This window comes from Sphingomonas sp. Leaf62 (assembly GCF_001421915.1).
In the GTDB taxonomy this organism is placed as follows: Bacteria; Pseudomonadota; Alphaproteobacteria; order Sphingomonadales; family Sphingomonadaceae; genus Sphingomonas.
In genome coordinates, this window is record NZ_LMLN01000027.1 from 1 (window position 1) to 57671 (window position 57671).

The window sequence follows — 57671 nt, forward strand, 5'->3', positions numbered from 1 at the left end:
ATCTCCATCCTCCGGTTCCGAAAAACACCTTATCTCGGTGTCCACGAAACCGGCAGCAGCTCAGGGCGGTGCGTTTCGACCAGAAGGTGGACTGCCCATTGGGAGTCGGGCGGACTGGCGGCAGGGCGATTTCGACCATCGCTCCACGGACCTGAATGACGGTGCCGCAGTTCGTTTCCGTGCCGACGGCGATGTCCTTTTGGAAGGCTTCGTTCGCCCTTTGCTCGGTGGCGTAATCCGCAAGGATCGCCGCCAGCTGCCGGTGCTGCCGGTGCTGCCGGTGCTGCCGGGGTCGCCTGTGCTGCGACTGCGGCAAGAGACCGATGATAACGCTTCACATGATTGGTCTACCCCCCGGTATATAAATCTCGAACCATTCTTCGGGGAAGTTATCGGGACCGGCAAGCGTGCCATGCGCTGCAACCGCTCGCAGACCCACTCTCTATCACGGCGCGGCTTGGGCGGTCGTATCCCTACCGACTGCCGTGGCACGCTCCGCCGACGCGGCACGCCAGTCGGCAACGAAGCGGTCGTCATGCTAATACGGTGCAAGCACTGGACAAAGCCAAAAATACAATGTCGGCCAACGACGTTTTGCGCGACCTAACTGGACGCTTTACCCAGCATCACATAAGCAGGCCGTAAGGCACGGGGGCCGCATAGGGGGGATTTCAGATGGCAGGTCGTGGTTCGGTGCGTTTGCGCCGGTGGTCGTTCGCAATTGGTACGAGCATTGTCGCAATGGCGGCATCCTCGGCGGCGAACGCGCAATGCTCGCCCGATCCGGTGACCTCTTCCACCCCGACCAACTGCACCGGCACCGATAATGACGGCCTGACCGTCGATGCGTTCAACAGCCGCGTTATCGTGGCCGAAGGCGCAACCGTACGCGGCGGCACCGACGCCGCCATCACTACGCGCGCGCAACTCGCGGCATTCACGATCAACGGTCGGGTCGACGGCGACAGCAGGATCGGTTTCCTGGTCACCACCAGCGAGCCGTATCTGGCACCGTGCGATCCCTATGCCGGTGCATCGGTGATCGTCTGCCCGCCGGGACTGCAGACCTATTATCCTTCCGCGAACGCCAACATCACGGTCGGTGCGCAAGGGAAGATCGTCGGCGGACAGGCGCTGGTCAGCCGCCGATCGACCAACAACAGATTTGGCTGGATCGATGTCAGCATAGTCAACGAAGGCCTTATTGAAGGAACGAGCGGCACCGCCATCCGCGATGCAGGCTCGCTTCTGAGCATCGGCAACCGGGTCGGTGCGATCATCCGCGGTGTCGGCAATGCGATCGATACCGATGGGGCATTGTCCCTGACCAATGCCGGGACGATCTCCGGATCGATAGTCTCCCGCCAGACCGGGAACGGCAGCAATTCAAGCTTCATCCGCAACACGGGGCTGATCGAAAGCGGGAGCGGTACCGCGATTCGCAACGGCAGCATCTTTCTCGTTATCAACAACGAGGCTGGTGCCACGATCCGCGGTAACGGGTCCGCGATCGATACCAACGGTGCGCTGTACCTGACCAATGCCGGTACGATTGCCGGCTCAGTGGTGTCGCGCACCACCGCCACGAGCAGCGCCAGCACCATCGACACCCTTGCCGGGACGATCCTCGGCGACCTGACCCTTGGCGCCGGCAACGACACGCTGGCCGGGCGCTATGTCGCCGGACAGATCATTACCGGGATCACCGGAGCGATCGATGGCGGCGCGGGCATCGATACGCTGGCCCTGCGCCTTTCCGAAAACGCCGATCTGACCACCTTCCCGTTGCTGACCGGATTCGAGCGGCTTAGCCTGCGCCTCGAAAACACGCCGACGGTAACCATCGGCGCGGCGGGTAGCGTCATTCGCAACCAACTGGGCGTAAGCGGCAACGGCAGCGTCACGATCAATGGCACGTTGAGCGGAACCGGACAGGTTCTCACCGCCGAATATTCCGATGGCGCGCCCACCATCGTCAATGCGGGCACGATCGAAGGCACAGCCGCCAGCAATGGTTATCTCGTCCGCATCAATTCCGCCAACCGCTTCCAGAATGACGGCGCCATCAATGCGGCAGGCAATGGCCTTTCCATCTCGTCGCAAGGGACGTTCGCCAACAACGGAACGCTGCAGGCGAGCGGAACGGCATTGGAACTGTGGAACACCAGTTTCACCAATACCGGCACGATCCGTTCGACCGCCGGCATAGGCGCGATCATGAGCGGTTCGTCAGGCTCGAACTGGAACAACAGCGGCACGATCGAAGGTGCTATCGCCGGAGTTCAGCTCACCAGCAATCTTATCAACACCGGCCTGATTACCGCTCCGGTGCTGGCGGTCGACCTCGGCTATTACGGCATCCTGACCAATGGTACCGGGGGCCGGATCGTCGGCGACATTCGCCCGCAGACGTCCGGGGTCAACCTGTTCAACGCGACCGTCGCCAATGCGGGGACGATCGACGGCAACGTCTCGTTCGGCGGTCGCGGGACGGACTCCAGCTATGGCGGCAACCGCTATTTCGCCTTGCCGGGCGGCGTGCTGAACGGGAACCTGACGCTGGGCCGTAACGAGACGCTCGTCACCTATCCGGGCGATGCAGGCAGCAGCGGCTTTGCCGGCATCAACGGGACCGTGACCGCGACGAACGCGTTGCTGCGGTACCGCGTCACCGCCGACGCGACCACCGCCGCGACGGCGCGTCCGGGTTTTGCGGAGATCGGCTACGACCTGTACGACGATGCCAAGCTGACCCTGACCAGCGCCGACACGCCGCTGGTCTTCGCGGGCAAGGGCAGCGTCGACATCACCGGCGACATCTCCGCCACCACCCGTTCGGCGATTGCGGTGGCGGATATCCTGACGGCATCCGGCGAAACCCGGCCCGATCAGGTCGGGCTGGCCATCACCAACCGCGGAACCCTGACCCTCGACCGGTCCGGTAGCAGCGACGGCTTTGGCCTGGCGGCGGTGCAGGTCGGAAGCCAGTACAACTTCACCAACGCCGGCACGATCATCGTGCGCGGTGGCTCCGCACCGCAGACCACGATCGGGATTTCCGCCTACGGCCAGGGAAGCGTCGTGAACGACGGCCTGATCTCGCTCGACGGCGCGACCGGCATCTCGGACGCCGGGACCGTCACCAACCGCGGCACGATCCGCCAGATCGCCGGCGGTCGTGCATCGAACGGCATCTATTCGTGGAACAGCCTGAACCTGACCAATAGCGGTACGATCGACGTCGCCGGCACCGCCGTCGACGGCGGGTGGTCGATGACGATCGACAATAGCGGCCGCATCGCCAGTACGGACAGCATCGCGATCGGCAGCGGCCGGTATTTTTCGCCGGCATCGATCACCAATCGCGCCGGCGGCACGATCGCCGGGAACGGCACCGCGATCCAGACCAGCGGCGGGACGCTGGTCAATGCCGGCACCATCGTCGGCACCGTCGATCTGGGCTATGGCAGCTACTACAGCGACAACCGGTCCTATAACAGCGCGACCTATGACGGCGCGGGCGGCACGATCACCGGTGACCTGCGGTTCGGCAATGGCGACGACACGCTGATCGTTTATGACGACGTGACCGGCGTCAGCGGCACGATCGATGCCGGCGGTGGTACCAACACCTATATCCATGCCCGCGCCACCAACGGCACGGTAACCCTAGGCCGCGATCTGCCGACCGGTTTCGGTGTCGAGGGCGTGCGTGCCGTCGGAGTGGATACGCAGGTGACCATCGCGGCGGCAGGAACCGTCGCGAACGACCTGAACCTGTCGGGCACCGGCAATATCGTCAACACCGCGACGATCGACGGCATGGTAACCACCGACACCTATCGTTGGGAAAACGGGTGGATGGTGGCTGTACCGCCACTTGCCTCGATCACCAATCAGGGGCGGATGAACGGTGGCTTCGACGGCAGCGTCGGCCGCTTCGTGAATGCCGCCACGGGCATCGTGACGACTGGGAGGCCGGATCGGTCGGCGGTACGGATCAGCCAAACCAGCATGATCGACTTTGCGAACGCCGGCACGATCGACATCGGCACAGGCAATCTTGCCGTTTCGCTGACGTCAAACAGCGCAGTGACCGCGGCGAATGATGGATCGATCACCGGCAAGCTCAGCATGTCGGCGCAGAACTTTACCAGCATGGTCGCTGATGCGCCGCTGACGGCATCGCTGGTCAACCGTGGCACGATGACCAGCGCCGGCAATGCGATCGAGATGACTGCGCTCGATATGACCGACGGTGCATCGTCGATTACGCTTGACAATCGTGGCACGATCGAAACGACGGGCAAGGGCACGGCCTCAGCTTATCTGGAGGCGCGCGGTTTCTACTGGTCCAGCAGTCTAACCAGCGGAACGCGACAGATCACCGTCACCAACAGTGGCACGATCCGGGCCAATGCCGGTGGTGAGGATGTCACTTACTCCTATTCGAACTACAATCCGTCGACCGGTCAGGTCGAGGAGCAGACATACAGCTATACCAGCATCGCGACGGCGCTGACCATGCTGACCAATCCGGGGCAGTCGATCACGCTGAACAACAGCGCGACCGCCACGATCGAGGCGACGGGCGCCTTGTCGACCGCCGTGGCCACGCTCGGTGCGCTGGATATCATCAATGCCGGTACGATCCGTGGCGGTACCAGCTTCACCGCGAACGGCGAAACCTATGCCGGTGCGATCCAGTCGTTCGATGCCGCCGACCGCATCGTCAACACTGGCACGATCATCGGATCAATCGACACGGGCGCAGGCGACGACCGTATCGAGAATTACGGCACGCTCGACGACGATATCTTTCTGGGCGCCGGCGACGACACCTTCCTGCATCGTGTCTCAGCCATCCTGTCCGGCACCGTCGATGGCGGCACGGGCACCGACAGCCTGATTATCGACGCTGCCGGCGGTGGCACGGTACGCGGCGACCAGTTCGTCAACTTCGAGCGGTTCAGCCAGACCGGCAGCGGTGCGGTTAGTTATGTCGGCGCGTTCCAGGCCACGACGCTCGACGTCAGCGGCGGCACGCTGAACGTCAGCGCAGGCGAAACGCTGAGCAGCATCGGCCCGGTCACGATCACCGGCAGCGATGCCGGCGAAACCGTCGACAATGCCGGTACGATCGCCGGCTCGGTCGCGCTGGACGCGGGCGACGACATTTTCGTGGATCGCATGGGCAGCAGCGTCGCCGGTGGAGTCGATGGCGGTGCGGGGGGCGACCTGTACCGCGTCGTCCTGTCGGGCAACCGCAACGGGATCGGCACGCGCAGCGGCTTCGAACAGCTCGCCGTTACCGGCAACGGCACGCTGACGCTGACCCTCGACCAAAGCTTCGACAGCGTCGCCCTCACCGGCACCGGCCTCGCGCTCGCGCTGAACGGCAACAGCGTCGGCACCGTCACCGGCAGCGACGCGGCCGAAATGCTGAGCGTCGACGGCGATATCGGCCGCGTCACACTGGGCGGCGGCAACGACATGCTGGTGCTGGGGACCGCGGTCGCCAACGGCACCTATACCGGCGGGGCGGGTAGCGACACGCTGCGCTTCTCCGGCAACGCACCGGTAACGCTAACGGGCAGCGCCAGCGGGTTCGAGACGATTGCGCTCACTGGCACCGCACTCAATATCGGCGGGACGCTCGGCGTGGCCGGCGACCTGATGACGCTGGGCGATGGCGCGCAGACGGTGGCGCTGGCCAATGGCGGCACGATCAACGGCACGCTCGATCTGGGCGCTGGCAATGACAGCTTCAGCCTGGCCCCCGGTGCCAAGCTGAACGGCATCGTCGCGGGCGGCGCGGAAGATGACATCGCCACGGTGGCGCTGGCCGGACCGCGTACGCTCGACGCCGCCACGCTAACCGGCTTCGAAACGCTGGCGAGCACCGGCACGGGCACGCTGACCCTGACCGGCGCACAAAGCTATGGACAGGTGGTCGCGGCCACCGACCTGACCGTCGCCAGCGGCGCATCGCTGACCGCCGGTACCGTGCGCTTCGCCGGTGGCAACGAACGGCTGACGATCGCGGGCGGCTTTGCCGGCGCGGTCGATGGCGGTGCGGGCAGCGACACGATCGCAGTGTCGGGCGGCAGCGCAAACGCTCCGGTCGCTTTCACGAACGTCAGCAATGTCGAGACGTTCGGGATGACGGGCGGCTACGCCACCGTTTCGGGCAATGCGGCGCTCGGCAATGCCGCACTGACCGGCGGGCGTCTGGTCGGGCTTGCCAACTCGACGATCGCTGCAAGCCGCATCGACGTCGGCACGGGTGCGACCTTCGGTTCGGCGGGTACCGTCAACGGCAACGTCAATGTCGCCGGTACGCTCAGCCCGGGTGCATCGCCGGGCGTGATGACCGTCAACGGCAATGTCGCGCTGGCCAGCGGTTCGCTGTCGGTGTTCGAACTGACTCCGACCGTCTCCGACAAGCTGGTCGTCAACGGCGCACTTTCGATCGCCAGCGGTGCGACGTTGCAGATCGTACCGGTCGGCACGCTGCGCGCCGGCACCAGCTACGACCTGATCACCGCCAGCGGCGGGATCAGCGGCGGGTTCACGACCATCAACAAGCCGTCGAACCTGTTCGGCGTGATCGTCCAGCGCAGCGACCGCATCCAGCTGCTCGGCCAGTTCCTGACCGACTCGCGCTTCTCGCCGCAGGTCGCGCGCAGCATCGCCTATGCGAACGCCACGCTGGCGGTGCAGCCGGCGACCAGCACGCTGTTCGACAGCCTGCCGGCACTGGTCGATACGTCCGGGGCATCGAATGCGCGCGGCTTCGCGGAGTTGACGCCGGAAGCCTATGCCTCGGCGACGCAGCTCGGGGTCGACCATGCGCTGTCGCTGACCCAAGTCGCCCGTGGAAACGCGTTCGCGACCGACCGGCAGGACGCAGGCGCGTTCACCTTCGCGCAGACGATCGGCCAATGGCACACGCTGCAAGGCGATGCCGCGCAGGGCAGCAACACCGCGCGTGCGCAAAGCTACGGCTTCCTCGGCGGGGTCGGATATGGCGACCGCAGCTGGATGATCGGCGCGTTCGCCGGGTACCTGAATGGCCGGCAGCAGATCGGCGCACTGGGCGCGCGCACGCGTGCCGATGGCGTCGTGGCGGGCGTTCATGGCCGCTACGGCGCGGACAGCGGGTGGGGCTTCAGCGCCTCGCTGCTGTACGATGGCGGAACGGCGGATACGGTGCGCGCCTTGCCGACAGGACGGGACGGGATCGGCAGCTATGCCCTGCACAGCTGGGCCAGCGATGTCGCCGCATCCTATGGCATCGACGTAGGGGATGGATGGTCGCTACGCCCGCGCGTCGGCGTAACGTACATCCGCACCTCGCGCGAAGCGGTGCGCGAAACCGGGTCCAGCCCGTTCGCCCTGACCGTCGCTGGCAACCGGCACGTATCGGGCTTTGCCGATACCGGGGTGACGCTGGCGCGCAGCGATGCCTCGGACGCGCCGTTCCGGCCGTTCGTGTCGCTGGGCGCCCGCTACCAACTCGAAGGACAGCGCGCGACGGCGCTGGCCGGCTATGCCGGCAACGGTCCAGGGCTGGTCGCGGTCGGCGCGGGCCGTACCGAACTGGTCGGCACCGCAGCGGGCGGTGTCGCCTATCGCCTGCCGAGCGGGCTCGACATCTTTGCCTCCGCATCGGCACAGACCGGTCGTGACGATCATCAGGAAACGATCAGCACCGGCGTACGGCTGCGCTTCTGATCGCGGTTTGACCGGCTCCGACCTTGCGCAAGGTCGGAGCCGGTACCCTTAATCGTGCCGCAAGGCCCAAGCCGGGGCGGCGCGGCTTGCGCGGAGTGACTGGCCGAGCACGGTCAGCACCGCGACCAGCAGCGCCACCGCCGTCGCACCCGCAAAGAATAGCGGCGACAGTGGGATCGCGTCCTCGAACCCGGCCAGCCACGTCCGCATCGCGAAGAACGCCAGCGGCCACGCGACGAGGTTCGCGATCAGCACCGGCCGCAGGAACTGCCCGACCAGCAGCTTCACGATATCGCCCGACGACGCGCCCAGCGTCTTGCGGATGCCGATTTCGCGCGTCCGGCGCGCGGTATTGAACGACGCGAGGCCCCATAGCCCGACGCAGCCGATCAGGACGGCAAGGCCGGCACCGATCCCGAACAGCCGGGTGGCACGGTCGTCGGCTTCGTAATAGTCGGCGAGGCGTTCGTCGGCGGTCTGTCCGGTGAAGGGCACCTGCGGTACCATCCGCTGCCACAGATCGCGCACCGCCGCCAATGCGGTGCGCGGATCGCCGCTCACCCGGATGGCGATGACCGAGGTGTCGATCGCCTCGGGCGTGCGATGATAGATGTAATAGGTCGGCGCGACCGGACTGCGCGGCGTGTCGAAGCGCAGGTCGTCGACCACGCCGATGATCGTGCGCGGACGATCGCCGCCCACGGTCTTGCCGATCGCGTCCTGTGGCGACGCGAAGCGCAACGGGGTCAGCGCGCGGCGGTTGATGACGATGTTGGTCGGGTCGGTCCCCTTGTGGCCGGTGACGTCATCGGCACCATGCGCGTCATCGAACCACCGCCCGGCGATCAACCGCGCGCCATGCGTTTCGAAGAAGCGCGGGGATACCCGGACCCACGTCAGCGACGGCCCCGGTCCGGCGACGCCGGGCAGCGGCACGTTGTTGTTGTTCCCCTCTCCGCTGCCGCCCGGTGTCGCATTGGCGATGGTGGCGTCCTTCACCTGCGGCAGCGCCCGGATCGCGGCGAGGATCGCGGGCTTGCGATCCTTCGGCACCGCCGGGTCGACGGCGGACGTCACCACCAGCAACCCGTCGCGCTGGAACCCCAGATCGGTCGTGCGAACATGCCGGGTCTGTGCGACCAGCACGGCGGTGCCGATCATGAACGCGATGGCGAGACCGAACTGCCCGATGACCAGCAGTTCGCGGACGCGCGTGCCCGTCCGCCCGCCGCCGGGCGAGCGCGCCGAGGCCAGCACCGAAGCGGCGGGGAAGCGCGACAGCAGGATCGCCGGATAGACCCCCGCCGCCACGCCGACGACCACCGCCAGCACCAGCAGCGCGGGCACGACTACGCCGTAGGGGATTGTCAGCGACAGCCCGCCCGCCGCATTGACCAGCGGCAGACCCAGTTCGGCGAGGATCAGCCCGCCCAACGCGGCGATGGCGACGGTCAGTACCGCTTCGCCGAGGAACTGGCGCACCAGCACGCCCCGATCGGCCCCCAGCACCTTGCGCATCGCCACTTCGCGAGCACGCAGGCCTGCACGGGCGGTCGCCAGGTTCACGTAATTGACGACCGCGATCAGCAGCGTCAGCACGCCGACCAGCCCCAGCGTGACGACGGTCGTCTTCGCGCTCGCGCTCTCGGTTCCCTGCGGGGTCAGGTGCAGGTCGGCCAGCGGCAACAGCTCGAGATGCTGCATGTCCGACGGCTTGCCGCCGTCACCGGTCAGTTCCTTGCCGCGCCGGTCAACGAACGCGGTCAGCTTGTCCTCGAACGCCCGCGCGGCGACCGGCGTGTCGAAGCGCAGGAAGGTGGCCAGCGACACGCTGCCCCAGTGATACCAGTATTCGTTCGCCATCTCGCGCGTGAGCGGCACCAGCACCGACAGCTTGAAATCACTGTTCTTGGGCAGGTCGCGGAACACCGCGCTGACCCGATAGGTCCGCACCTTGTCCATCGACAGGACCAGCGTCTGCCCGATCGGATCGCGGGTGCCGAAATAGGCGCGCGCGGTCTTCTGGTCGATCGCGACATTGCCCGGCTGTGCCAGCGCGGTGGCGGGATCGCCCGCCACCATCGGCAGGCGGAACACATCGAAGAAGGTGGCATCGACCTGTGCCGCGTCGACCCGCGTCGCGCGTCCGTTCGTCAGGATCGTGCCGGCCTCCTGCCCGCCACCGATCCGGGTGCCCACGACGCCCGGAAAATCCTCACGCAACTGGTCGAGCAGCCCGCCCATCGTATAGGCAAAGGCACCGTTCGCCGGGCTGTCGGGCATGGTGTAGACCGTCTGCACGACATAGGCCTTGTCGTAATCGGGAAGCCATTTCTCATAGCTGGTCTCGAACCGGACATAGAGGCCGAGGATCAGGAACACGGCGATCCCGACGGCCAGCCCGCCGATGTTGAGCGCGGCATACAGCTTGTGGCGCACAAGCGAGCGATAGAGCGACAGCAGCCCGAAACGGTTCATCGATGTTCCCCCAGGATCAGCCGCAGGTGACGCGGGCCATGCCGCTCCGCGACACCGCGCATTGCGGGCGGCCGGTGACGGTTACGCGAGCGATGCCGCTGGCGTCGATCGTGGCCGGGCCGTTTACCTGCGCGCGGACCGATCCGGTGCCGCTGGCATCGACCGACAAGGCGCCGGTGGCAAGTGTCGAGGTGTCGACCTGTCCAGTCCCGCTGGCATCGATCGCCAGTGCGTCCGCCCGGCCATCGGCGACGATGCGGCCGGTGCCGCTGAGGTCGAGCGACAGCCGCGCGGCACGCACCCCGCGCAGCGTCGCGGTGCCGGTGCCCGATACGTCGATCGTCGCGCGGGTGGTGCGCAGGCCGTCGATGGCGAGGGCACCGGTACCGCGCATCCGTGCCTCGAACGTCGGGGTGTCGAGCGCGGCGATGCGGACCGATCCGGTGCCACTCGTCTGGATGACGGCAAGGCGCGGCAGGGTGACGTTGATCGTCGCGGCGGGCTTGTTCCGGCGGCTGTCGCAGCTGCCCGGTGCCCGCAGGAGCGTCAGGACCCGGCCACGCACCGCGACGCCGATCGCCGCCAGCGACCCCGCCTGCCCCTGTGCCCGCACCGCGAAGCGCGCGCCGAAGGTGACGACGACATGATCGCAGCCGCGCAGGTCGATGCGATCGAAATCGGCAACGGCGAAGCTGCGCGTCGCCCCCTGTGCCAGTGCCGGGGTCGGCACGGCGGAGGCGAGCAGCGCGAGGGTGAGGAGCGGTTTCATGGGCGTGGTCTCCGATCGGGAGGGAATGGAGGATACGCTGCCACCGGCCCGGGGCCGTATCCCCGCGCAGGCGGGGATCCAGAGCGGCAAACGTGAAGGGTAGTTAGTGTGGCCCTGGCCCCCCGCCTGCGCGGGGGTACGCAGGAATTGAGGTTGGGCCGTGCGCATCACATCGCCCGCATCGCGCTGGCGACGATGCGGCCATCCAGCATGTCGATGCGCCGCCGCGCCATGTCGGCATGGGCGGGCGAGTGGGTGACCATGACGATCGTCGCGCCGTCGGCGTTCAGCCCCATCAGGATGTTCATCACCTGCTCGCCATTGGCGGTGTCGAGATTGCCGGTCGGCTCGTCCGCCAGGATCAGTTTCGGATCGCCGACGATCGCGCGGGCTATCGCCGCGCGCTGCTGCTGCCCGCCCGACAGCTGGTGCGGGAAATGGCGGGCGCGATGGGCAATGCCGACCTTGTCCATCGCCGCGGCCACCCGCCCCTTCCGATCGCCGGCATCACTGCGATAGGCGAGGCCGAGCGCCACATTCTCCTCGATCGTCAGCTCGTCGATCAGGTTGAAGCTCTGAAACACGAAGCCGAGCGTCGATCCGCGGAATTTGGCAAGATCCTTTTCATCGAGCGCCGCCAGATCGCGCTCGCCGAACCAATATTTGCCGCCGGTCGGGCGATCGACCGTGCCGAGCGTGTTGAGCAGTGTCGACTTGCCGCAGCCCGACGGCCCCATGATCGCGACGAACTCGCCCGCTTCGACGTGCAGGTTGATATCGGCCAGCGCGGTCGTCTCGACCTCGTCGGAGACATAGCGGCGCTGGATATTCTCTAGACGGATCATGGACCTGCCCCCTTGGTTGATGTTGCCTAGTTGATGTTCAGCGTGTCGCCCTTCACGGTCGACAGATTGCTGGTGACGATGCGGTCGCCGGGGTTCAGCCCCGACAGGATCTCGACCACTTCCGGATTGCGGCGGCCGATCCTGACGGGGCGGCGGGTGGCATGGGTGCCATCGCCGTCAAGGACGAAGGCGAACGCGCCATTCTCCGCCGCCAGCCACCCGCCGACCGGGGCGACGACCGCCTTGGACGCGGCACCCAGCGTGATGCGGATATCGATGGTCTGGCCGCGATTGAGGTTGGGTGGTGTCCGGTCGAAGGTCAGTTCGACGCGGAACCGCCCGTCCTTCACCGCCGGCAGCACTTTCGACACCGTCAGGCTCGCGCCGTCGGCCCGCGCGCGCTGTCCGACCGCGACCCGGCCGAGATAATATTCGTCGACATCGGCCTCCAGCTTCCACGATCCCTCGCTGTCGACCTGTCCCGCCGGGTCGCCGGCTTTCAACGTCTGGCCGGGTTGCAGCGTGAAGTTGGTCAGCCGCCCGGCAGCAGGCGCGCGGATGGTCAGCGCCGACAGCCCGCCGCGCACCGCCGCGAGATTGCCGGCGAGCCGCGCCTGCGTATCCGCCAGACGCGCGCCCTGCGTCGCAGTGATCCGCGCCTCGGTACCGGCACCGCTGCGCAGCTGCGCCAGGCGGCGCGCCTGATACTCTGCCTCGGCGCGATAGCCGGCGACGCCCGCTTCGGACACGATGCCCTTGTCGAACAGCTGCTGGCGGATGGCGAGGTCGCGGCGCGCCTTGATCAGATCATATTCGGCCTGCGCGACCTGTGCCGAGCGGTCGAGCCGGCTGCGCTCGATCCCCAGCCCCTCGCCCGCGACCGCGCCCAGCTGGCCGGCGATCGCCGCCTCGCGCGTCAGCACTTCCAACCGCAGTTCGGGATTGGCGAGCGTCGCCAGCTTCTGTCCGGCGGCGACCATTGCCCCGTCCTGCACCAGCAATGTCTCGACCTGTCCGCCCGACAATACCCCGACCAGCGTGGTCAGGCGCGGGGCGACGGTGCCGCGCACCGGCAGGTAATCGTCGAACGCGGCGCGGGTCACCTCGCCGGTCTCGATCCGGTCGGCATCGATATCGGTCGATCCGGCGGCGGGCAGGAAGCGCCACAGCGCGACCGCCGCCAGCACCACCGCCACCGCGATCCACAGCGGACGCCGCCGCCACCAGCGAGCACGGGGCTTCTCCACGCGGCGGTCCATGGCGGCACCGGGGGCGCTCACCTGCCCTGTCGTTGTGCTGCTTGCGCCGTCGGTCGGTTCGGTCATCATGGACACAGTGTCACCGATCCGGGCGGAAAATCCTAAGTGCCTGAAACCGAACGAACTTCACCCGATCTGCCGGCAGGTGACCGTCCATGTCCGGACGCACTGTCCGAAAATGGACAGAAGGCAGGCGCGTCAAGCGGCCTGAACGTGCTGCTGATCGACGACAATGTCAGCGTCGCCGAATCGATCGCGCTGGCGGTGCGCCTGAGCGGGCACCGGATCGATACCGCCGCGACGCCCGAGGAAGCGCTCTCCCGCCTCGCCGCCGCGCGGTACGACGTGGTGCTGCTCGACATGAACTATGCCGCCGGGCGCACGGATGGCGCGGAGGGGCTGGCGTTGCTGGCGCGCATCCTGTCCGACGATCCGGCGGCGGCGGTGGTGGTCATCACCGCGCATAGCGGGGTCAGGATCGCGGTGGAGGCGATGCGGGCGGGCGCGCGCGATTTCATCATGAAGCCGTGGCGCAACGCCGACCTGCTCGCCCGCATCGCCACCGCCGCGCGGACACGGACCCCGGTGGCGGCGGTGGCGCAGCCGATGGCGGCCGAACCGGCGCGGCTGCTCGGCGACAGTGCGGCGATGGCGGCCTTGCGCGACCTGATCCGCCGCATCGGCCCGACCCGCGCCGGGGTGGTGGTGACCGGTCCGGCCGGATCGGGGCGCACCCTGACCGCCGCCGCGCTCCACGCCGCGTCGGCCGATGCCGGGGCGGCGATGCCGGTGATCGACCTGCGCGACGATGCGGCATGGGGTCGACTTGTCGACACGTCGACCATCCTACTCCGCCACCCCGATCGTCTGGGCGAGGTGGCGCAGGCGCGGTTGCTGGCGCACGTGCCCGCGACCACGCGCTGCATCGCCATCGCCGACAGCGCGAACGGCATCCTGCCCGCGCTCGCCCGCCGCATCGCCACCATCGAGATCGCGGTGCCGCCGCTGGCCGTGCGCGGCGACGACGCGCTGCTGCTCGCGCGCCATTTCCTGCGGATGGCGGCGGCGCGGCATGGGCGACCGGTCCCGACCCTCACCCCCGCCGCCGAGGCCCGCATTCTGCGTGGACCATGGCCCGACGAGGTGCGCGGCCTTGCGGCGGCGATCGAGCGCGCGGTGCTGCTGGGCGATGGCGGCGCGATCGACACCGCGCTGCTGGCACCGGAAACGGCGGCGATGGTCGCCGCCGACGCGCCGGCGCGCTTCGACCTCGACGAAAACGAACGCGCGGTGATCGAGGCGGCGCTGCGCGAACATCGCCACAATGTCAGCCATGCGGCGGCGGCGCTCGGGTTGAGCCGGGGGGCACTGTACCGGCGGATGGCGCGCCATGGGTTGTAGGGTGTCTATGGCGCCTGGCACCGGGCGCTCCCCGGCGCAGTCGTGCTCGGGTCCTCCCTCACTGGAAGGGAGGGGCTGGGTTCGCCAGCGCAGGAACGCTACGTTCGACAACGGGTCGACCCACCCTCGACCCCTCCCTTCCGGGGAGGGGAGCATGTCACGGCCATCTAGAAGCAGGTCGATCGGCCTCAGCCGTGCCCCCGCGCAGGCGGGGCTCCAGGGCCCCACGCATAAACCGTTGTTCTGCTTGGCTCTGGACCCCCGCCTGCGCGGGGGTACGGGCAGGGATCGACACCTCCTCCCCCGCACCCCGGCGAAGGCCGGGGTCCAGTTGGGGGACGGCAGCGCTCGTCCGCCAAACCTTCCCAACTGGGCCCCGGCCTTCGCCGAGGTACGGTCAAAATACTTTCGCAAAGGTCTCGCCTTCGCCGGGGTACGGGTCCGTGGCGTTTGCACCACACCCGCCTCCGCCGGAGTACGGAAATGGCGGGCGGCACCCACCCCATGCTGACCCCCGAACGCCGCCGCACCCTCGCCGCGCTCGGGTCGGGCGTCACCCTCACCCTTGGCGGCGCGGGGCTGGTGCTGGCGTGGCGGGCCGGTATCTGGGGATCGCTGCTCGGCACGCTCGGCATCATCGTCTGGGCGCTGGCGCTGGGGTGCTGGATCGCGCTGCGCCGGGCATCGGCCATCCCCGTCCCGCGCACCTCGCCGCACGACACGCTGCCGATCGCGGCGCTGCTTGATCAGGTGCCCGTCCCGCTGCTGCGCATCAATGCGGCGCAGGTCCGCGCGATCAACCGCGCCGCGCGCGCGCTGTTCGTCGCCGACGACCGGCTGATCGCCCCGCCCGCCGCCCTGACCGATCCGGCCGCGCGGCACCTGCGCCATGCCGGGCGGCGCTGGCGGATCGATGCGGTGACGCTCGGCCCCGACACCCGCCTCGCCGCGCTGATCGACATCGCTGCCGAGGAACATGCCGCGCAGGAACGCGCCAGCGACGAGATGATCGACATTCTCGGCCACGAGCTCCTGAACGGCCTGTCGCCGGTCGTCTCGCTGGCCGACAGCGCGATGACGGCACATCGCCGGGGCGACGCGATGCTCGGCGACATCCTCGCCACCCTCGCCCGCCGGGTCGAGGGGCTGGAGGGCTTTACCCGCGCCTATCGCCAGCTCGCCCGCCTGCCCGATCCGGTGCCTGCTCCCGTCGCGCTGGACGAACTGGCCATCGATCTTGCGCGGTTGTTCCGCGGGCGGTTCGGCGACCGGGTGGCGCTCACCGCCGATGGCCGCGGCACCGCCCAGGTCGACCATGACCAGATGGTGCAGGCGCTGTGGGCGCTGCTCCAGAACGCTGCCGAAGCCGCCCTTGCCGCCGACGCGCCGGCGCGGGTCGCGCTGACCCTGACCGACGAAGCCGGCTTTGTGGCCGAGATCCGCGACAGCGGCAGCGGCATCGCCGCCACCGATCGCGCCCGCATCTTCCGCCCGTTCCACACCGACAAGGCGGGTGGTTCGGGGATCGGCCTGACCCTCGCCCGCCGCATCGCCCGCGCGCATGGCGGCGAACTGATGCTGCTCGACACGCGCGTGACGTGCTTTCGCCTCACCCTGTCCGACATGTCGACAGGTCGAGCTGTCGAATGATCGGCCGTCACTTCGAACAGGCACCGGCGCCGTTTCCCGACATGTCGACTCGTCGAGGTGTCGAATGACCGACAGGTCGAACGGCTATGAGGCGATCGCCGACCGCTTCGTCGCCGCCCGCTCCGCCATCGGCAGCGACGTCGTCCGCGACTGGGCCGCCACCCTGCCCGCCGGCGCGGCGATCGTCGACATCGGCTGTGGCAGCGGATGGCCGGTCGCGACGACCCTGACCGCCGCCGGGCATCGGGTCGCCGGCATCGACCCCTCCCCGACGCTGCTCGCGGCCTTTCGCCGCGCGCTGCCCCATGCCGATGCCGCGTGCGAGGCGGTCGAGGACAGCCGCTTCTTCGACCGCCGGTTCGACGCCGCGGTCGCGATCGGATTGCTGTTCCTGCTTCCCGAACCGGCGCAGGCGGCCCTGATCGCGCGGGTCGGACAGGTGCTGAAACCGGGTGGCCGCTTCCTGTTCGGGGCACCCCGCATCGCCTGTACGTGGCGCGACACGCTGACCGGTCGGACGTCGCGATCGCTGGGCGAAACCGCCTATCGCGGGCTGCTGGCTGATGCAGGACTGCATCTCTCTGCAAATTATCGTGATAATGGCGGTAACGACTATGGGATGGCAGTTGCCGGGCAGGGGGGCGACGCCTACGATAGGACGGTATCGTAACGAGGATCGTACCCGCCCGTGGAGCACCGCCGGCTAGAAGCGCACAGGCCGGACAGCGGCACGACGCACGAACGGGTGACCCCGTCCGGCCGTCCGCCGCAGGCCAGCGCGCTGCCGCCCGGCGATCTGGGGCAGATGCGACGAACGCTGGTGCGCCGCGAATTGATCGGTCGGCCGATCGATCCGCCGGCCGATCACACCATTCGGCGCCTCGCCACCTGTCGCTGCGGCACGGTCCGCGCCATCTGTACCGGCGACCCCTTGCGCGTGTCGGTGTGCCATTGCCACGATTGCCAGCGGCGCAGCGGCAGCGCCTTTGCGGTCGACGCCCGCTTTGCCAAGGATCGCGTATCGTTCGACGGCCCGACCCAGCGCTGGTCGGCACGCGGCGGCAGCGGGATGCGATCGACCTATCATTTCTGCGCGACCTGCGGATCGACGGTCGCCTACACCACCGACACCCGCCCGGGGCAGATCGCGATCCCGGTCGGCGCCTTTGCCGACCCCGCCTTTCCCCCGCCGACGGTATCGGGGTGGGAACAAATGCAGCAACCGTGGGTCGCGATCACCGGCGACGATATCGAGCATCGCGACTAGGCTAACGGCCTCGCGCTCCCTCAGCGCGTCGTTGGGTGTCCCGATTGGGATGGTATTTTGGGAAAAGCTGAAAGTACGTCAGACCGAATGGGTACGCGCGCGCCCTAAAACGGCCCTTAATGCGACCGAGGCAAGCCGCTCTGCATCATGCCCCGTAAGACCGCTTCCTACAGGACCGTAGGTAAGCCCGACGACGATCGCGACGATTTCGTCGGGCCGTAAAGTCTCATCACGATCCGGAAAAAACGCTGTGATCGCTTCACCTACCTCGACCCATCGAGCAGCTAAGAGTGCAGGCAAGTCGCCAGTCGCACGCCCACCAATGCGCGCCGCCTCAAGGATCAGCAACGCTACATCCTGCGATTTACTTCGCTCTGCCACCCACCCCGAAACCGCAGCAATAACCTGATCGCCGGTCGTGCACGCCGCGATCAACTTCAACAGGCGCGGCGTCGCTTCGTCTGCGAGCGCGGTAACGAGGCAAACCAGCACGTCATCCTTGGACGTGAAATGGGCGTAGAATGCTCCGCGCGTAAAGCCCGCTTCCCGCACGATCGCGTTGATGGTCGTGTGCGCGAAGCCTTCTTTCATGAAGAGAGCACTTGCAGCCGCCAGCAGGGCTGTCCGGGTGGCTACTGCGGTTTCAGTACGTGTCGGGCGGGTCATACGCAGGGGATAGCATTGCCAAAACTCAGATGCATGGTGTATTCGGATGCACAGTGTATCTGAAACGAGGTTGTGATTTGCCTGAGCGCTCTCCCCATCGGCGTCCTCTCTCGCCTCATTTGACTATCTGGCGTTGGGGGCCGTGGGCGATCGTCTCGATTGTCCATCGCATTACGGGTGTTGGGCTGGCGCTTGTTGGCGTGCCCGCGCTGATCTGGTTTCCAAGCGCAGTAGCTTCCGGTCCGGAGGCATATGCCCACTTCCTTTCCTTCTGGTCAGGCGGGATCGGACGGCTGCTGCTGATCGGACTGACATGGGCGGTGTTCCAACACATGTTGTCGGGCGTGCGCCATTTCTTCATGGATGTGGGTGCCGGTTACGAGCTTAAAACAGCACGTCGGTCGTCGGTGATGGTTTTCACCGGGTCGACCATCCTGACGGTCGGGTATTGGGCTTGGCTCCTGCTCCGCTAGTCGTCCCGAAAACGAAGGTCGATCGAGAACAAGGGCACCCCTGTGACGTCGAATCACGGCCACCGGGGCGGGCTTTCCCAAATCATGTTCCCGATTGCCTTTTCCCGAAATGGGGCCGGATCGACGGGGAAAGGGGACGCTCGAACCTGTCGGAAAACACCTGTTCACCGTCGTCCAGCGGCACCAGCAGGCAACCGGCCGTTTCCCTTGCGCAGCATGGACGACAATCCCTGTCGGATAGCCGGCAGGTGCGACAATGGTCCTGCACGGGTTTTCCGACAGGCTAGGCGTAGTTTCGTGCCCGTTCCATGTAACGTCCCCCGGATCGGGGAGAAACCAGCCTGTCGAACCGTCGACGTGTCGACAGGTCGACGATCAATGACCGTAGCGTTTGATCCCGCGCTGGCGCAGGCGGCGGCGCTGGCGGCGGCGATAGGCGACGATCGCCCAGGGGATTACGATCAGCGCGACGACACCGATGATCGCATAGGCGATGAGTTCGCGGGACAGGTCCATCACGGTTTCTTGCAATCTCAAACGGGCCCTGTCCATCGCAGCGATCGGCACGGGGCGGAAATTTCGGTTCGTACGGCGTGTCGATTATAGCGTGGTCGATCGACGTGTCGACAGGTAGAGCCGTCGACAGGCTATTCGCCGATCGGGCTCTCGCCATATTTGCGCAGCACGTCGTTGAACGCCTCGGCCATCAGCGCCTGCAGGCTGCGGTCCTGCCGCCGCGCCAGCATATGCATCGCCAGCGACATGTCAGGGGTGAAGAACCCGGCGATCTGCTTGCGGCCCTGCCGGCTCGCCGGCCCCTTGGCATCGGCCGCGACGGCCGCCGCGGGCGCGGGGGCCACCGGGGCAGGGGGCGGCGGGGTCGTGCGATCGCGCAGATTGGCGAAGGACGGTTTGCGGCTCATGGGGCAACTTTCCGGAAACGGGGGGCCGGCATGTCGAGTTGTCGACATGTCCACTTGTAGAGTTCGCGAACCTCCTCGGCGGCCTTGCCGGCGGGTTCGCTCTCCATGACGGTGCGCCCCTCGGCACTGGCATGGCGATAGGCGGCACGATCGGGCAGCAGCACCGGACAGGGCGGGGTGCCGAAGCTGTCGACCAGTTCGCCCGCCTCCTGATACACGCGCGGTGCATTGGGCGGGCCGGCGGTGAACACGACGAACGCCGGGCGGCGCAGCAGCTGCACCAGCTTGGCGGTGGTCTGGATCGCCGACAGGTCGAAGGCGCTGGGCCGGCACGGGATCAGCACGAGGTCCGCCGCCTCGACCGCGGCGCGCGCCGCGCTGTCGGCATGCGGCGGGGTGTCGATCACGATCACCTCGGCCCCCTGCGCGCTGGCGGCGGCGATCTTGGCGGCAAGGCGGGGCGGGGGGCTGTCGATCACCTCGGGCGGTGCCTCGCCGCGCCACGACGCCCATTGGCTGGCGGTCGCCTGCGGATCGGTATCGACGACCAGCGCGACGCGCCCGCTCGCCTGTGCGGCAGCGGCGAGGTGCAGCGCGAGCGTCGTCTTTCCCGCGCCGCCCTTCTGGCTGATGATGGCTATGGTCGGCATGTCGGAGTATCTACGTGTCGACATGCCGACAGGTCAAGGTGTATGGGTGTCGAAACAGACCATCTTAAGGTGCCGAGCACCCTATCTTCGCAGGCTGCTGCCATGGGAAACGTGGCGCGTATGCGAGGCTTCGAAGACGTCGGGGTTTGGTGGTCAGTGGACGTAAAGCGGAGTAGCATGCCGCTCCATGGGGAATACCAAACGAACGGAAGGCGGAACCATCTCGGTCGATGGCGAGGACTTCGCATGGCGACTGCATCGTGAACCGCAGTGGTGCACCGCCGATGGGTGGCGTGGAATGGTCCTTGCTATTCGTCATATCGACGGACAGCGCGAGGCACTGGTTGAGTGGCCAATGCCGAAGGTCGCGAGCAATAGCGTGCCATATCGTCAGCGACCCAAGATCGATGCTCCGCTGCTCAATCAAGCAGTGGCTGCTGCCCTTCAGGCTGGCTGGGAACCGCTTTCACGTGGCAAGCCCATAAGCTTGCTGGTGGATTAGGAGAGCGGACGCTCAGTCCCGTTGAGCCAACGCGCCTTCCAGCCAGTGAACACGCTGCTGGGCAAGCTTCGCCATCTTGGTAGAAACAGGAAGGCTGAGCCGGAGGCGAGCTCTCGAAAGCTCAGCCTCCAATTGCTCTCGACTGAGCAGCGTCAACTCGTCGTCACGATGAGGAACGCCTGATCGCTTGCCCGTCTGCGCAATCTGCCAGTCGACGGCAATGTCTGCAACTGAACGAAACGGGGCATTCCGACCGGCCATCAATCCGACATGTCGACACCTCTACAGTCCTCCTTTTCTACCCTCGCCAAGAAAACCCTGCCACCTCCACCAATTAGTAAGCGCATACGGATCGCGACGAACGCGACCAGCACCGCCACCCTCACCGCAACAAATTCGCCTTCGCCAATTCCACCACCTCATCCCCGCGCCCGCTCATGATCGCGCGCAGCGTATAGAGGCTGAACCCCTTGACCTGCTCCGCCTGGATCCTGGGCGGCATGGCGAGTTCGAGCGTCTCGGTCACCACATCGACCAGCGCCGGGCCGTCATGGGCGAAGGCGGCGCGCAAGGTTGCTTCCAGTTCTTCCGACCGCGTCACCCGCGCGCCGAAAAAGCCCATCTGCGCCGCGACCGCGCCGAAGTCCGGGTTCTTGAGGGCGACATTGGTGTCGACATAACCCGCCGCCTTCTGCTCCAATTCGACGAAGCCCAACGTCGAATTGTTAAACACGACGATCTTGATCGGCAGCCGCATCTGCACCGCGGTCAGCATGTCGCCCATCAGCATGGTGAGGCCACCATCGCCCGACAGCGACACGACCTGCCGCCCCGGATACGCCGCCTGCACGCCCAGCGCCTGCGGCATCGCGTTCGCCATCGACCCATGGTTGAACGATCCGATCAGCCGCCGCCGCCCGTTCATCGTCAGGTAGCGCGCCGCCCACACCGCTGGCGTGCCGACGTCCGCCGTGAACACCGCATCGTCGGTGGCGAGGCGGTCGACCACTTTCGCCACATATTGCGGATGCAGCGGCTTGTCGCCGTCGCGGGCGGTGGCGAGGTCGTCCAGCCCTTCGCGCGCCTTGGCATAATGCGCCCGCGCCTTGGTCAGGAACCGGTCCGACCGGTCGGGCGCGATCTGCGGGGTCAGCAGCGCCGCCGCCTCGCGCACGTCGCCGACGATGCCGATGTCGATCTGCGCCCGCCGCCCCAGCGCCGACGGATCGCGGTCGATCTGCGCGATCTTCGCCTTTTCGGGATAGAAGTTGCGATAGGGGAAATCGGTGCCGAGCATCAGCAGGGTGTCGCACTCCATCATCGCGTGATAGCCCGACGAAAAGCCGATCAGCCCGGTCATGCCGACGTCATAGGGATTGTCCCATTCGATCCATTCCTTGCCGCGATAGGCATGGACGATCGGGGCCTGCAGCGCCGCCGCCAGCGCCACGACCTCGTCATGCGCGTGCGCGACCCCGGCTCCGCAGAGCAGCGTCACCGCCTTCGACCCGTTGAGCAGGTCGGCAAGCCGCGCGATCTCGCCCGCCTGCGGCACGATGCGCGGGGGCAGGGGGGTGGCAAAGTCGGCGCGGGCATGGTCGGGCGCGGCCTTCAGCGCGACGTCGCCGGGGATCACCAGCACCGCCACGCCCTGTTGCCCGATCGCGGTGCGCAGCGCGCGGTGGAGCAGTTCGGGCAGCTGTTCAGGGGTCTGTACCATCTCGCAGAAATGGCTGCATTCGCGGAACAGTTCGGTCGGGTGCGTTTCCTGGAAATAGTTCAGGCCGATCTCGCTCGACGGGATATGCGCGGCGATGGCGAGCACGGGCACGCGGTTGCGCTGGCAATCGAACAGCCCGTTGATCAGGTGGAGATTGCCCGGCCCGCAACTGCCCGCACACACCGCCAGCTTGCCCGTCGCCGCCGCCTCGGCCCCGGCGGAAAAGGCCGCGACCTCCTCGTGCCGGACATGCATCCATTCGATCCTGCCCGATCGGCGCAGGCTGTCGTTGATCGCGTTCAGGCTGTCGCCCGTCACGCCCCAGATCCGCTCGACCCCTGCGGCGATCAGCGTGTCGGTGATGAGATCGGCGATCTTCATGGCAATTCCCTCGAATGTTCGAGGGCGGAACGAGGGACGGGCGGTTTGGCTTCGTCGGGGTGGTTGCGATGATGGCAAGCCGGGTTTCACGGAGGCGGCGGACGGGGCGCGGCGGCCCGCGCGACGCCGTCGTCACGCTATTGCACGGTCGTCCCGACGATCGCGGCCTCGGCCACCCGCCCGCGCCGACGCTCCAGCATCTGTCGTTCGGACACGGGATTGCCGAGCGCCACCCGATCCCCCGATCGCGGGCCGATCCTGTCCTCGACATAGCCGATGGCGACCATGCTGCCGAGCACGACCGCGGCAAACGCGCCCGCCGCCACATATCCGGTACGCTTTTTCACACGGCCCATCCCGATACAGAGGGAAAATACCCCCCGAAAACCGGCATCGACCGGTTTGGCTCCCCGCTATTTCCCGGAGGTCTGCCGCGATCGTACCGATCGCCGACCCCTTGCCATATTCCCGCACAGGCGGGGTCGGCCAAAGGATGTTCATAAACAGATGCTTGGGGTCCGTTCCGACGATGGTCGGAATAATAGCCTGACGTCGAAAATCTTCTCGATCGGGATGGTTTTTCAGGAGTGGCCGGTTCTGGGTGGGAAGCGGACGGTTTCGTTAGTGAAACCGGAGAGGGCTATCCTCATACTCTTGACGCTCCGCGATCCAGCAGTCGTCGAGTAGGTTGGCACGCATACGTGCATCGAACATCTCGAATGAGATCTCGTCGCGATAAACGATCCGCTCCGCACTAGACTGTTCAGCCAGCGACCAGAGCGCTTGGTGGAACGACCAGTTCGCGAGACCCGTCCACTCGTCTTCGGCAGTCCACTCGCCCCCGGGTTCGCAAGCTGCTTCAATCGCTCGATAGAGGTCATAAAGGTTGGGCTTCGAGGCGAATGAAGGGAAGCCGTTGGTAGGGAGCACGCGCACGGTAAGCGGCCAGCGCTCTCGAGCGAATTCGAACAATCTGATCTTCTCGACGGCCACTCTTCATTTGCAGCAGGAAGCTGTATGGCCGCAAGTCGGCGACAGCACTCGGCGGGTATCACCGGACAAATTGTGGGTATTGCCTGCCTCCGGAACGGCGGACATTCGAGCGTGTGGTGGACGGTACGTCCGCCTTTTCAGGGAGACGATCCTACGGGAGACCGATCCCCGATAATCAATCGACTGTTAAACATTCACGAAGCTCACACCACGCGGTGCTAGCGAGATCGCGTTCTTGCAAAGCAATGCGCTCGACCCGGGTTGGTGCATAGAAAAGAATGTCACCTTCCTTTACCCGTCCTTCGCTCGACCAATAGCGGTCACGTTTGATCGCAGCTTCACGAAGTTCTTTTTTGCAACGGTAACCTAGTTTTTCGACTTCCGCGTCGGAGAGCTTGTGTCCAGCTTGAGCGCTCTTCACGTGCGCGTTTAGGCAGGTAAGATAGCGGCCTACTGCCATGTAAGAGGTTTTCTCAGGTTCCAGCATATGGGCGGTCTCGAGCGGGTCGAACCTCCAGCACCCTGAAAGCGTAAGGCTAAGCGCGATCAGGCCGGCCATGTAACGGCAGTGGCGGGTGGTATCGACAGTCATACAGCCCTTTCTTACCCGACGTTCCAATCGGCAAGACTAGACGGGCGCCAAATGGTGCAACTGGTGGTAATTTGCCATTAGATCAGCAGGGACCATGCCAATAAACGTCGTGCCCCAACTCGTCCCAGCACTCCGGAAGCATCCCGAGGTCCCGCTTGTCCAGAGCAAAGCCGTACCCCCAACCGCCGTCAAAGTATGGCTTCGTGATGATGTCCACCGTTTTTAAGGTCACCGTCACACGCTGGGGCTCGAGGCGAGAAATAGTTGGCGGCCATTTGTCTCTGGTCAAGTTAGCATAATGCTCCGCCCCGTTAGCACGATAGGCCGCTATCAGCTTTCGCGATTCGGTTGCCACGGCTTCCAGCGTCGTGTCATCGTAAGCAGGATGCGGAAAAGCACTGTAGACGCCTGTCGCTGCTAAGATGGCGATTGGTACCCCGACGCTTAGACATCCTTTCATTCGGGCTTTTCCGTCCGTTAACAATCGCCAACCGTGGTCATAGTGAAGTGCTCGCAGTGATCGCTGATGTCTGCAAGTGGGCGAAAGCGGTCATTTTGGCTTTCCCGAAAACGAAGGTTCAGAAAAACAGCCGGGCGGTCCGTGCCGATCAGACGTCTGGTCCGATGCGCTTTCCCATAACCTGTTCCCGAATGGGTTTCCCGAAATTGCCCGATGGACATGGAGAACAGGGACGCTCCGGCGCGCGGCCGGCGCGACCGGTTCACGCCGTGCCGGTTTCCGCCGATCGATAATGCCCCGCCATCAGATCGGACAGGATGCGGCGGACATGCTGTACCTTGACCACCGACGCGGCGTTCGTCCGGGGATCGTCCATAAACCGGGTGCCGAGCAGATAGCCGTCGGGCACGCGCCGCAACGCACCGGCCAGTCGCGCCGCCGTCGCGTGACGCCAGATGGTCGGGTACGGAAATCCGTCGATCTCCGCGACCGCCTGCAGCGATGCCGGGCGACGGATATCGTCGGGCGGGATGGTATGGGCGAAACCGTACCGGTGGCCGAGTTCGGGGTAGTGCGTGATCGCGGCGGCGTTCAGCACGCTGATCGCGCCGACGACATACAGCCCCATCGGGGTGACGAGCGGCGCTTCGCTCAATTCATACACGCTGAGATAGACGTCGAGCGCCGCCGCCAGCAGCGCGTCGTCGCCCGGCACCACGCCCGCGCGCGGAAAGGTCAGGCCGCCATGGACGAACCCGTCCAGCATCTGCCGCAGCAGCGCCAGCACGTCGTCGCGCATCGCGATCATCGCCGGCAGGTCGGCAAAGCCGTCCGGCAGCCGGAGGCCGTCCCCGTCCGCCTGGCACAGCCCCTGTCCGGCAAGCGCGATGCTCGCCCGGCGGATGCTCTCGCGCGGGCGGCGAAGCGATGCCGCCAGCGACGAGATGCTGCACCGTCCCCCCGGCGTCGAGCGCACCGCATTGCGCAGGAGCAGCACCAGCAGCGCGCCGCTGTCGAAATGACGCCCGGCGGCGCGCATCGCCGCCGATCCGGCATGGAGCTGGAAATGGTTGATCAGCCGCGTCGCCTGACGAACCGGAACGGGCGCGCCGACGTCAGGCGAGAACATGGGGATGATTCATCGGCACGGCACAGGGTTCGATCGAAGCCTCCGGCACCGGCGTGACATGCCGGTGCCGTGATGGTCGGCGTAGCGATGCCGCCACGGACGGGAAAGCGGCCCGCCGCGTAGCGGTCGCCCGCAGGTGATGACGGCGGTACGACATGGTCGAAAGCCGCTCCATAGCGGGATGACATCGGACCTGCCCGTTCGTGCCGAGTAGGGACCGGACGTGTCGGAGACCCGTATCGAAGCACCCGCCCCGAACCGCCCGTCGATACGCTGTTTTGACAAGCACGACAGCGACGCAGGACAAGCGGACAGGTCTGGCGTCATCACCCCCTGATTACGGCGTTTCGACGGTGTAGGTGTAATATACGACGCCGCCGATTTCGGTAATATCGGACAGGCTGACCGACGACGCATAGGAATCCGTCATGGTGATCGTGCCGATGATCTCGCCCTTGCCCGACGTGATATCGAAGACGGCGGTCTTTCCACCGTCCTGATAGCGCAGGCTATCGACGTTGCCGTCCTCGTTCGCATCGGCCAGCGCGTGGGTCGTGACGATCTTGCTGCCGTAATTGAAATCGGTGACGATATCGTCGCCGATCCGCAGGCCGAGCGCGTTGTCGATGAACAGGGCACCGCCCTTGGTGGTCATCACATCGTCCTGTACGGTGCCTTCCACGCCGTTCGCATGCTCTTTCAGGAACTGGTGCAGGGCGCCGGCAGCGGCATAGGCATGCTGGCCGCCGAATTCGCCGAGATAGCGCAGTTCCCCGATCGAATCCTCGCCATCGGTGATGCGCAGCTGATCGTTGCCGGCCTTGCGCGCATTGACCCGGTCGATATCGAGCAGGCCGTTCTTGCCGAAGCCGATGAACCCGTCGCCGTTTCCGTCGAAGATCTTCTTGCCGGTGATCAGGGTGTCGGTCTTGCCGAAGCCGATGATATTGTCATCGCCGACATCGCCATTGGCGACGACGAACGCGGTGCGCCGGGCCGTGCTGTAATGGGTATCGATGACGTTGTTCGCTTCGATATTGACGATCTCGTCGACGTTCAGCAACGCATAGGTCGTTTGTAACATGGAATATTTCCCCCCTGAACCGGATGCCGGCGGATCGCCGTCCGGCGGTCAGGGGGCCGGCCTAACCGGCATTATATTCGGTGGCATCCTGCTACCTGCCCAAAATGAGAAGCGGGCGGGATCGTCCCATGGCGGGACGATGGCCGGGCCGCGCCCGGTTTCGTTCGATCTGCCGGCGATCGGGCCGCGGCCCCTTGCCTGTCCGCCCCATCGCCCGCTATGGGCACGGCATTCGCAAGGACCCGGTGCAATTCCGGGTGGCTATTCCGGCCGCCGATCCGCCGGACAACATCGCACATGACCTGAAATCCTGCGCCCGATCGGGTGCCATGTGGCTTGATGTGGATTTTCCATGACCTTCGATTTTACCTCCTATCGCCGCCAATGGTTCGGCGGAGCGGCACAGATCCGCCGCGACCTGCTGGCCGGCATCGTCGTCGCGCTGGCGCTGATCCCCGAAGCGATCGGCTTTTCGATCATCGCCGGGGTCGATCCGCGCATCGGCCTCTATGCCTCGGTCGCGATCGCGATCACCATCGCCTGTATCGGCGGACGGCCGGGCATGGTCTCGGCGGCGACCGCGGCGGTCGCGGTGCTGGTCGGCCCCCTGGTCCGCGACCACGGCGTCGAATATCTCTTCGCCGCAACCATCCTGATGGGCCTGATCCAGATCGCCGCCGGGCTGCTGCGGCTCGACCGGGTGATGCAGTTCGTGTCGCGATCGGTCATCACCGGCTTCGTCAACGCGCTCGCCATCCTGATCTTCCTGGCGCAGCTGCCGCAGCTGACGGGCGTGACGTGGCACAGCTATGCGCTGATCGCGGGCGGCCTCGCCATCATCTACCTGCTGCCGCGGGTGACGCGGGCGGTGCCGTCGCCGCTGGTGGCGATTTTGGTGCTCAGCGTCATCAGCATCGCGCTGAACCTGCCGGTCAACACCGTCGGCGACATGGGGAAACTTCCGCAAGGGCTGCCGAGCTTCGCATGGCCGCAGGTGCCGCTGACGCTCGACACGCTGCGGATCATCCTGCCCACTGCGCTGACGATGGCGGCGGTCGGCCTGCTGGAATCGCTGCTGACCGCGCAGATCGTCGATGACATGACCGATAGCGACAGCGACAAGCGGCAGGAATGCGCGGGTCAGGGCGGTGCCAACATCGTCGCCGCCCTGTTCGGCGGCATGGGCGGCTGCGCGATGATCGGGCAGTCGGTCATCAACGTGACCTCGGGCGGACGCGGCCGGCTGTCGACCTTTACCGCCGGGGCTTTCCTTTTGTTTTTATTGGCGGTTCTGGGGCCATGGGTCGGACGCGTGCCGATGCCGGCGCTGGTCGCGGTGATGATCATGGTGTCGATCGGCACGTTCAGCTGGAACTCGCTGCGTAACCTTCGTCACCATCCACCAACCTCGTCGATCGTGATGCTGGTGACGGTCGCCGTCGTCGTCGCGACGCGCGACCTGTCACTGGGCGTGCTGGCCGGGGTGCTGCTGTCGGGCGTGTTCTTTGCCGGGAAAGTCCAGCGGATGTTCGCGGTTGCGCGGGTCGCGGGCGATGGCGGCGTTACCTACCGGGTTACGGGGCAGATCTTCTTCGCCTCGGTCGACCGCTTCCGCCGCGCCTTTGCGATCGAGGGCGCGGTGCCGGTGACGATCGACGTCACCGCGGCGCATTTCTGGGACATTTCCGGGGTCGACGCGCTCGACAAGATCGTCGCCCGCCTGCGCCAGAACGGTGCCGAGGTGGCGGTGATCGGCTATAACCGCGCCAGCGCCGATCTGGTCGATCGCTTCGCGCTACATGACAAGACCGGCGTCGAGCTGGGCGTCGTGCCGCATTGAGCGGGACGGCGCAGGGAGACGCGATCTCCCTACGCCGTCCGTCGTCACATCGCCTGCTGCTCGCGGTTCAGGCTGCGCGTGGGCGGGGTCGCGACCGGGGCCGGGGCGGCGGCGGCACCCGCACGAACACCCGCCGGCACCTCGACGAACGGCAACTTCAGCGTCTCGCTGGTCATCCGCCGAATCTGGTTGGTGAAGGCCGGATCGTCGTTGAGCGTGCGGCCATAGGACGGGATCATCGCCTCGATCTTCGGCGTCCAGATGCTCGCCAGACGCTGCGGGAACGCCTTTTTCAGCACCTCCAGCATGATCGCGGGCGAGGTCGAGGCACCGGGCGACGCGCCGAGCAACGCGGCGATCGTCCCCTGCTTGTCGGTCACGATTTCGGTCCCGAACTGCAGCACCGGGCCCTTTTTCGGGTCGCGCTTGATGACCTGCACCCGCTGTCCGGCGGTGATCAGCTTCCAGTCGCCCTGTTTGGCGTTCGGGAAATATTTGATCAACTCGGCCTGGCGATCCTTGTCGGTCAGCATCGCCTGTTTGACCAGATACTGGACCAGTTCGGCATTTTCCGCGCCGACCGCCATCATCGGCCCGACATTGTCCTTGTACACGCTGTTGAACAGGTCGCGCCACGATCCGTTCTTCAGGAACTTCGTGCTTTGCAGCGCGAACGGCCCGAACAGGATCACCGACTTGCCGTCCAGTTTGCGCGCGTCAAGATGCGGCACCGACATCGGCGGCGATCCGGCCTCGGCCTTGCCATAGACCTTCACGTCGTGGCGCGCGGTCAGCGCCGGGTTTTCGAACGCGAGGAACTGGCCGCCTACGGGGAAGCCGCCATAGTCCTTCGCCTCGGGAATACCCGACATCTGCAACAGCTTGAGCGACGCGCCGCCCGCGCCGATGAACACGAAGCGCGCGCGCACGGTGCGGTCCTTGTTCGTGGTCAGGTCGCGTACCGTCACGTTCCAGATACCGTCGGCCCCGCGGGTGAGGCCGCGAACCTCATGGCGCAGTTTCAGGTCGAAATTGGGATTTTTGGTCAGCGCGGTGGCGAGCTGACGGGTGATGACGCCCCAGTTCACGTCGGTGCCGATCGGCATATAGGTCGCGGCGACCTTCTGGTTCGGATCGCGGCCTTCCATCACCAGCGGTGCCCAGGCGCGGATCTTCGCCGGGTCCCGGGTATATTCCATGCCGTAGAACAACGGGTTCTTGACCAGTGCCGCCTGCCGCTTGCGCAGATAGTCGATATTGGCGTCGCCCCACACGAAGCTCATATGCGGGGTCGGGTTGATAAAGCCGTTCGGGGCACCCAGACGCCCGGTCTTCACCTCATGCGCCCAGAATTGCCGCGCGACCTCGAACTGTTCGGCGATCACCACCGCCTTGCTCGTATCGATGCTGCCATCGGGGTTTTCGGGGGTATAGTTCAGCTCGGCAAAGCCCGAATGGCCGGTGCCGGCATTATTCCACCCGTTCGAGCTTTCCTCGGCGACATTGTCGAGCCGTTCGAACAGCGCGACCCGCCAATTCGGCTCGAGTTCCTGCAGATAGGTGGCGAGCGTCACGCTCATCACCCCGCCGCCGATCACCACCATGTCGAGTGGACGGTCATTGTCGGGCGCGGGGCCGGCGGGCGAGGCCATCGGTCGGAACAGGAAGGCGATCGCGGCGAGCAGTAGCACGACGACGATGCCGAGCGCGATCTTGGTCTTGCGCCAGCGGGACCGGCGTGGCGCCGGTGCGGAGGGTGCTTGCATGGAATGGATCCGTTGGAAGATGAGCGCGCGGGAACGCCGTGTTCGGTTCGAACCGCGCCGGAAAATCCTCTTGTAGAACGCGTTATACGATCGATCGATGTGGGGCAAATCTGCCATTCCCGGGCAATAGTATGTAACATTGGGCCACTCACGGTTCCGCCTGCTCTCGTCGGAGAGCATCGCGCCGGCGGGAGCCGGTGCGTTCCGCACGATCGGCGTGGGAGGTGTGTGTATGGTTGGATGTCTTGGTGTTCGACATAGCCGTCAGGCTCGATGCCGGCGGCCGGCGAGGCCGACGACATTTGTGGTCCGTTCAAATGATTCAGAGAGTGGTTGCGGATCGAAATGAGACTCGCAGGCGGCACGATCGATCGCCGCCCCCAGCGATGCCAATACCCGGCCGAGCGCACCGCCGACGCTGACCTCGGCCAGTTCGCGACAGCTGAGCGTCGCGCGCATCGCCGCAAGCTCGGCTGCCGTCTGCGCCTGGTGCGCCACGGTGTCGTCGGAAAGCGGCGCGGGATGGAAACGGCGTGGCAGGAACCGCAGCAACGCCCCCGGCAGCAGCGCCCGATAAATATTCGACGTCTGGCGATAGCGTGGCCCCGCGCCGACGTTGCGACAGAAGCGCCGCTGACGAACGAGGAACCCCGCCGCCTCCAGCGCCGCCAGCGCCCGCGCCACCGTCGCCCGGCCGAGCGCGGTTGCCTTCGCCAGATGGTCATAGGTCGGGAACACCCGCCCCCCATTCAGCCGCGCCAGCGTGCAGATCTCCTCGAACACGCGCACCGCGCCGGCGGTCAGGCGGCACAGCACCGTCTCGGCCGCGGTCAGCATCCGCCCCTCGCTGCGCGCCGCGCGCCGCCGCGCCCGCCCGGCATCGAGCGCGGCGCGTGCCATGCGCAGCAGCCGGTCGGTCTCGCCCTTGGCGGGCACTGCGAAGAAATGGTCCTCGACCGTGCCCGCCTCGACGCTGCCGCGCCGGACGGGTGCGCCGGTGCGGTGCACGCCGCCGCTGCGTGGCCGTTTGCCATGTGCCGGATCGGCCATGCGCGCGATCGCCTGCGCCAGGATAAGCGCCATCATCGTCCCCCTTGTCCGGGGCCGCGACAAACAAGCAAAAAAGGGACGTGGCGCGAAACGCGCGTCCTTGAACCGACAAGCGATCGGAGGTATTGGAGAAGGCCTGTAGAGCCGGTTCGACGTTTGGCGACGTCGCTCCAAAACCTGGGACGCCCGGCCTTCGTGCCGGGCTTTCCTTTATGTGGTCACGGCCAATTCCCTTGCTGCCGGCCCTGCTGCCGGTTTCAAGCGACCTTTGCAGATCAAATCCAACATCGGAAGCGTTCCCGGTTCGTGCTTTCGAGTAGGAAAGCGACAATTACGTTCGTTTCGGCGCAAATCACCGCCGACGATTCGTGCTTTCGAATAGGAATATGGCGGTACGTTCGTGCTTTCGGGTAGCAAATACCCCGTCGCATTCGTGCTTTCGAATAGGAATTACGCGGCCGGAGCGTCCACCGATTCGCTCGCATCCGAATCACCCGCCTCATCGCTGCCGAGCGCGCGTGGCCGGCGGGTCAGTACCACCTGCACCGGGGTCGAGCGCCGTCCGCGCCGGGGGGCCTCGCCTTCGGGGGCTTCCTGTTCGATCAGCTCGAGGTGATAGTCGGGGATGCTGTCGGATGCTGCTATCTGCTTCAAAGCATTGCGGAAATTAGCGAGGGGGTTCTGATAGCCGATTTGCAGGCGGAAGGTCGCGAGGTCGGTTTCCAACCGGTCCTCACCGCTCGAGCGCGCCACTTCGTAGATGCGCCGCTCGATCGGCCCCAGCTGGAAATAGGCGGCGGCATAGTCGAGCACGTGCCGGTCGAGCAGGATCGCGCGGAACAGCCAGTCGCACAGGCGTACCTTGACCGCCTTCAGCCGCCGCTCGCCGCCCCGCGTGCGCGAATAGTGCAGCTTGGCTTCGGACAGCCACGAGAAGAAGCCCTCCTCGCCTTCGCCGCCCGCCTCGATATTGGTCTTGATCTGCGTACCCTGCAGTCGTTCCAGCGCCTCCGACAGTCGACCGTACGACCGCGCCGAGTGATTGGCCCCGGTCACCGTGAACAGATCATGCGCTGTAAAGACGAAATCCTGCGTGACCGTCTCGCCAATCTCAATTTTCGCTAGCATCAGGCTGGCGATATACAGCACGATTTCCTTGTCATAGATAGTCGCAACGCCACTGGCCGACGGGCGTACTTCGATCGATATCGCATTTGCTTGATAGGTCAGCGGCTTCATCCACGCATTCTTGGCGAGCGCGAAGAACGGAAACGCCATCAGCGACCGTTCTCCCCGGATTTCGGCGGTCAGCGGGCTGTCGAGCCGGAACAGATCGCCCTGTGGGCGGGCCGGCGTGCGCGGGGCAGGGGGCTTGCGGGTCATGGGGCTATTCTACTCGAAAGCACGAAGATGCGATGGGAAGCGGGACCTGCCCGTACACGCACGCCGGACAGAGCGGCGACTATTCGTGCTTTCGAGTAGGAAATAGTCGGACGGAGCACCATTCCGCCCACCTTGGATCACCGGCGTGGACGCCCGGCGGTACGCGCCTGATCGTCGGCGACCGCAAAGGGCGAGGTCGCATTGGCCTGCGGGTCGTAATAGCGATCGATGCGGTTGCGGATGCGCGACTGGACCCGGTTCTGTATCCGGCCGTTGATCCGCCCCATCGGCTCGATCCCGGCTTCGGCGGCAACTTCCTCGCGCGTCTGACGCTGTCCGGTCTGGCCGGCCGCTGATCGGGTGGTTTCGCCTTGGCGGGTTTGGGGAAGCGGCTGTTGAAGCGGCCCGGCTTGGTCTAACGTATCGTCCTGATAGCGATCTTGCGCCATGGCAGGCGCAGCTGTGAGCAGCAACAGGCACAAAATAACAGGCATCTTGCTACTCATAGCGTAATCCATGCGCCGCTCAATCTTAACGCCTTTTCGCGTATAGTTGCACTTCGTCAATCCGTCCGCTCACGCCCGGTAAAGCATCCGATGGTCGTGCGACGAGCTGCAATTTCTGTACTGGGCAATTTGTAGGGACAACAAAATGGCCGTTGAAGCGGCCGTTGTTCTGTGATGAATTTGGTACAGTAACCCGCCCCAATTCGCGCCCTTCGGCACAAGCAAGCACCCAATAAAGTAGCGCACTACCGCCTTGCTCAATCCCGCTACTCCGCCCGGTCAAGGTATAACCACCGGGTTGCAAAATTTGCGTTTGCTGCAAAAGTGGCCCACTTAAACTCGTCGGCACTGAGAAATCAAAAAATCCGTCTTGACCACTCTGTTGAATGGTTCCGATGATCCCGCCATCGGTTGCCGGCATCCAATCGAAAGGAGTGGGCGCGCCAGGGATAACAGCAAATTTCGGATTGCGGCTTTCTTCACGTTTTACACCTGGTGTAAACGTTGCGTAGAAGCGCCAAGCATCGTCGAAATAGCCTTCGCGAATCAAGCGTTCCGTTAATATCGAAGATGCGTCGACTGGTAACGGCACCCGCTTTAAACGCAATAGATATAACAAATCAGCAGCTGCTCGTGAATCAGGTGCGTTACTTACCGTCGTCATAATAAACTGTTCGCCCCAAGGGGGACGTCCAGCCAGCGTACGCGCTAATGCCACTCGAATATTTTCATCGCCTATTGCGTTGACCAGCACTGGAAAGAATAGATCCGGCGCGATCCGCGAGGTACGCAACGCGATATCGTAATTGCGCAGCGCCCCCGGAATGTCGCCTCGCGCCACCGCATCTTCATTCGCCCACAGTCTGGTACGCAAGTCACGCCGCGACAGCTTCTCCGAATAGGCGAAGATACGTCGTGCCGCTGCAGTATCGTCACGCACCTGCGCGTTGATACCCAGCGTCGCGACCGCCGCCACCGCGGTCGGGTCCTGACGCAGCGCGCGCTGCGCCAGTTCGTCGGCTCGTCCACGATCGGCAGGCGTGGCATTGGGGGCCGACAATTGCTCCGACAGCAACGCGGTGATCCGTCCGTCCCATGGCGCCAGTGCGTGCGCCTGTGCCGGCGCGCTGCCGCGCATCGTATAGGCCAGGGAATGCGCGACCGATACCGTGCCCAATCCCGCCGCTGCGATCGCCAGCGTGCCGCGCACCCCCCATTCGGTCGCCGACCATCGGGGACGGGCAACGCGTCGCTTTGCCATCAGCCCTTAGCCTCCGCGGCTTTGTCACGGCCATAGCCATAGCCATATTCATAGCCATAGCCGTAATGCGCCTTGCGCGCCTCGAACTTGGTCAGCACACCGCCGAAAATATGGGCATTGGCTGAGGCAAGCCGAGCCAGCGCGGTCTTGACCAGGGTCGATCGGATACCATGCGATTCCACCGCATAGACCACACCCTCAACTCGGCTCGCGATCAGCGGCGCATCGGCCAGCCCCATCACCGGCGGGCTGTCGATCACGATGTGGTCGAAATGCTCGTGCAGCCGTTCGATCAGTAGCGACAACCGGTTGCCGGTCAGCAGTTCGGCAGCATTAGGCGGAATCGGCCCGGCCGACATCGCGGTGAAGCCCAGGTCGCTCATGTCGAAGGTCAGCGGCGCAATATCGTCCTGCCCGGCTAGGAAGTTGCTGAGGCCATGATCGTGGCTCACTCCGCCTAGATGATGGACGGAGGGCGAGCGCATGTCGCCATCGACCAGAATTACCCGCTTACCACTGCGCGACAGCATCGTCGCGAGCGCAAGGGCGGTTGTGGACTTGCCCTCGGCCGGGCGAGTCGAAGTGACCGACAGCGACCGCGGCACACCATGTTCGGTGGTGAAGGCAAGGTTGGTCTGAATCGCAAGATAGGCGTCGACCAGATCGGACTTGCGGTCGAGCAGCGCATCCTTGGGCGTGACGCCATCGACCTTCGGCACCGACCCCAGCAGCGGCAGGCCGAGACGCCGCTCAACCTCACTCGGATCGGCGATCGCCTCGTCCATCTGTTCGAGTGCAAGTGCCAGCCCAGCCCCGATGCCGAAACCGGCAAGTAGAGCAATGGCGAGGTTGACAAGCAAGCGCGGTGACGACGGCTTCTGCGGCACATCGGCCTGATCGACGACAGACACGTTGTTGACACCGACGCCCCCCGCTACGCCGATTTCCTTGAAGCGCTGCAACAGACCTTCGTACAGGGCGCGGTTGGTATCCACCTCCTGCTGGTAGATATTGTACTGAATAGAGCGGCGACGCAGATCGAGATAGCTGCCCTTGAGCTGCTCGACCCGTGCTTGTAGCGCCCGCTCGCGCTCGACCGCACCGCGATAATCGGTTTCAAGCGAACCCGACACGCGGCGCTCCTCGTTGGCAATACTGCGATCGAGCTGGTCGATCTGCGACTTGAGCGCCCGTGCGGCAGGATATTCCGGTTCGAACTGGATCAGCAGCTTCTGATATTCGGCGGCATATTCTGCACGGCGCTGGCGCAACGTGTTGATCGCCTGGTTGCGAAGCGCTTCCGATGACGCACCGGCACGACCACCCTCTCGGTACCGCGCCTCGGCGGCAATGCGTTCGGCCGTCGCTTGGCTCAGCACGGTGTTGAGCGAGGCAAGATCGTCGGCAACGATTGAACGTTCCGCTGTAGACCCATCAGCATTCGACTGCGCAGGTAGGTTAATGATGCGTTCCCGCGAGGCATAGCCGACCAGTTGGCGCTGACTTTCATCAAGTCGCTCCTTTTGCTGGGCCAGTTGTTGCTGAAGCAGGTTACGACCATAGGACGTCGCCTGTACCTTACGCTCCAAGTTCGTCTGAATGAAGGCCTCTGACCAAGCATTAGCAACCTTCGCCGAGAATTCGGCATCTGGGCTGGTAAAACGAATATCAACGAGACGAGACAATCGAGTCGGTTCGACACTAAGGTGACGACGGAGAATTTCGCCTGCTATACGCTGCCGATCGGCGCGTCCATTCGATGGATAGCGCCCGTTAACAATTTGAAACGGTGGGTCATCGCGCGATACGGCAAATAGCTCGTAGAATTTTTGATCATCGATCAGTCGCAACTGAGTTGCAACTCGCTCAGAAATAGAACGCGATTGCAACAATCCATATTGCGTCTGATAAAACTCCTGATCGGCCAGACTAGCTTCACGCTCGACACCCTGAATATTGGTAACTTGGCTAGATTCGCGCGATATTTCGATCGTAGCGACCGCAGTATATTGCGGGGTCATCAACAAGGTTACGATCAGCCCGAGCAACACACACGCAGCCATCGTGCCCAGAATGACATACCGCCATCGAAGCGCGATACGTAAATACTGGCGTACTATGGGTACGTCGCCCAAAATTGGTTTGGTCAACGGTGTAATTGCGTCCTGTTGCGGACGGGAAGCGGTCATGTTCATGTGGTACGAAACCTTATTGCAGGATCGCAATGAGCGGGCCTGCCAGCAGCGGAGACAGCGACACGAAATCGCGGAACAGTCTACGCTGTGGGGAATCACCGACGACAATTACGTCGTTGGCATATACTGGCGGATCGTCATACGCACCCTGACGAATGGCCGCGACATTGTAGAGGCCGGCCATCCGACGCTCGCCCACCGTGCGCAGGATCACCACGTCATTTTGACGAGCGAATTCAGACAATCCCTTGGCTGATGCAATTACACGCATTAGTGTCATCTGGTTCGTGACGGGGTATAGTCCCGGCTCGACGACCTGTCCGTCGATTGTAACGACCTGGCTGACCGAATTCTTGATGTTGATGGTTACGCTGGGGTCACGGACGTACTTTGCCCGCAGCGCCGCCTCGATTGTGGCGGCGAGCTCCTCTGCGGTTTTGCCGCGTGCATCGATCGTACCGGCCAGTGGCATAGCAATGCGACCACTCGCGTCCACTTGTATCTCGCGACTGAGATCCGGGACGTTGAAGACGTCGACCTGGACAGTATCGAGAGGGCCGATCAGGGCCGGACGGTCCGCCGCCGTCAGATCGCTTCGCCCTGGCGGAGGCAGGACCGAACTGCCCTCGACAACGGTCAATCGTTCGGTCGTTTTCAATGGCTCCTGCCGGACGCATCCAGCAAGGACGCCTGCCATAAAAAGGACGATATAAAACTTGCGCATGCGCTTGGGGAGTCCGGGATGCATATGGAATATGGTGGCCTATAGTTGCTGGGCACCGCCGGGTAAAGCTGAGCGCAATGCGGTTTCAGCCTTTGTCAGCCATATCGCGGCAACGGCGATAACCGCCATCATTAAGGGGGTGCGGGCCGGGTAATCGAACGCACTGGCAACGAAAACCAAAAGCAGAACAGCCGATCCCAGAGGCTGGAATAGTTTATTATCATGCGAGCGCCAAGCCCGTATGCTGGTGATGAGCCACCATCCCAGCGCAACGGCAAGCAGGATCAATCCAGGAAGCCCGGTGTCGAGAGCGATCTCCAGATAATCATTATGCGCGTGATTGAAATAGGTGACCTTCAATAGCGAAAATGGTTCGTGCATTCGAAACAACGGGTCAAAACCACCAGCTCCCGCCCCAACCGGGAAATACAAAGAAATCATGTGAAGCACGACCGGGAGCCCACGGGTCCGCATGTCGCTGGTAGTTTCGAGTGCGACGGCCCGATCAATGGAATTTGCGCGATCAGCCACTATGCTCAACAGCACAATGCCCATTACGACAGCTAGGGTACCGATCATCAGCGCCGGAAAAATCCAGCGAGGAGGACGGGAAAATACCCGCCGCAGCCCATTACGCACGAATACTGATCCTATTAACAGGGACATTGCACCGGTAACGATACCTGCACGCGATCCGCTCGCAAGGATCATAAGGACGAACAACAATATCAATCCCAGTGCGATTGGTCCGCGTCGGCGGACGCCGCCGTTTCCCCCGAAAGCCCAGACGGGCGCGATCATACAGCCAATTGAAAGAAACAGTGCGAAATGGTTTCGGTTAGCAAAGTTACCGCTAACCTGACCAGAAGTATCGTTCACAAAAATATTATTGTAAATCGCCCCTGAGAACTGTATGATACCAAGTATCATTGAACCCACAACTAAAAATAGGAGCAGATCCATTAACCATAGGTGCTCGTTTTCTTTAATATTTGAAATGAGCAACAATATGACAAATGGCACGCAGAGTGAAAAGAACGCGTTGACTGTAGCGCCGGGAACAATGGCCAGCGGTCGCCAAAGTTGCGGAACGCCCCCCAACCCTTGCGCGAAAGCAAAGTCGCCCCGACCGGGCAACGCCATCCATAGCGCTTGCGGAAGCGGTACCAACTGCACGAGCAGCAGCAACAGCGTAGCCAACAAGATCGCGCCGACCGGCCACGTCGCCTTCAGCGATGGCTTCAGCCCAATCAGGATCGCAACGACCAATGACGCAAAGGTCACCACGCGCACGACGACCTGCCCCAGCAAATCGGGCCGGGACCCTCCACCGGCGAGCCAGAGCACAAACATCAACGCGCTCAGAATAAGGAACGCCGGGCTCGCGGCGAACCGCGGCCTAGGCCGCGATCGTTGATTGAACACCAGGCTAAACACTCCTCACACGACCGACGATGGCCCTACTACGCAAACGCACCGGTTGGCAAAAGCTGTGCTCCAAGCGAATGTTGCATCGCACACGCTACTTTGATAGCGGGTGACCGAAGAGGAGCAAAACATGCTCCGGCTTCAGCGTAGATCAACAATGCCGCTTCGCATTTCGTCCCCCGCGGCACCTCTGGTGTCGACTACCCCTTCAAATCGAAAGGGAACATATCCACACCAGAAGAAAGCCGCATTGTTACGCCTTCGTTACATGATTCTCATTGGAATTATCGTAGCCATTTTATTGCCAATGGCGGTTCGGCAAATTACGACCGGCATTCCAATCGTACAAGCAACGCAATACAACACCGCGCTCGGCGGCATTGTCGCACTAATCCTTGGTGTACTTGGCTATCGCCGACTACACATTTTCCCAGGAATTGCCGCAGGCAGCTATATCTTTATATCGCTTACGACCACCTTCGCGGTCCTGGCGGTCAGTTTCTTCATGATGCGGATCGACTACAGCCGACTGCAATTCCTGAGCAGCTATCTGCTATCGTTGGCGCTGTACCTGTACATCCACCAAAAGATAGCACTGCACCGCCGATTGCGGGTCGGCGTGGTGCCGAGCGCGGCAACGCTGCAACTGCCGACGTTCGACAAGGTCGATTGGATTCTGCTGGATCCCGAGGATACGGCCGACAGCATCGTCGTCGATGCGATCGTCGTCGATCTGCGCGCCGACCATGACGATTTCTGGGACACGCAGATTACGCGTTACGTGCTGCGCGCGATCCCGGTCTATCATTTCAAGCAGGTGGTCGAGCAACTGTCGGGCCGGGTAGAGATCGAGCATCTGTCCGAGAACACGCTCGGCGCGCTCAATCCCAACGACGTCTATCTAAAGCTAAAGGGAGCGGCAGACATACTGGCCGCGACGACCCTCTTCCTGGTGCTGTTTCCAATAATGCTGATAACGGCACTGATGGTGAGGCTCGATTCACCGGGGCCCGCGATCTTTCGGCAGCAGAGGATGGGATACCGCGGTAAGCCGTTTACCATTTACAAGATGCGAACTATGCGCGTCGATGCACCGGTTTCAGCAGCCTCCGACCTGCAGCTGCTGAAAAACGCGATGACCCAGGTCGGCGATCCACGCATCACGCGACTGGGCCATTTTCTGCGCCGCAGTCGGCTCGACGAATTGCCGCAACTCGTCAACATCATTCGCGGCGAGATGAGCCTGATCGGTCCACGCCCCGAGGCGCTCCCTTTAAGTCGCTGGTACGAAAGGGAAATTCCTTTTTACCATTATCGCCACCTTATCAAACCAGGCGTTACTGGCTGGGCCCAGATCAACCAAGGCCATGTGACGGAAGTAGCCGACGTAAGCGAGAAGCTTCACCTAGACTTCTACTACGTCAAGAATCTATCGTTCTGGCTCGACGTGCTCATCTCGGTCCGAACGCTACGGACGATGGTGAGTGGGCACGGCGCGCGATGAGCAGCGGTGCGACGACCTTCAATCCCGTTGCACGGTGCCGGTTTTTCCCAAGCACCCGGGCGGCGTCGATCGTCGATGCACCGAGCAGGACACTTGAGTATAACTACCCGTCGGGCGTTGCGGGACTGGCAAGGCACCGATCGCGTCGGAAGCAGCAACAGTTCTTTGTAACGAAGCGGAGAGCCTAATTTAAGGACTGTTTGAAAATTCACGGGTGGACGATGCACGGGATGGAAGCGCTGCAGTTCGCTTCCCATTCATTTGCGTCATCATGGAAACCTGCGCTAGCAGTCCGCCGCTGTGACGGCGGCAAGCGCCCCTAGCTCATGAGGCCCTCTCCCGTACCATGCTAATGATCGTTCGCCGCACCCTCGATCTAGATCGCAACGTGCTGAAGGTGCTGATTTTCCGCCTCTGGACGATCCTCGCTGGAATCGTCACGGTCATCACTATCCCGCATTTTCTGAGCGGGGAGAGCCAGGGCTATTATTACACCTTTTTGAGCATCGTTGCGCTGCAGGCGCTCTTCGACCTTGGCCTGTCGCAAACCGTAGCGCAGATCTCGAGCCACGAATTTGCCTATGTCAATCTCGACCGGCTTACGGAAATCGGCTTCACCCCACATGTCGCCAAGCTTGCTTATGTAAAGGCGACTGTCACGCGCTGGTATCGATGGGTTGGCGGAGCATTCATCGGGATCGTTGTTTTGGTCGGCACAGGCTATTTTGTACTGTTCGGTGCAAAAATCGATGAGCAATGGCTGGGGCCATGGATCGCTCTGGTCGTCACCACCGGCATTAACCTCATCCTGAGCCCGCGATTAGCAATCGTCGAGGGCGCGGGCTGGACAGGGGCCGTAGCGGGGGTGCGACTGGTGCAAAGTATAGCGGGCTATGTGCTACTGGTGACCGCGCTCGCCGCCGGCGCCGGGCTATGGAGTGCGATGATGGTGCCGTTTGCGGCCAATCTGGTATCCTGGGCATGGCTGCGCGGGCGCGCTAATCCTTACCGAGCCATCCCCCCCTATCATCCGGCCGCCGGACATGATCATACGCCATGGCGCGCCGAAATTCTCGGCCTGCAATGGCGCGTCGCGATAGCTTGGCTGGGCGGCTATTTCGCCTCGCAGGTGATCGTGCCGGTGGCATTCGCCCTGCAGGGGCCGGAACCGGCCGGCCGGATCGGTCTGGGGCTGCAGGTCTTTGGAGCAGTGCAGGCGCTGGGAATGAGTTGGATCAGCGCGCGTGTGCCGCGTTTCGGTCAGTTCATCGCGCGCGGCGATCATAAGGCGCTCAGGGCACAGTTCGTGCGCGCTGCAGCGAGTGCAACTGGAGTGTCAGTGGCTATGGCACTTGCGGTAGTGGTGGTGCTCGCGGTTGCGCGCAGCGAAGGCATGTTTCTGGCTCAACGCATTCCATCCGTGCTGGCGACCGTACTCTTGGCGGGCAACGCGGTGCTGGGCACGATCATCTATGCAATGGCGGCGTACATGCGGGCTCATAAAGAGGAGCCGCTGGTACTTTCTTCGCTAGCTATCGGCAGCACGACACTGCTTGCCGCTATTGCTGGAGCGCGGCACGGCGGCGATGCGCTGGTGTTGGCCTATGCCTGTGTCACGCTATTTCTCAATTTGCCTTGGACGGTGGTGATATTCCGCCGCTATTACCGCCGGGACATTAGGGGTTTGTGATGAACAAAGAGACGTGGCTTGACGATGTTTACGGTGATTACGACAAATGGAAAGGCTGGTCTGGTGGCACTTCGGTGCAGGAACGCCGGCTAATTGCCATCGAACTAGCGCGCACGGGCGTCAACCCACCCGCACGGGTGCTAGAGATCGGTTTTGGCACCGGAGCTTTCCTGCTCCATCTCCAATCTCTTGGCTATGAATGCTGGGGAATTGAACGACGAGACGAACATGATACCGCACTCGAACGACAAGGTCTGACGATCCGTAGCGGTGACGTGTCTGATTTACCAACAGCGCATTTCGATTTGGTGTGCGCAATGGACGTCTTCGAGCATCTCGATAAGCCCGACATTATCGATATGCTGCGCAAGGTGCGCGCTGTACTCAAACCCGGTGGACGCCTGCTCGCGCGCTTTCCCAACGGCGCCAGCCCGTTCGGCGCGATGAACCAGTCGGCAGACCTCACGCATCTTACCCTGCTGTCCATCACATCCTTCTCACAAGCTTGTAGTGTCGCCGGGCTAGAGATGGTCGGCGGGTGGAATTCGGCGGTGAGCTGGCGCGGCGAGGGCTTGCTACGCTCAGCCATCAAGCCAGTCACTCTTGCCGGTCGACGGCTAGTCGAGATTGCACTGGGTGCGCTGTTCTATGGCGAGCGCCGCCCACTCGACATGAATGTGACGGTCTGCGCGCAACGCCGAGATGACCATGCAGGAAGCTTCGGCGATCGCGGTTGACGCACTTACGCTACGATATTTTGGCAAAGGCAAGACACCGCGACGCCGGTTGCCATGATCGCCGATTGCGTGCATGGCCGCGGAATGAAGCGTCGTTCGCGATCCCGTCCGGAATTGTGAACAGCAGGTAGATCGATGACGCAAATATCCGCCCATTCCTTGATCGTACTTGCCTGATGATGCCTGTTTCTCGCAAAGATCTGTCATCAACGGGACGGCCGCGTCGTGTCATCGCGGTTGATGCGCGGACGCTGGCGCAAACGGGCAAGGGAGTTCCGCGGTTCCTGGCCGAAACGTTGCGCGAACTGGCTGCGCACGACGACCTGAAAATGATCCTTTTCAGCAATCGCCCTCTGCATCCCGGGCATGTGCTGCCACCGATCGCGACCATTATCGACCACGCCTGGAGCCGTATGCCGGGATCGCTGTGGATGATGGCTCGGCTGAACACGCTGGCGCTGCGGGCAGGGGCGGACACGATCTGGGGCCCTGCGCATGTGCTGCCGCGGCAGCGCGCCGGCCTGCGCAGCGTCCTGACCGTTCACGACCTGGTTCATCGGATCATGCCGGAATCGATGGGAACATGGAATCGGCGAATCTCGAAATGGCTGGTCGAGCCGTCGATCCATCGCGCCGACCGGATCATCGCGGACAGCATCGCGACCCGCGACGACGTGCTGTCGCTGGTCCAACCACAGCGACGCGATATCGACGTCGTGTACCTAGGCGCGCGTACTTTGTCCGTGGACGAGATGGCGACCGCCCACGACGGGGCGGGGCAAGCTAGTGCCACGCCCGACGCACCCTATCTTTTCTCGCTAGGTTCGATCGAGCCACGCAAGAACATCGACGGCCTTATCCGCTGCTTCGAGCAGTTGCAGGTCCGATGCCCGATGCTGTCACTGCGGCTGACGGGTGCGCATAGTTGGGGCGCCTCGGCGACGCTGGCGGCAATCGGAAGCAACAACGCCTGTCATCTGCTGGGTTTTCTAAGCGATGCCGAACTCGCCACGCAGATGGCGGGCGCCCGGGCATTTATCATGCCCTCGCATTACGAAGGCTTCGGCCTGCCCGTCATTGAGGCGGTCGGGCTGGCACCGATCATCGCCGCGGACATCCCGGTCTTCCGGGAACTAGGACAGTTCATTGAAGGTATCCGTTTCGTGGACTTCACGAAGCCTGACGCCGCAGCGACAGACATCGCGGCCTTTCTGGCGACTGATCCAGCACCGGCACGGTTCGTGAACGGCGGAGCCGAGCTATTTCGATGGGAGACGACCGCGCGTCGCTATGCCGAAATCTTCCTGACCAATGGCGCGCAGGTGCGCTCGTGATCTTGGTGCGCAAGGTCGTGACCGCACACGTACTGGCGGTGGCGCTGACCGTCGCGCTGGTGATGATCTACGGCGTGGTTCCAGCCAATCCGGAATTGTTCGGCGTACCGCCGTGGCCGGCTTTCATGTTGCGGGAATATGTCTCCGGGGCTCTAATGCTTGGCGTCATCGTCGCCATCGTCGGCTATGGTACCCGCAACATCAGCTCAACGCGTAAACCGATCCCCGTCCATCCGATCATCGTGATCGCCGTGTTCGCGGGTGGGTGCGTCTGGCTAAGAGAGCATTCTTGGGTCGATGTCCGTGAAGGCTTCGAGGGCAGCATCTCTGCCGTGTTCCGGGTCTTGTGGTTCGTCATTGTCATCAATCTCCGACAGGACCGGATGAGCGTGACTAAGCGGATGATCTATGTGCTGGGCACTGCGATCCTGATGTTCTTCGATCAGTCCCGCACCTATTTTCTGATCGCAATGCTGGTGCTACTTGCCAATTTCAACTGGATCGCGATCGTCCCGGCACTAGTAGCGGGACTAATGGTAGCGGCAATCAGGTCCGACCAAAATTACGGCTTTCTCCACTCAATTACATTCGCAATTGGCGGCGAGGGGTATCTGGGCAGTCAAGGTGTCTTTCAGGTACTGTCGCTTCCCGAAGACGGGCTGAACTTCTCCATTCCCGCGATCCAGGCCCTGTTCGCACCAGCGACCGCCTTGGTGACGGTGATCGCCAAGCGGTTCGATTATCCCGCCGACCTGCTCGATTCCAGTACATATCTGGGAAATTACATCGAGGCGCTGACCAACCAGCCCTATCCACCAATGGGTGGTTTCTTCATCATGTCCGAATTTATCCGAGCCGGGTGGTTCGGGTTCGTGTGCATCGCATTATACATGACGATCGTGTTTGTTCTCACGAAGCGGCTATTCGACACTGCGGAGTTCCCGATCGGGTCCTTTATCGCACTACTGGCGATCAAGAACTCACCGATGACCTATTGGAACTTGGTTCTCGTGGTGGTCGTGTTTTCCTACCTGTTCCGTCAGGCTGGGCGTATCCTGCGATCGGTGCGGGCGGACAACGCGCCACTGCCATCACCGCTTCCCGGCGCAGCAAGAGGTGAGCAATGATCGTCAGTCTTGCCAACCTTAATGCCTCCAACGGTATGTTTTGGTATGCGATCGATAAGATCAGGACGGTGGGTACCACGTCCGTCACTGTTCTGGTCAACCCCCGGCTCGCACCACTGGTCCGCAAGGAATTGCCTGACGTCACCGTTGCGGAGACGGAGCGCGGTGCGGCGGTACGGCGGATCGTGACTGCTAAATTGTTGCGGCGGTCTCGTGAGAAGGTCGTGACCTTCACCTCGCATCCGTTGCCGTTCGTGCCTGACCAGACCATTGCTTTCTACGACGATTATCCGTTCGCCGGACGGACGGGCGCCCTGAAGCGCGCATTGTTCACGTTTGCGACGAGGACATCACGATGCCGGGTCGGGATCATCAACCGCTCGCTCGCGATGCCGTTTCTGGCGAAGTGCGGCATTCCGGCGGAGCGGATCTTCTTTGACAGCGCATTCCCAGCTGTCGACCTGCAACAAACCTCCGCGCGTACCGCCGAGCCGGGCATGCCGTTGCGGATCGGTCTGGTTGGCACAGATTCGCGCAAGAAGAACTATACCGAAATATTCGCCGCGACGATTGCGCTGGAGCGGACACGCGACGTACGGTTCCTGCTGTATGGGGCAGAAAACGACTATGTCCGCGAATTGAAAGCTGACTTCCCGGGGATCGACTTGACCGTCATGCCGTCCGACGATGTCGGGCCGGTAGCGTTCTTCAACGGGGTCGACTATCTGGTCAGCGCCGCACGCGCGGAGGGCTATGGCCGTCCCATGGGGCTGGCTGCGGCGTTGGGTGTGCCGATGTTCCTGCTGCGTTCACCGGTATTCCTCGAGTTCTTCGGGGAGCACGCCACCTTCTTCGACGATGCGGTCGCGTTGATACGTCATATCACCAATATGCGTCCGCCAGCAGTAACCACGGTGCCTCGCCTGACTCACGCCGTCCCTCAGAGGAGTCCGTTCTTTGCCTGATGGCATCATTCCCGAGGGCATGGTCGATGTCTGGTGCTCGGTCGTCGCGTACAAGACATCAGCCAGCGAGATCGAACGGCTCTCTGCCACGCTGGCGCAAGCACACGTGGCGGTGGTGCTTACGATCGTTGACAATGCCGGGACACTGCCCGACGCACTGCAGCTACCCGCCGGGCTAATGGTCGAGCGGCTGTCGCCAGGCCGCAATCTGGGCTATGGCCGTGCGCACAATTTGGCCATCGCGCGGTCGCGTGGCCGCTGCCGTTATCATCTCGTACTCAATTCCGACATCGAGTTCGACGCCTCCGTCATCGATGCACTGGTCGATTTCATGGACTCGCGCCCGACCGCCGGGCTAGTTATGCCAATGGTGCGTTATCCGGATGGTGAGTTGCAGCATCTGTGCCGGCTGTTGCCGAATCCGGTTACCCTGATCGGGCGGCGGTTTTTCGGTAGGACAAAATGGGCACAGCGGCTCAACGACCGTTACGAACTGCACGACTGGAGCTACGATGAAATCGCTAGTTTCCCTTTCTTGTCGGGTTGCTTCATGTTTATGCGCCGCGCTAATCTCGACAAGGTGGAAGGGTTCGATCCGCGCTTTTTTCTGTATGCCGAGGACTTGGACCTGTCACGCCGGCTTCACATGGTGTCGGAGACACTCTTCTACCCAAGCGTGTCGATTACGCACGAATATCGCAGCCTTAAGCGGCGTAGTTGGCGGCAATGGATCTATGCCCTGACCAGCCTGACGCAATATTTCGGAAAATGGGGCTGGGTGCTGGATGCAGAGCGCGACCGGATCAACCGGCAGACCGTCGCCAGCATCCATCACAAAAAATAAAAATTCGCTTTAATTCGAATTAGGAAATAATCGGTTATGACGAAGCGCGCACTTATCACCGGAATTACTGGGCAGGACGGAGCGTATTTGGCGCAGCACCTGCTGGGGCAAGGATATGAGGTGCACGGTGCGGTCCGCCGTTCATCCCATGGTGGCGTCGCGGACCATCGCCTGGTTTGGTTGGGCGTGCTCGAAGACGTAGTGCTGCACGATGCCAACCTGGTCGACATGGCCTCGCTGGCGCGGCTCATCGATCAGGTAAAACCGGACGAATTCTATAATCTGGCAGCACAGTCTTTCGTTGCGACGTCGTGGCAGCAGCCGATCCTGACCACGCAAGTGACTGCGCTTGGCGTCACGCATGCGCTGGAGGCGTTGCGGTTGATCAAGCCGGATACCCGTTTCTACCAAGCATCGTCATCCGAAATGTACGGCCTGATCCAACAGGATATGCAGAGCGAGAAGACACCCTTCTATCCGCGCTCGCCCTATGCGGTTGCCAAATTGTACGGCCACTGGATCACGGTCAATTACCGCGAGAGCTTCGGGATGCACGCCTCCTCGGGGATTCTGTTCAATCACGAGAGCCCGCTGCGTGGCCGGGAGTTCGTCACGCGCAAGGTCACCGATGGCGTAGCACGTATCAAGCTCGGCATGACGAACGAGCTGCGTCTCGGCAACATCGACGCCAAACGCGACTGGGGCCATGCGCGCGATTACGTCAAGGCGATGTGGCTGATGTTGCAGCAGGATCAGGCCGACGATTATGTCGTGGCCACTGGTCGCACGACGACGGTCCGGGATATGTGTCGGATCGCCTGCGAACATGCCGGCATCGACATGGATCAGCATATTGTCATCGACCCGGAACTCTTCCGCCCGGCCGAAGTCGACATTTTGCTCGGCGACGCTGGCAAGGCGCGCGAAAAGCTTGGCTGGGAAGCCGAAACTTCGCTCGAGGATATGATCTGCGAGATGGTCGACGCCGATATGCGCCGGCTCCAGGATCCGATCGCCTATATCCCGCGCTCGCCCGCACTCTGATAATGCAGCCATCGCTCCCCTATCGATCGATCTTGCTGACGGGTGCCGGTGGCTTCGTCGGTCAATATCTAGTTCCTGCCTTGCGCTCGAGAATGTCCGGAGATGCAACACTGCATTTCATCGCTCGCAAGGGGAGCGCAGCTGTAGATCTACTCGATCCGGTCGGCGTACACGACCTGATCGAACGGGTGCGTCCCGACCTTATCATCCATCTGGCGGCCCAGTCCTCGGTCGGCCAGTCCGCCGGCAAGGCGGCCGATACATGGCGCGTCAACGTTGGTGGCACCATCAACTTGGCGCAAGCAGTCGCTACCGTCAGCCCCGCATGTGTTTTCGCCTTTGCCAGTAGCAGCGAAGTCTACGGTGCAGCATTCAACCACGGCACCGTTACCGAGAATACTGTGCCGCTCCCAATGTCACCCTATGCCCGGTCGAAGCGGGCGGCAGAAGAGGCGTTGTCGGACATCCTTGGCGAAGACAACAGGTTGATCCTTTTCCGACCTGCGAACCATAGCGGGGCGGGACAAGACACACGTTTCGTGCTGCCGGCGTTCGCACAACAGATTGCCGACATCGAGGCAGGCACGATCCCCCCGGTAATCCGGGTCGGATCGTTGACCGCAGAACGGGACTTTCTCGACGTACAGGATGTCGTTGATGCCTATCTACGCGTTCTTGCCGCGCCCGTCACAGCAAGGCGGCAGGTGTTCAATATCGCATCGGGTAAGCCCGTTCCGATAGGCTGCCTGCTCGACATTCTGCTAACCTTGTCCTCACACCGGGTTGCGGTCGAGCAGGATCCCGCACGAATGCGCGAAAGCGAGGTTCCCAAGACTTTAATCGAGAGCAATGCGATCCGCGACCGAGTTGCATGGGCACCGCAGACCACGCTTGAACAGACCATTGCAGACGTCCTAACACATTGTCGTACACAGCAACATAAAAAATGACCGCGCCGAAAACCAATACCAATCACCACATCAACAAGTCACGTCTACATCGATCGGGCATACCTGGTAATATAGATACGATCGGGCGGGTACTCCAAAATAAATCGAGGGCGATATTTCCTTGAGTACCAAACGGATGGCACCCACGGATCAACATCCTGCAGTTTCACGCCGGTTTTTTCTGGGTACGAGCCTTTACTCGCTGACGATACCGGCGCTGTCCGGCACGGGATTATTTGGTGTTTCCGCATGTCATGCGGAGATACCCAAAGAACGTGCGTTGCCTTCAAGTGATACCCCGGACGATCATCGGATGCTACAATCCATGTTCGACAAGGGCGGTACGATCATCCTTGATCGCACCTATTCGATCACTGATACCCTGTATTTGTCTGGGAAAACGCATGTCCGTGGCACGAACAATGCCCGGATTGTCTGGATCGGCCCCGCCAACCGATCGATCATCAGGGATACCAGCACCCGCACCCCTTCGATACATAACCGCAACATCACCCTCGAGAATTTCGAAATTGACGGCGGTGATCTGGTTACGGGAGGGACGGATCAATTCGCCATCGAATTTTATCGCACCGGTAACGTCATCCTGCGACGGCTCGTCATCCACGGCGTCGGTGGATCTGGTGTCCGCTGGGGTAACAGCTATCTCGATACGACTGATATCCTAGTCGAGAATTGTACTATCTTCGGCTGCCGGGTTGGCGATGCCCTTCAGGGTAGCGGACGCCGGATCATGCTTCGCGATAATGTCATTGGTACATCGTCTTCTAAAAGTAATTTTGGCGATACCGGCATTGCATTGCTTATGGATTTTGATCGCACCACTAATCCAGAAATTCTGTATTCCAGTCAGGTGCAGATTGTCGGCAACCATATTCAGGGCAATTACCGCGATACCGGTTTTACCGGTGTAGGCGGCAAAGCCCAAACAGGCATCGCCTGTGGGCCGTTTTCTACCAATTTTCCGTCATCGATAAAGATCGAAAACAATCGCATAACAGGATGTTATGTTAATATATGGCTTTCTTCGATGAAGGATGTCACCATTTCGGAAAACTTTCTGGGTCGCCATTACTCGAACCTGACAGGTAATATTCGTTTGGATAACATATCCGACGCCGAAATACTCTATAACAAAATTTCCACGATCTATCCGAGTAACAATAGCGACACTTGCGCGATATTGATACAGTCGCGGCGTATTGTACATGGAAATTCTATATTTGACGGCGATGTCAAGAATATTACTATTGCTGAAAATATCATTTATGGATCTAATTCATCTGGAATACGAATTATTTTTGGCGAAAAAAATATATATCCACAAAATATTTCTCGTATAAGTGACATTAAAATAACTGGTAACAGTTTTTTTGGAATAAGTAATCCTGTATCATTAAACCCCGTTACTGGAGAAACTTCCAAAACTTTTATAGGATCTATTATTTCAAATAATATTTCTGATAAAAGAACTACTACTTTTATTAGTATTCTAGGTAAAAAATCGCAATATAGCGAAATTATAATCCAAAATAACCAAGTCCCAGATCACGCAATTTTAAAAAGCGGTACGGGTACGAATATAGAATAAGAGCCACTAGTTATAATTCGATCGCGGGTGAGCAGCATTGCCAGTAGGTACCGGCACCGGTAGTTGAGCCTGTATGTCGCCCCCCCCCTCCCCCGTCCAACTCATCCGCCCGAAACGCCATGGCGACGCCCGTGGCTGGTTCACCGAGGTCCATTCGGTACCCGCCTTCGCCACGCTCGGCATCGACTGCACCTTCGTGCAGGACAACCATTCCTATTCGGCCCCCGCCTTCACCCTGCGCGGCTTGCATTTTCAGACGCCGCCGCGCGGGCAGGACAAGCTGGTGCGCTGCATCCGCGGGCGGATCTTTGACGTCGCGGTCGATGTTCGCAAAGGCTCGCCGACCTGGGGCCAATGGGTCGGGGCCGAGCTCTCTGCCGAAAACGGCCACCAGCTGTTCATCCCCATCGGCTTCGCACACGGCTTCGTCACGCTCGAGCCCGATTGCGAGGTCACCTACAAATGCTCGGACACCTACGCGCCCGATCATGACGGCGGGATCGCGTGGGACAGTGTCGGCATCGACTGGCCGATCCCCGCCGGCGTCGTCCCCGAACTTTCGCCCAAGGACGGCCGGCAACCGACACTGGCCGACTTCGACAGCCCGTTCGCCTATGACGGCCGTCCGCTGACCCCGCTTTCCTGATAAGGACCGATCGCATGCGCATCTTCGTCACCGGCGGGGCCGGCTTCATCGGCTCGGCGCTGGTCCGCCATCTGATCGAGAACACGACCCACGACGTCCTGAACTTCGACAAGCTGACCTATGCCGGCACGCTGACCACGGTCGAGCGGGTCGCCGACAGCGATCGGTACCAGTTCGTCCAGGGCGATATCTGCGATGCGGAGGCGGTCCGTGCCGCGATCGCCGGCTTCCGGCCCGACGTAATCACCCATCTGGCCGCCGAGAGCCATGTCGACCGTTCGATCGATGGCCCCGGCGCGTTCGTGCAGACTAATGTCGTCGGCACGTATACGATGCTGGCCGAGGCGCGTGCCTGGTGGCTGGACCTTGACGAGGATGCGCGCAAGGCGTTCCGTTTCCACCATATCTCGACCGACGAAGTGTATGGCACGCTGGGCGATACCGGGCTGTTCACCGAAGACACGCCCTATGATCCGCGCTCGCCCTATTCGGCGTCGAAGGCGGGCAGCGACCATCTGGTCAGCGCATGGGGCCATACCTTCGGCCTGCCGGTGCTCATCACCAACTGCTCGAACAATTACGGGCCGTATCACTTCCCCGAAAAGCTGATCCCGCTGATGATCGCCAAGGCGCTCGATGGCGAAAAGCTCCCCATTTATGGCAAGGGCGATCAGGTCCGCGACTGGCTGTATGTCGAGGACCATGTCCGCGCGCTGCAGGCGGTGTTCGAACGCGGGCGACCGGGCCGGACCTATAATGTCGGCGGTCATAACGAACGGCAGAATATCGAGGTGGTGCAGACGCTCTGCGCGATCCTCGACGAACTGCGCCCGCGCGCCGATGGCCGTCCTTACGCCGAACAGATGACCGAGGTCGCCGACCGCCCCGGCCATGACAAGCGCTATGCGATCGATGCGTCGCGCATCGGTGCCGAACTGGGCTGGACGCCCGCCGAAACCTTCGAGACCGGCATCCGCAAGACGGTGGAATGGTATCTGGCGAACGAGGCGTGGTGGCGTCCGCTGGTCGCCGCCAAGGCCGCCGAGCGGCGCGGGGTCGCGTGATGCTGCGTCGACCTGTCGACATGTCGAGTGCGCGATGAGGCCGATCCTCGTCACCGGGGCCAACGGACAATTGGGCCGCGAACTGGTGCGCATCGCCTGCCCCGCCGGCTATGCGGTCGTCGCGCTCGACCGGGCCGCGCTCGACCTGACCGATCCGGCGGCGATCGCGGGCGTGGTCGCCGGACGCGACTGGGCGGCGGTCATCAACGGTGCGGCCTATACCGCCGTCGACAAGGCCGAGAGCGACGTGGTCGCCGCATGGCAGATCAACGCGCTGGCCCCTGCCGCCTTCGCGCAGGCCTGTGCGGCGGCCAGCATCCCGCTGGTGCAGGTGTCGACCGATTACGTCTTCGCCGGCGACAAGGACGGTGCGTGGGAAGTGACCGATCCGGTCGCGCCGCTCGGCGTCTATGGCGCGTCGAAGCTCGGCGGCGAACTGGCGGTGCGCACCAGCGGCGCGCGCCACGCGATCGTCCGCACCGCGTGGGTCGTGTCAGCACACGGCAGCAACTTCGTCAAGACCATGCTGCGCGTCGCCGCCACCCGGACCACGCTGTCGGTGGTCGACGATCAGATCGGGTCGCCGACCAGCGCCGCCGATCTGGCGAGCACGCTGCTGGTGATCGCCGTCCGTCTGGCCGAGGACGCCGACGCGCCCACCGGCACCTTTCATTTCAGCAATGTCGGCGCGGTCAGCTGGGCCGGTTTCGCGCGCGAGATTTTTGCGCAATCGGCGCTGCGCGGCGGGGCCTCCGCCGAGGTCGCGCCGATCCCGAGCAGCGACTATCCGACCCCGGCAAAACGCCCGGCCAACTCGCTGCTCAGCCACACCGCCATCCACGCCGCCTATGGCATCGCCCCGCGTCCGTGGCAGGCGGCGCTTGAGCCTATTCTCGACGAACTGATCGGACATACAGCATGAAGGGCATTATCCTCGCCGGCGGCTCGGGCACGCGGCTTCACCCGGCGACGCTGGCGGTGAACAAGCAGCTGCTGCCCGTCTATGACAAGCCGATGATCTATTACCCGCTGAGCGTGCTGATGCTCGCGGGCATCCGCGACATCCTGATCATCTCCAGCCCCGAATTCCTCGACAATTACCGCCGCTTGTTCGGCGACGGATCGGCGTTCGGCCTGACCATGACCTATGCCGAACAGCCCAGCCCCGACGGCCTTGCACAGGCGTTCACCATCGGTGCGGACTTCATCGGCGACGACAACGTCGCGCTGGTGCTGGGCGACAACATCTTCTTCGGCGCGCACCTGACCGACCTGCTCGCCAGCGCCGTCGCCCGGCCGACCGGCGCGACCGTGTTCAGCTACCGCGTCGAGGACCCCGAACGCTACGGCGTGGTCGAATTCGGCGAAGGCGGCCGCGCGATCAGCCTCGAGGAGAAGCCGGCGGTGCCGAAGTCGAACCACGCGGTCACCGGCCTGTATTTCTACGACAACCGCGTCGTCGACTATGCCCGCAACCTGAAGCCCTCGGCCCGGGGCGAACTGGAGATCACCGATCTCAACCGGCTCTATATGGAGGCCGGTGACCTGTATGTCGAACAGATGGGGCGGGGCTATGCCTGGCTCGACACCGGTACGCACGACAGCCTGCTGGAGGCGGGCGAGTTCGTGCGGACGTTGCAGAAGCGGCAGGGCGTACAGGTCGCGTGTCTCGAGGAAATCGCGTTCGAGATGGGTTTTATCACCGCCGATCAGGCACGCGCGGCAGGGGAGCGGTTCAAGAAGACCGCTTATGGCCAGGCGATCCTGAACGCGGTCGAGGGGCGCTAGTCCCACTCCCGCCGGCCACCGGATCGGGGCCGGCGGTGACAAAGGTGGGCAGACCGACTAGGGACGACGCTCCCTATCTTCCCGGAAAATCGTTCGTGCCGCCACTCGCCATCATCACCATGGTCTATAACGAGGCGGAGAAGCTGCCGATTTGGCTGCGGCATTATGCGCGGCAGGTCGGGCTGGCGCATTGCTACGTCATCGATCACGGGTCGGACGACGGCTCTACCGAAGCGCTCGGCGGCGCGAGCCGGATCATACTGCCGCGGTCACCGCAGGACAATGACCAGCGTCTGGCACTGGTGGCCGACCTAACCCGCGGCCTGCTGCGCTATTACCGCCGCGTCGCCTATGTCGATGCCGACGAACTGCTGCTCGCCGATCCGGCGGGCTACCGCGACCTCAACGACTATGCCGAACGGATGACGGCCGACGCGGTCACCTCGATCGGGCTGGAGATCGTGCATGGCACGGGCGAGCCGCCGTTGGAATCCACGCGCGGGGTCGGCGGACAGCGCGGCAGCGCGATCTTTTCCTCGTCGATGTGCAAGACCAACATGGTCGGGCGCGGGGTCAACTGGGCACCAGGCTGGCATGCGCACGACGCCGCCCCGCGCTTCGACGATCTGTACCTGTTCCATCTGCGCCATGCCGATCTCGATCAGGCGCTGAGGCGGCTCGCCATCACCCGGGCGATGCCATGGGCCAGCGAAGCCGCAGGCCGGCACCAGCGCAACGACGACGACTGGATGCGCGGCGTCGTCAGCCATTTCGGCGGGCTGCCGTTCGATGTTGAAACAGGAGTAACGCAGCCCGACGGGCCGGTCGCGCAAGCGTTGCAGGAATTCGTGGCGGACGCCACGCCCGGGGCGACCCCGGCGCATCCATGGTCGGTGCCGCTGGCGCGCTATGGCCGGCCGCGCGTTGCGATCGAACCGCGCTTTCGCAAGGCGTTGGACGTATAATCCGCAATATCTTTAAGCAATTTTTACCATCGTCATTTACCGCTTGCGCCATCGCATCGCTGCCGGAGGGGCAAGACAAACGTGGCACGTAGCAAGCCGTCGAGGCTCGGCACGATCCGGCCGGACCATAAGCCGCCGGCCTCAATTGTGCCGGCCTCTCTACCCGCAACCGTGCGCTGCGCCGGGCGGGTGGAATCGATCGAGACGGGCGAGGGCTTCATCGTCGTCACCGGATGGGCGACCGATGCCGCGGGGCAGCCGGTCGATACCGGCCTGACGATCGAGATCGATGCCGAACGTCACCCTATCGCGGGCCTGTTCCCGCGCAGCGACCTGAAAGCCGAAGGCGTGTCGGCCGAGGCCTGTGCCTTCTGTGTCGATGTCGCGCATGTTGGCACGCTGCCACGCGTGCGGTTGCTGGCGGGCGAACAGGAATTATGGTCGAGCACCCGCCATGCCGTCGGCATCCACACCTTCCGCCCGGTGGCATCGTTCGATCAGGTCAGCCGTGAAGTGGTTTCGGGCTGGGTATATGATCCGGCGCTGTGGCATGGCAGCCGCGCCGCACAGACGCTGAAGCTGCGCGTCGGCGATCGGCTGTTGCCGGTCACCGTCGACGGGTGCCGTACCGACCTGCCCTTCTCCGCCGCGCGCGAGGGCAGCTTCCTTGGCTTTCGCGTGCCACTGCATGCCGCAGCGACGGCCGATTACCGCACCGGCAGCGACGTACTGGTAACCCTGATCGCACAGGGCCATGACCTTGTCGAGGCGATGCTGCAGGTGACTGCGCCGCCCGCCCCGCCGGCCCCGGCAAGGCCCGTCGGCGTGCCGGACGGCTATATCGACTTTCATGGCTGGTCCGCCGGATTGAACGGTTGGCTGTTCGGTGGCTGGATTCGCAACGATGCGTCGGGGGGCACGTCGCTGACGCGGGCGCAACTCGACCGTGACGGTGCTGCGGACGACGCGGTGCTGCTACTTACTTATCCGCGGGCCGACGTGGCGGCAATCGGTCAGGGCATCCTCGCCTTCGTGCCCGGCGGCGCAGGGGAAGCCAGCGACATCGTCCATTTGCGGAGCGACGACGGACAGCGACTGGCGCTCAAGGTATCCGACACCGCGCAACGACTAAACGACCTCGAAGCGGTACGCACGGTGCGTGCGATCGTGCGCGACCTGCCGCACGCCGCCGACAGCGCGTTGGTCGAGGCAGTATCGCGCCCGGTGTACGAGGGCGTCGACACGCTGGCCCCGTTGAACCGCCCGATCTTTCTCGAAGTCGACGAGATCGTCCGTGGTGGTACCGACGGGGTGGTGCTGATCGGTTGGCGAGTCGACCCGACGCAATCGATCGCGACGATCCGCGTCCGTTCGGGCGTGCTTGCTTCCCAGCCCCTTGGCGAGCGCTGGCTGACGGTCGATCGTCCCGACATTCGCGACACGCTGGGCCGCCGGTTCGACCTCGACCATGCCGGTTTCGGTTTCCAAGCCTATGCGGCGATCCCCGGATACGATCCGGCGCAACTCTATCTCGAAATTACGCTGAGCGATGGTGCGGTGGCGTTCAAGCCGCTGCCGGTCGCGGCGCGGGCCGGTCGCGGCGGCATCGTCCGGCTGCTGTCGGGCATGACGGTGACCGCCGACAATGTCCGCCATATGTGCGGCAAGGTCCTCGGCCCGCCCGTCGTCGGCATGAATCGCGAGCGCATCGCCGCCAGCGGTACGCCCGTGGTGATGGCGCTCGGCACCCTGTCGCCACGACCGCGCTGTTCGGTGGTCGTGCCGCTCTATGGCCGGCTCGATTTCATGATGTACCAGATGGCGTTGCTGTCCGAGGCGGGGCTGGGGGAGGACGAGTTGGTCTATGTCCTCGACCAGCCCGAGCGGAAGACCGAATTCCTGAACCTCGCCCGCTCCTGCCACCGCCGCTTCGCCCTGCCCGCGCGTCTGGTGCTCCCGCCGGAAAATCTGGGGTTCGCGGGGGCCAGCAATGCCGGCATGACCGCCGGCGTCAGCGACTATGTCTGCTTCCTCAATTCGGACGTGGTGCCGATCACCGGCGACTGGCTCGACCGGTTGGTGGCGGCGATGGAGGCCGATCCGGGCATCGGCATTCTCGGCGCGCAATTGCTGTTCGAGGACGGCACGCTGCAACATGGCGGCATGGCGGTGCAGCGACTGGCGAGCTTTGGCAACATGCCCTTCCCCTGTCATCCCGGCAAAGGCCGGCTGCCGGCCACCGGCGACACCGTGCGCGACGTGCCGCTGGTGA

At 63.4% G+C, this 57671-nt stretch carries 48 protein-coding genes and 1 other annotated feature (1 of these 49 running past the window's edge); of the genes, 26 read left to right on the forward strand and 22 right to left on the reverse strand.

The window, feature by feature from the left end; translation table 11 throughout:
- Positions 1–607, forward strand: a 607-nt coding sequence (locus ASE91_RS20630; protein WP_235530441.1) for a hypothetical protein, incomplete at its 5' end; no start/stop codon positions are given.
- A 134-nt stretch (positions 608–741) separates the two neighbouring features.
- Entirely contained in the window at positions 742–7737 is a 6996-nt protein-coding gene (locus ASE91_RS11035) for an autotransporter outer membrane beta-barrel domain-containing protein (protein ID WP_235530442.1), read from the forward strand.
- Positions 7738–7785: 48 nt separating this feature from the next.
- Here the strand turns inward: ASE91_RS11035 and ASE91_RS11040 are convergent, their stop codons facing one another.
- From ASE91_RS11040 to ASE91_RS11055, 4 genes are all read right to left on the reverse strand, one after another.
- Positions 7786–10215 (reverse strand): ABC transporter permease, encoded by a 2430-nt coding sequence (locus ASE91_RS11040; RefSeq protein WP_056626196.1) that lies wholly within the window; start codon positions 10213–10215, stop codon positions 7786–7788.
- Positions 10216–10231: 16 nt separating this feature from the next.
- Positions 10232–10984 carry a GIN domain-containing protein gene (locus tag ASE91_RS11045; protein WP_056626199.1) on the reverse strand — a complete coding sequence of 251 codons (753 nt, stop codon included), beginning with the start codon at positions 10982–10984 and terminating at the stop codon, positions 10232–10234.
- A gap of 167 nt (positions 10985–11151) precedes the next feature.
- Complete coding sequence (locus ASE91_RS11050; protein WP_056503775.1) at positions 11152–11829, reverse strand: ABC transporter ATP-binding protein; 678 nt, start codon at positions 11827–11829, stop codon at positions 11152–11154.
- A 26-nt stretch (positions 11830–11855) separates the two neighbouring features.
- A complete protein-coding gene (locus tag ASE91_RS11055; RefSeq protein ID WP_235530443.1) occupies positions 11856–13076 on the reverse strand; it encodes an efflux RND transporter periplasmic adaptor subunit in 1221 nt (406 codons plus the stop codon).
- A gap of 225 nt (positions 13077–13301) precedes the next feature.
- Here ASE91_RS11055 and ASE91_RS11060 point away from each other — a divergent pair, with 225 nt between their 5' ends.
- The 4 genes from ASE91_RS11060 (at position 13302) to ASE91_RS11075 (ending at position 17406) form a co-directional block, all read left to right on the forward strand.
- Positions 13302–14489, forward strand: a complete 1188-nt coding sequence (locus ASE91_RS11060; protein WP_235530444.1) for a sigma-54-dependent transcriptional regulator — start codon at positions 13302–13304, stop codon at positions 14487–14489.
- A gap of 483 nt (positions 14490–14972) precedes the next feature.
- Entirely contained in the window at positions 14973–16139 is a 1167-nt protein-coding gene (locus ASE91_RS11065) for a sensor histidine kinase (RefSeq protein ID WP_156357794.1), read from the forward strand.
- 64 nt (positions 16140–16203) lie between these two features.
- Positions 16204–16809, forward strand: coding sequence for a class I SAM-dependent methyltransferase (locus tag ASE91_RS11070; protein WP_056626203.1), 606 nt, complete (start codon positions 16204–16206; stop codon positions 16807–16809).
- 18 nt (positions 16810–16827) lie between these two features.
- On the forward strand, positions 16828–17406 hold the full coding sequence (locus ASE91_RS11075) for a GFA family protein (RefSeq protein WP_235530445.1): 579 nt from the start codon (positions 16828–16830) through the stop codon (positions 17404–17406).
- A 78-nt stretch (positions 17407–17484) separates the two neighbouring features.
- Here the strand turns inward: ASE91_RS11075 and ASE91_RS11080 are convergent, their stop codons facing one another.
- Positions 17485–18072: a TetR/AcrR family transcriptional regulator gene (locus ASE91_RS11080; RefSeq protein ID WP_056626206.1), complete on the reverse strand. Its 588-nt coding sequence runs from the start codon at positions 18070–18072 to the stop codon at positions 17485–17487.
- Between the two features lie 29 nt (positions 18073–18101).
- Here ASE91_RS11080 and sdhC point away from each other — a divergent pair, with 29 nt between their 5' ends.
- Positions 18102–18545 carry a succinate dehydrogenase, cytochrome b556 subunit gene (sdhC, locus tag ASE91_RS11085; protein WP_082453980.1) on the forward strand — a complete coding sequence of 148 codons (444 nt, stop codon included), beginning with the start codon at positions 18102–18104 and terminating at the stop codon, positions 18543–18545.
- Positions 18546–18920: 375 nt separating this feature from the next.
- Here sdhC and ASE91_RS19435 read toward each other — a convergent pair whose 3' ends face one another.
- The 3 genes from ASE91_RS19435 to parA all read right to left on the reverse strand — a co-directional run bounded on the left by ASE91_RS19435 (position 18921) and on the right by parA (position 20118).
- Positions 18921–19061 (reverse strand): hypothetical protein, encoded by a 141-nt coding sequence (locus ASE91_RS19435; protein ID WP_200909490.1) that lies wholly within the window; start codon positions 19059–19061, stop codon positions 18921–18923.
- Positions 19062–19192: 131 nt separating this feature from the next.
- A complete protein-coding gene (locus tag ASE91_RS11090) occupies positions 19193–19468 on the reverse strand; it encodes a ribbon-helix-helix domain-containing protein (RefSeq protein ID WP_056626216.1) in 276 nt (91 codons plus the stop codon).
- On the reverse strand, positions 19465–20118 hold the full coding sequence (gene parA / locus ASE91_RS11095) for a ParA family partition ATPase (RefSeq protein ID WP_056626218.1): 654 nt from the start codon (positions 20116–20118) through the stop codon (positions 19465–19467). The genes ASE91_RS11090 and parA overlap by 4 nt, the downstream gene beginning before the upstream one ends.
- 187 nt (positions 20119–20305) lie before the next feature.
- On the opposite strand from parA, the gene ASE91_RS18840 reads away from it, so the two are divergent.
- Positions 20306–20620 carry a hypothetical protein gene (locus ASE91_RS18840; protein WP_082453981.1) on the forward strand — a complete coding sequence of 105 codons (315 nt, stop codon included), beginning with the start codon at positions 20306–20308 and terminating at the stop codon, positions 20618–20620.
- A 382-nt stretch (positions 20621–21002) separates the two neighbouring features.
- On the opposite strand, the gene poxB is transcribed toward ASE91_RS18840, so the two are convergent.
- The 6 genes from poxB to ASE91_RS11125 form a co-directional block, all read right to left on the reverse strand.
- On the reverse strand, positions 21003–22721 hold the full coding sequence (gene poxB, locus ASE91_RS11105; RefSeq protein WP_056626222.1) for a ubiquinone-dependent pyruvate dehydrogenase: 1719 nt from the start codon (positions 22719–22721) through the stop codon (positions 21003–21005).
- 137 nt (positions 22722–22858) lie between these two features.
- Positions 22859–23068, reverse strand: a complete 210-nt coding sequence (locus ASE91_RS11110) for a hypothetical protein (protein WP_056396951.1) — start codon at positions 23066–23068, stop codon at positions 22859–22861.
- 274 nt (positions 23069–23342) lie between these two features.
- Complete coding sequence (locus ASE91_RS11115; protein WP_056626226.1) at positions 23343–23714, reverse strand: hypothetical protein; 372 nt, start codon at positions 23712–23714, stop codon at positions 23343–23345.
- A 175-nt stretch (positions 23715–23889) separates the two neighbouring features.
- Positions 23890–24306: a hypothetical protein gene (locus tag ASE91_RS19440; RefSeq protein WP_156357796.1), complete on the reverse strand. Its 417-nt coding sequence runs from the start codon at positions 24304–24306 to the stop codon at positions 23890–23892.
- Positions 24307–25028: 722 nt separating this feature from the next.
- Complete coding sequence (locus ASE91_RS11120; RefSeq protein ID WP_056626228.1) at positions 25029–25895, reverse strand: hypothetical protein; 867 nt, start codon at positions 25893–25895, stop codon at positions 25029–25031.
- Between the two features lie 337 nt (positions 25896–26232).
- A complete protein-coding gene (locus ASE91_RS11125; RefSeq protein ID WP_056626229.1) occupies positions 26233–26979 on the reverse strand; it encodes a hypothetical protein in 747 nt (248 codons plus the stop codon).
- Between the two features lie 194 nt (positions 26980–27173).
- Between ASE91_RS11125 and ASE91_RS20635 the strand changes: the two genes are divergently transcribed.
- The gene (locus ASE91_RS20635; protein ID WP_235530446.1) at positions 27174–27335 is read left to right on the forward strand and encodes a hypothetical protein; all 162 of its coding nucleotides are present in this window, start codon (positions 27174–27176) and stop codon (positions 27333–27335) included.
- Positions 27215–27270 (forward strand) — a sequence feature (sul1 is cis-regulatory element that is thought to sense ions involved in sulfur or methionine metabolism; They are found in Alphaproteobacteria). It overlaps the preceding gene by 56 nt.
- Positions 27332–28819: a SulP family inorganic anion transporter gene (locus ASE91_RS11135; protein WP_056626236.1), complete on the forward strand. Its 1488-nt coding sequence runs from the start codon at positions 27332–27334 to the stop codon at positions 28817–28819. The genes ASE91_RS20635 and ASE91_RS11135 overlap by 4 nt, the downstream gene beginning before the upstream one ends.
- Positions 28820–28863: 44 nt before the next feature.
- Here the strand turns inward: ASE91_RS11135 and mqo are convergent, their stop codons facing one another.
- The 8 genes from mqo to ASE91_RS11170 form a co-directional block, all read right to left on the reverse strand.
- Positions 28864–30585, reverse strand: coding sequence for a malate dehydrogenase (quinone) (gene mqo, locus ASE91_RS11140; RefSeq protein WP_056626238.1), 1722 nt, complete (start codon positions 30583–30585; stop codon positions 28864–28866).
- A 264-nt stretch (positions 30586–30849) separates the two neighbouring features.
- The gene (locus ASE91_RS11145) at positions 30850–31668 is read right to left on the reverse strand and encodes a helix-turn-helix domain-containing protein (protein ID WP_235530447.1); all 819 of its coding nucleotides are present in this window, start codon (positions 31666–31668) and stop codon (positions 30850–30852) included.
- Between the two features lie 417 nt (positions 31669–32085).
- A complete protein-coding gene (locus ASE91_RS11150) occupies positions 32086–33018 on the reverse strand; it encodes a replication initiator protein A (RefSeq protein WP_056626242.1) in 933 nt (310 codons plus the stop codon).
- 137 nt (positions 33019–33155) lie between these two features.
- Positions 33156–33512: a hypothetical protein gene (locus tag ASE91_RS11155; RefSeq protein ID WP_235530448.1), complete on the reverse strand. Its 357-nt coding sequence runs from the start codon at positions 33510–33512 to the stop codon at positions 33156–33158.
- Between the two features lie 37 nt (positions 33513–33549).
- Positions 33550–34734, reverse strand: a complete 1185-nt coding sequence (locus ASE91_RS19445) for a hypothetical protein (RefSeq protein WP_156357798.1) — start codon at positions 34732–34734, stop codon at positions 33550–33552.
- Positions 34735–34784: 50 nt separating this feature from the next.
- Positions 34785–36974, reverse strand: a complete 2190-nt coding sequence (locus tag ASE91_RS11160) for a GumC family protein (protein WP_082453990.1) — start codon at positions 36972–36974, stop codon at positions 34785–34787.
- A 19-nt stretch (positions 36975–36993) separates the two neighbouring features.
- A complete protein-coding gene (locus ASE91_RS11165; protein ID WP_156357799.1) occupies positions 36994–37704 on the reverse strand; it encodes a polysaccharide biosynthesis/export family protein in 711 nt (236 codons plus the stop codon).
- A 39-nt stretch (positions 37705–37743) separates the two neighbouring features.
- Positions 37744–39057: an O-antigen ligase family protein gene (locus tag ASE91_RS11170; RefSeq protein WP_156357800.1), complete on the reverse strand. Its 1314-nt coding sequence runs from the start codon at positions 39055–39057 to the stop codon at positions 37744–37746.
- Positions 39058–39400: 343 nt separating this feature from the next.
- On the opposite strand from ASE91_RS11170, the gene ASE91_RS11175 reads away from it, so the two are divergent.
- The 16 genes from ASE91_RS11175 to ASE91_RS11245 form a co-directional block, all read left to right on the forward strand.
- The gene (locus tag ASE91_RS11175; protein WP_056626248.1) at positions 39401–40636 is read left to right on the forward strand and encodes a sugar transferase; all 1236 of its coding nucleotides are present in this window, start codon (positions 39401–39403) and stop codon (positions 40634–40636) included.
- 346 nt (positions 40637–40982) lie between these two features.
- Entirely contained in the window at positions 40983–42326 is a 1344-nt protein-coding gene (locus ASE91_RS11180) for a hypothetical protein (protein WP_235530449.1), read from the forward strand.
- Positions 42326–43063, forward strand: coding sequence for a class I SAM-dependent methyltransferase (locus ASE91_RS18845; RefSeq protein ID WP_082453982.1), 738 nt, complete (start codon positions 42326–42328; stop codon positions 43061–43063). Before ASE91_RS11180 ends, ASE91_RS18845 begins: the two co-directional genes overlap by 1 nt.
- Positions 43064–43239: 176 nt before the next feature.
- Positions 43240–44397: a glycosyltransferase family 4 protein gene (locus tag ASE91_RS11190; protein WP_056626253.1), complete on the forward strand. Its 1158-nt coding sequence runs from the start codon at positions 43240–43242 to the stop codon at positions 44395–44397.
- A gap of 2 nt (positions 44398–44399) precedes the next feature.
- Complete coding sequence (locus ASE91_RS11195; protein WP_156357802.1) at positions 44400–45524, forward strand: hypothetical protein; 1125 nt, start codon at positions 44400–44402, stop codon at positions 45522–45524.
- Positions 45521–46489: a hypothetical protein gene (locus ASE91_RS11200; RefSeq protein ID WP_156357803.1), complete on the forward strand. Its 969-nt coding sequence runs from the start codon at positions 45521–45523 to the stop codon at positions 46487–46489. Before ASE91_RS11195 ends, ASE91_RS11200 begins: the two co-directional genes overlap by 4 nt.
- A complete protein-coding gene (locus ASE91_RS11205; RefSeq protein WP_156357804.1) occupies positions 46482–47333 on the forward strand; it encodes a glycosyltransferase in 852 nt (283 codons plus the stop codon). The genes ASE91_RS11200 and ASE91_RS11205 overlap by 8 nt, the downstream gene beginning before the upstream one ends.
- 36 nt (positions 47334–47369) lie before the next feature.
- Positions 47370–48377 carry a GDP-mannose 4,6-dehydratase gene (gene gmd / locus ASE91_RS11210; protein ID WP_056626262.1) on the forward strand — a complete coding sequence of 336 codons (1008 nt, stop codon included), beginning with the start codon at positions 47370–47372 and terminating at the stop codon, positions 48375–48377.
- Between the two features lie 2 nt (positions 48378–48379).
- A complete protein-coding gene (locus ASE91_RS11215) occupies positions 48380–49327 on the forward strand; it encodes an NAD-dependent epimerase/dehydratase family protein (protein WP_056626264.1) in 948 nt (315 codons plus the stop codon).
- A 136-nt stretch (positions 49328–49463) separates the two neighbouring features.
- A complete protein-coding gene (locus ASE91_RS19450) occupies positions 49464–50936 on the forward strand; it encodes a hypothetical protein (protein WP_200911251.1) in 1473 nt (490 codons plus the stop codon).
- A 73-nt stretch (positions 50937–51009) separates the two neighbouring features.
- Positions 51010–51582 (forward strand): dTDP-4-dehydrorhamnose 3,5-epimerase, encoded by a 573-nt coding sequence (gene rfbC / locus ASE91_RS11220; protein WP_056626266.1) that lies wholly within the window; start codon positions 51010–51012, stop codon positions 51580–51582.
- A gap of 14 nt (positions 51583–51596) precedes the next feature.
- The gene (rfbB, locus tag ASE91_RS11225; protein WP_056626268.1) at positions 51597–52646 is read left to right on the forward strand and encodes a dTDP-glucose 4,6-dehydratase; all 1050 of its coding nucleotides are present in this window, start codon (positions 51597–51599) and stop codon (positions 52644–52646) included.
- A 34-nt stretch (positions 52647–52680) separates the two neighbouring features.
- Positions 52681–53568: a dTDP-4-dehydrorhamnose reductase gene (gene rfbD / locus ASE91_RS11230; protein WP_056626271.1), complete on the forward strand. Its 888-nt coding sequence runs from the start codon at positions 52681–52683 to the stop codon at positions 53566–53568.
- Positions 53565–54434: a glucose-1-phosphate thymidylyltransferase RfbA gene (gene rfbA / locus ASE91_RS11235; protein ID WP_056626273.1), complete on the forward strand. Its 870-nt coding sequence runs from the start codon at positions 53565–53567 to the stop codon at positions 54432–54434. Before rfbD ends, rfbA begins: the two co-directional genes overlap by 4 nt.
- Positions 54435–54529: 95 nt before the next feature.
- A complete protein-coding gene (locus tag ASE91_RS11240; protein WP_156356148.1) occupies positions 54530–55399 on the forward strand; it encodes a glycosyltransferase family 2 protein in 870 nt (289 codons plus the stop codon).
- A gap of 81 nt (positions 55400–55480) precedes the next feature.
- A protein-coding gene (locus ASE91_RS11245; RefSeq protein ID WP_156357806.1) for a glycosyltransferase crosses the window boundary here: on the forward strand, positions 55481–57671 show its 5' portion. It continues 299 nt past the right edge of the window; only the first 2191 of its 2490 coding nucleotides appear in the window; it begins with the start codon at positions 55481–55483; the stop codon falls past the right edge of the window.

Excerpts from the sequence above, each read along its gene's own strand:
- ASE91_RS11215 (WP_056626264.1), top strand. The coding sequence starts at position 48,380 with ATGCAGCCATCGCTCCCCTATCGATCGATCTTGCTGACGGGTGCCGGT.
- ASE91_RS11135 (WP_056626236.1), top strand. The coding sequence starts at position 27,332 with ATGACCTTCGATTTTACCTCCTATCGCCGCCAATGGTTCGGCGGAGCG.
- ASE91_RS11165 (WP_156357799.1), bottom strand. The coding sequence starts at position 37,704 with ATGCGCAAGTTTTATATCGTCCTTTTTATGGCAGGCGTCCTTGCTGGA.
- ASE91_RS11125 (WP_056626229.1), bottom strand. The coding sequence starts at position 26,979 with ATGTTACAAACGACCTATGCGTTGCTGAACGTCGACGAGATCGTCAAT.
- ASE91_RS11120 (WP_056626228.1), bottom strand. The coding sequence starts at position 25,895 with ATGTTCTCGCCTGACGTCGGCGCGCCCGTTCCGGTTCGTCAGGCGACG.
- ASE91_RS11145 (WP_235530447.1), bottom strand. The coding sequence starts at position 31,668 with ATGGCGCTTATCCTGGCGCAGGCGATCGCGCGCATGGCCGATCCGGCA.
- rfbD (WP_056626271.1), top strand. The coding sequence starts at position 52,681 with ATGAGGCCGATCCTCGTCACCGGGGCCAACGGACAATTGGGCCGCGAA.
- ASE91_RS11150 (WP_056626242.1), bottom strand. The coding sequence starts at position 33,018 with ATGACCCGCAAGCCCCCTGCCCCGCGCACGCCGGCCCGCCCACAGGGC.
- mqo (WP_056626238.1), bottom strand. The coding sequence starts at position 30,585 with ATGCAAGCACCCTCCGCACCGGCGCCACGCCGGTCCCGCTGGCGCAAG.
- sdhC (WP_082453980.1), top strand. The coding sequence starts at position 18,102 with ATGCATGGTGTATTCGGATGCACAGTGTATCTGAAACGAGGTTGTGAT.
- ASE91_RS11180 (WP_235530449.1), top strand. The coding sequence starts at position 40,983 with ATGCTAATGATCGTTCGCCGCACCCTCGATCTAGATCGCAACGTGCTG.
- ASE91_RS19450 (WP_200911251.1), top strand. The coding sequence starts at position 49,464 with ATGGCACCCACGGATCAACATCCTGCAGTTTCACGCCGGTTTTTTCTG.
- ASE91_RS11200 (WP_156357803.1), top strand. The coding sequence starts at position 45,521 with ATGATCGTCAGTCTTGCCAACCTTAATGCCTCCAACGGTATGTTTTGG.
- ASE91_RS11160 (WP_082453990.1), bottom strand. The coding sequence starts at position 36,974 with ATGACCGCTTCCCGTCCGCAACAGGACGCAATTACACCGTTGACCAAA.
- ASE91_RS11035 (WP_235530442.1), top strand. The coding sequence starts at position 742 with ATGGCGGCATCCTCGGCGGCGAACGCGCAATGCTCGCCCGATCCGGTG.
- ASE91_RS11190 (WP_056626253.1), top strand. The coding sequence starts at position 43,240 with ATGATGCCTGTTTCTCGCAAAGATCTGTCATCAACGGGACGGCCGCGT.
- ASE91_RS11045 (WP_056626199.1), bottom strand. The coding sequence starts at position 10,984 with ATGAAACCGCTCCTCACCCTCGCGCTGCTCGCCTCCGCCGTGCCGACC.
- ASE91_RS19440 (WP_156357796.1), bottom strand. The coding sequence starts at position 24,306 with ATGACTGTCGATACCACCCGCCACTGCCGTTACATGGCCGGCCTGATC.
- poxB (WP_056626222.1), bottom strand. The coding sequence starts at position 22,721 with ATGAAGATCGCCGATCTCATCACCGACACGCTGATCGCCGCAGGGGTC.
- ASE91_RS18845 (WP_082453982.1), top strand. The coding sequence starts at position 42,326 with ATGAACAAAGAGACGTGGCTTGACGATGTTTACGGTGATTACGACAAA.
- ASE91_RS11090 (WP_056626216.1), bottom strand. The coding sequence starts at position 19,468 with ATGAGCCGCAAACCGTCCTTCGCCAATCTGCGCGATCGCACGACCCCG.
- parA (WP_056626218.1), bottom strand. The coding sequence starts at position 20,118 with ATGCCGACCATAGCCATCATCAGCCAGAAGGGCGGCGCGGGAAAGACG.
- ASE91_RS11070 (WP_056626203.1), top strand. The coding sequence starts at position 16,204 with ATGACCGACAGGTCGAACGGCTATGAGGCGATCGCCGACCGCTTCGTC.
- ASE91_RS11065 (WP_156357794.1), top strand. The coding sequence starts at position 14,973 with ATGGCGGGCGGCACCCACCCCATGCTGACCCCCGAACGCCGCCGCACC.
- ASE91_RS11175 (WP_056626248.1), top strand. The coding sequence starts at position 39,401 with ATGATTCTCATTGGAATTATCGTAGCCATTTTATTGCCAATGGCGGTT.
- rfbA (WP_056626273.1), top strand. The coding sequence starts at position 53,565 with ATGAAGGGCATTATCCTCGCCGGCGGCTCGGGCACGCGGCTTCACCCG.
- ASE91_RS11050 (WP_056503775.1), bottom strand. The coding sequence starts at position 11,829 with ATGATCCGTCTAGAGAATATCCAGCGCCGCTATGTCTCCGACGAGGTC.
- ASE91_RS19435 (WP_200909490.1), bottom strand. The coding sequence starts at position 19,061 with ATGGACCTGTCCCGCGAACTCATCGCCTATGCGATCATCGGTGTCGTC.
- gmd (WP_056626262.1), top strand. The coding sequence starts at position 47,370 with ATGACGAAGCGCGCACTTATCACCGGAATTACTGGGCAGGACGGAGCG.
- ASE91_RS11170 (WP_156357800.1), bottom strand. The coding sequence starts at position 39,057 with ATGTTTGTGCTCTGGCTCGCCGGTGGAGGGTCCCGGCCCGATTTGCTG.
- rfbC (WP_056626266.1), top strand. The coding sequence starts at position 51,010 with ATGTCGCCCCCCCCCTCCCCCGTCCAACTCATCCGCCCGAAACGCCAT.
- ASE91_RS18840 (WP_082453981.1), top strand. The coding sequence starts at position 20,306 with ATGGGGAATACCAAACGAACGGAAGGCGGAACCATCTCGGTCGATGGC.
- rfbB (WP_056626268.1), top strand. The coding sequence starts at position 51,597 with ATGCGCATCTTCGTCACCGGCGGGGCCGGCTTCATCGGCTCGGCGCTG.
- ASE91_RS11155 (WP_235530448.1), bottom strand. The coding sequence starts at position 33,512 with ATGCCTGTTATTTTGTGCCTGTTGCTGCTCACAGCTGCGCCTGCCATG.
- ASE91_RS11080 (WP_056626206.1), bottom strand. The coding sequence starts at position 18,072 with ATGACCCGCCCGACACGTACTGAAACCGCAGTAGCCACCCGGACAGCC.
- ASE91_RS11040 (WP_056626196.1), bottom strand. The coding sequence starts at position 10,215 with ATGAACCGTTTCGGGCTGCTGTCGCTCTATCGCTCGCTTGTGCGCCAC.